The organism is Pseudomonas sp. ok272, from assembly GCF_900109995.1.
GTDB lineage: Bacteria > Pseudomonadota > Gammaproteobacteria > Pseudomonadales > Pseudomonadaceae > Aquipseudomonas.
In genome coordinates, this window is the sequence record NZ_FOCB01000001.1 from 56,954 (window position 1) to 111,917 (window position 54,964).

The following is a 54,964-nucleotide window of genomic DNA, read 5'->3' on the forward strand; positions in this document are numbered from 1 at the left end:
GCTGGCAGCGTTGGCAACGGCCATGCCCAATCCGACGCGGCGAATGACCGGCAGGTCTGGCAGGTCGTCGCCCAGGTAGGCGACCTGTTCGTAGTTTAGGCCCAGTTCAGCCAACAGGCCGTCAAGTACCACAAGTTTGTCCTCGCGACCCTGATACAGGTGCGGGATGCCGAGGTTCTTGGCGCGTCGCTCCACGACCGGGGTCTTGCGCCCACTGATGATGGCCGTTGTTACGCCGGTGGCCATGAGCATCTTGATGCCCTGGCCGTCGAGGGTGTTGAACGTCTTGAACTCACTGCCATCTTCGAGGAAGTACAGGCGTCCATCCGTCAGTACGCCATCGACGTCGAAGACTGCCAGCTTGATGTTTGCGCCGCGTTTGAGCAGATCGTCGTTCATTACATTACCCCGGCACGCAGCAAGTCGTGCATGTTCAAGGCGCCCACGGGGCGGTCCTCGCTGTCGACCACGACCAGTGCACTGATTTTATGGTCTTCCATGATTTTCAGGGCTTCGGCGGCGAGCATCTCTGCGCGCGCGGTCTTGCCGTGGTGGGTCATGACGTCATCGATGATCGCTTGATGGATGTCGATCGCCCGGTCCAGGGTGCGACGCAGGTCGCCGTCGGTGAAAATCCCCGCCAGCTTGCCGTCGGGTTCCAGGACCACGGTCATGCCCAGGCCCTTGCGGGTCATTTCCATCAGGGCGTACTTGAGGGGGGTGCCGCGTACGACTTGCGGCAGTTCCTGGCCGTCGTGCATGACGTTTTCCACTTTCAGTAGCAAGCGCCGGCCCAGTGCTCCGCCGGGGTGGGAAAAGGCGAAATCCTCGGCGGTAAAGCCGCGAGCTTCCAGCAGGGCAACAGCCAAGGCATCGCCCATGACCAGCGCAGCGGTAGTCGATGAGGTCGGTGCCAGGTTCAGGGGGCAGGCCTCGTGCTCGACGTGCACATTGAGATTCACCTCGGCGGCCTTGGCCAGTGCCGAGTCAGGGTTGCCGGTCAGGCTGATCAGTTGGATGCCCAGGCGCTTGATCAACGGCAGCAGGGTAATGATTTCGTGGGTGGAGCCGGAGTTCGACAGGGCGAGGATGATGTCGTCGCGGGTGATCATGCCCATGTCGCCGTGGCTGGCCTCGGCGGGGTGCACGAAGAACGACGTGGTGCCGGTGCTGGCCAGGGTTGCGGCAATTTTGTTACCGATGTGCCCGGACTTGCCCATGCCTACCACGACTACTCGGCCTTTGCTGGCCAAAATCATCTCGCAGGCACGTACGAAATCCGGGCCGATCTGGGCCAGCAAGCCCTGTACGGCTTCAAGCTCAAGGCGAATCGTACGCTGTGCGGATTGAATGAGGTCGTTGGACTGGCTCATGTCTGAAATCAAATAGCCTGATGAAAAGGGGGCGATTATAGCGGTATTGATCAAATCCCTCACGTTTGTTCGTCATGCATTCTTCCGGCGAGCCCCGCCAAACACTCAAAGCGACGGCTTTTTGCTTGTCGGTAAGCTGAACTGCGCAGGCTTTGGCCTTGGGCGCACTGTATGAGCAGTGATATAGTCCACCGCCAGTTCGGCCTGACCAAGATGTTAATGTGCTCTCGGCAGGGAGCGCGGCGTCCGAGTGAAAGGCTTGCATCGCAAGGAGTTAAGATGAGTGCCGATAGCGCCTACGCGGTCGAGCTGAAGGGAGTGACCTTCAAGCGCGGCGCGCGCAGTATTTTCAATAATGTCGATATTCGCATTCCGCGTGGCAAGGTTACCGGCATCATGGGACCTTCCGGCTGCGGAAAAACCACGCTGTTGCGCCTGATGGGCGCTCAGTTGCGCCCTTCGGGCGGTGAAGTGTGGGTCAACGGGCAGAACCTGCCCAAGCTGTCGCGCAGCGATCTGTTCGATGCGCGCAAGCACATGGGCGTGCTGTTCCAGAGCGGTGCCTTGTTCACTGATCTCGACGTGTTCGAAAACGTCGCATTCCCGTTGCGCGTCCACACCCAGCTCCCGGAAGAAATGATCCGTGACATCGTGCTGATGAAGCTCCAGGCGGTTGGCTTGCGTGGCGCCATCGATCTGATGCCGGACGAACTGTCCGGCGGGATGAAGCGCCGCGTCGCACTGGCGCGAGCGATTGCCCTGGACCCCCAGATCCTCATGTACGACGAACCCTTTGTTGGGCAGGACCCCATCGCCATGGGGGTTTTGGTGCGCCTGATCCGTCTGCTCAATGATGCCCTGGGCATCACCAGTGTCGTGGTTTCTCACGACTTGGCAGAAACCGCGAGCATTGCCGACTACCTGTATGTGGTGGGTGACGGCCAGGTGCTGGGGCAGGGGACGCCTGCCGAGCTGATGGACTCCGACAACCCACGCATTCGCCAATTCATGACAGGCGATCCTGACGGGCCGGTACCGTTCCACTTTCCAGCGACGGACTACCGCGCAGATCTTCTGGGGAAGCGCTGATGCGCAAGACTTCATTAATAGAGAGAGTTCGTCGATTCGGCCTGGCCGCCATCGACAGCTTGGCGGTGCTGGGTCGTTCATCGCTGTTCCTGTTTCACGCCCTGTTGGGGCGCGGCGGGATTGGCGGCGGCTTCGGCTTGCTGGTCAAGCAGTTGCATTCGATTGGCGTAATGTCCCTGGTGATCATCGTGGTCTCCGGGATCTTCATCGGCATGGTGCTGGCGCTGCAAGGTTTCAATATCCTGTCCAGCTACGGCTCGGAGCAGGCGGTGGGGCAGATGGTGGCGCTGACGCTGCTGCGCGAATTGGGCCCGGTGGTCACGGCCTTGCTGTTTGCCGGTCGTGCCGGTTCGGCATTGACCGCTGAAATCGGCAACATGAAATCCACCGAGCAGTTGTCCAGCCTGGAAATGATAGGTGTCGACCCGCTCAAGTACATCATTGCCCCCCGTCTTTGGGCTGGCTTCATTTCCCTGCCGCTGCTGGCGATGATTTTCAGCGTGGTGGGTATCTGGGGTGGTTCCTGGGTGGCTGTCGACTGGCTAGGGGTGTATGACGGCTCCTACTGGTCGAACATGCAGAACAGCGTGACGTTCAGCGGCGACGTGCTCAATGGCATTATCAAGAGCATCGTCTTTGCCTTTGTCGTGACCTGGATTGCCGTATTCCAAGGCTATGACTGTGAGCCCACCTCAGAGGGAATCAGTCGTGCCACTACCAAAACCGTGGTGTATGCCTCGTTGGCCGTACTCGGCCTGGACTTTATTCTGACCGCCTTGATGTTTGGAGATTTCTGATGCAAAACCGCACCCTGGAAATCGGTGTCGGCCTTTTCTTGCTGGCTGGCATCCTGGCTTTACTGTTGCTTGCCCTGCGGGTCAGTGGACTGTCCCCGGTTTCGAGCAATGACAGCTATAAACTTTACGCGTACTTCGACAATATCGCTGGTTTGACGGTCAGATCGAAAGTGACCATGGCCGGTGTGACCATCGGTAAGGTCACGGCCATCGATCTGGATCGCGACAACTTCACCGGCCGAGTGACCATGCAGCTGGAAAAACGTGTCGATAATCTGCCGACCGACTCCACTGCATCTATTCTCACGGCTGGCCTGTTGGGCGAGAAGTACATCGGCATCAGTGTTGGCGGCGAAGATACCTTGCTCAAGGATGGCGGGACTATCCATGACACGCAGTCGTCGCTGGTGCTCGAAGACCTGATCGGTAAGTTCCTGCTCAATACCGTGAGTAAAGACGCTAAATGAGGAGTTTCTCCATGATCTCTACCTTGCGACGTAGCCTGTTGGTGCTGTTGGCCGCCCTGCCGTTGATGGCGAATGCCGTGGCTGCGCCTTCGGCGCACGATCTGGTCACTGACACGACCCAACGTTTGCTCGCGGACCTTGCGGCCAACAAAGAAAAGTACAAGCAGGATCCACAAGGCTTCTACGACGCGCTGAACACGATCGTCGGGCCGGTGGTGGATGCCGATGGCATCTCCAAGAGCATCATGACGGTCAAGTACTCGCGCAAGGCCACGCCTGAGCAGATGAAGACCTTTGCCGAGAACTTCAAGAAGGGCTTGTTCCAGTTCTATGGCAACGCCTTGCTGGAGTACAACAACCAGGGCATCACCGTTGATCCCGCCAAGGATGAATCGGGCGACCGCACCAGTGTCGGCATGACGGTCAAGGGCAGTAATGGCGCGGTCTATCCCGTGTCCTACACCCTGGAAAAGATCAACGGCGAGTGGAAGCTGCGCAACGTGATCATCAATGGCATCAACATTGGCAAGCTGTTCCGTGACCAGTTCGCCGATGCCATGCAGCGCAATGGCAACGACCTGGACAAGACCATCAATGGTTGGGCCGGGGAAGTGGCCAAGGCCAAGCAAGCCACTGAAGAGAATAAAGCCCAATGAGTGACTCGGCCATCCGCCTGGGCGAGGCCGGTGAGCTGATGCTCAGCGGCGTGCTCGATTACCGCACCGGGCCGGCCTTGCGCAAGCAGGGCCAGGCCTTGATCAAGTCGAGCAAGGCCGGCGCCATGGTGCTCGATTGTTCGGGTGTGGAGAAATCCAGCAGTGTCGGTTTGTCGCTGCTGTTGTCGTTCATGCGTGATGCGGCAGCCGGTGGCAAGGGGGTGAGTATCCGTGCACTGCCCGAAGACATGCGTGAAATTGCCCAGGTCTCGGGCCTGACTGAGCTGTTGGCGCACCCTTAATTACCATCTATCCAAAAAGCCCCCCGTCAGAGTCCTGCTATGCGGGGTTCGCAGGCGCGGGGCTTTTTTGTATGATGTCCGACCCGTGCGCACAAGGCGCCGATTGAGGTTGAGCATGCAGGCCGTAGAAGTTAAGAGCTTCCTTGAGGGAAAACTCCCCGGAACTCAGGTGGAAGTTGAAGGCGAAGGCTGCAATTTCCAGCTGAACGTGATTAGCGATGAACTGGTGGCTTTGAGCCCGGTCAAGCGTCAGCAAAGCATCTATGCCCATTTGAACCCATGGATTGCCGATGGCAGTATCCATGCGGTCACTATGAAATTTTTCAGCAGCGCGGCCTGGGCCGAGCGCACCTGAGCCCAAGGGCGTCGAGATTCTTATGGATAAATTGATTATTACCGGTGGCGTTCGTCTTGATGGCGAAATCCGCATCTCCGGGGCAAAGAACTCTGCCCTGCCGATCCTGGCGGCGACCCTGTTGTGTGACGGTCCAGTGACGGTCGCCAACCTGCCGCACCTGCACGACATCACGACCATGATCGAGCTGTTCGGTCGCATGGGCATTGAGCCGGTAATCGACGAGAAGCTCAGCGTCGAAATCGACCCACGTACCATCAAGACCCTGATCGCCCCGTACGAGTTGGTGAAAACCATGCGTGCCTCGATCCTGGTGCTCGGCCCGATGGTTGCGCGTTTCGGTGAAGCCGAAGTGGCGCTGCCTGGCGGTTGCGCCATCGGCTCGCGTCCGGTCGACCTGCACATCCGTGGTCTTGAAGCCATGGGCGCGACCATTGACGTGGAAGGCGGCTACATCAAGGCCAAGGCGCCGGAAGGTGGCTTGCGCGGTGCGAGCTTCTTCTTCGATACCGTCAGCGTGACCGGTACCGAGAACATCATGATGGCCGCGGCACTGGCCAACGGTCGCAGCGTGCTGCAGAACGCCGCGCGTGAGCCGGAAGTCGTCGACCTGGCGAACTTCCTCAACGCCATGGGCGCCAAGGTCCAGGGCGCAGGCACCGACACCATCACCATCGACGGTGTAAAGCGCCTGGGCACCACCACGTACCGCGTCATGCCAGACCGTATCGAAACCGGTACCTACCTGGTGGCGGCTGCCGTGACCGGTGGCCGAGTGAAGGTCAAGGACACCGATCCGACCATCCTCGAAGCGGTGCTGGAAAAGCTGCGTGAAGCAGGCGCTGAAGTCACCACCGGCGATGACTGGATCGAGCTGAACATGCACGGCAAGCGGCCTAAAGCCGTCAATGTGCGTACCGCCCCGTACCCGGCGTTCCCGACGGACATGCAAGCGCAGTTCATCTCCCTCAACGCCATTGCCGAAGGCACCGGTGCGGTGATCGAGACGATCTTCGAAAACCGCTTCATGCACGTCTACGAGCTGCACCGCATGGGCGCCAAGATCCAGGTCGAAGGCAACACGGCCATCGTCACCGGCACCGAGACCCTCAAGGGCGCGCCAGTCATGGCCACCGACCTGCGCGCGTCGGCCAGCCTGGTGATTTCGGCGCTGGTTGCCGAAGGTGACACGCTGATCGACCGCATCTACCACATAGACCGTGGTTACGAGTGCATCGAAGAGAAGCTGCAGATGCTCGGCGCGAAGATCCGCCGCGTACCGGGCTAGTCGTTGCCCGAGGGCACAGGGACGTGCCCACAGATTGTTTGAAGTCGAGCCTGTTTCAGGCTCGATGTGTGTCCGGCGCCGTTTGCGACCGGGCATCAGTAGCCTGATTAAGGACTGACGTTTCCCATGTTGACCATCGCACTGTCCAAGGGCCGCATCCTTGACGACACCCTGCCGCTTCTGGCTGAAGCGGGCATCGTGCCGACCGAGAATCCGGACAAGAGCCGCAAGCTGATCATCCCCACGACCCAGGCCGATGTGCGCTTGCTGATCGTGCGCGCCACCGATGTGCCGACCTATGTCGAGCATGGTGCCGCTGACTTGGGCGTCGCCGGTAAAGATGTGCTGATGGAATACGGTGGCCAGGGCCTGTACGAGCCACTGGACCTGCAGATTGCCCAGTGCAAGCTGATGACCGCGGGCAAGATTGGCGCCGTCGAGCCCAAGGGCCGCCTGCGCATTGCGACCAAGTTCGTCAACGTTGCCAAGCGCTACTACGCCGAACAGGGCCGTCAGGTCGATATCATCAAGCTCTACGGCTCGATGGAGCTGGCGCCGCTGATCGGCCTGGCGGACAAGATCATCGACGTGGTCGATACCGGTAACACGCTGCGGGCCAACGGCCTGGAGCCACAGGACTTCATTGCGGCCATCAGCTCCCGGCTGATCGTCAACAAGGCCTCGATGAAAATGCAGCACGCCCGTATCCAGGCGTTGATCGACACCCTGCGCCAGGCAGTGGAGTCTCGACACCGCGGCTGATTCACCTGCGTGACGCTAAGTCGCGCCCGTCTATCCGCCTCATAGCCAGAAGTCTCAGGTGCCCAAGCGGAACGACTGCGGGGGAAGGCGCGCTAACGTTTAATGACGAATCTCGCCTTACTCCAAAAGGCAACTCCTAGCAGTAGAAGATTTTTTCTCAGCAGTAAGATATGCGCAGCGGCCTGCCTTTTGGAGCAAGGCCCTGCGGGTTGGCACTGTGGCCGCACCCTGCTGCGTTGCGGGACTCGGTAAGGAAACGCCCCTTACCTTCGTCCCGCGCCTTGCCGGGTACGACCACAGCACCAACGCGATTCGTTATTAAGCGTCAGCGCGCCTTCGGGCGCCTGAGTTTTCGCCAATCCTATGAGGCTCTCGCTATGACCGCACCGACTGCAATTCGCCGACTCAACGCTGCTGACCCGGATTTCGCGCATCATCTGGATCATCTGCTGAGCTGGGAAAGTGTGTCTGACGATTCGGTCAATCAGCGGGTGCTGGATATCATCAAGGCCGTGCGCGAGCGTGGCGATGCGGCGCTGGTCGAGTTCACCCAGCAGTTCGACGGCCTGCACGTGGCGTCCATGGCGGACCTGATCCTGCCGCGCGAGCGCCTGGAACTGGCGCTGACCCGCATCACCCCGGCCCAGCGCGAAGCCCTGGAAAAAGCCGCTGACCGCGTGCGCAGCTACCACGAGAAGCAGAAGCAGGACTCCTGGACCTACACCGAAGCCGACGGCACGGTGCTGGGCCAGAAAGTCACGCCGCTGGACCGCGCGGGCCTGTATGTGCCCGGTGGCAAGGCGTCCTATCCTTCATCGGTACTGATGAATGCGATCCCGGCCAAGGTGGCGGGCGTGGCCGAGGTGGTCATGGTCGTACCGACCCCGCGGGGTGAACTCAACGAGTTGGTCCTGGCCGCGGCGTGCATCGCGGGCGTCGACCGAGTGTTCACCATCGGTGGTGCACAAGCGGTGGCGGCGTTGGCCTATGGCACCGAAAGCGTGCCGAAGGTCGACAAGGTGGTGGGGCCGGGCAACATCTATGTCGCCACTGCCAAGCGCCACGTGTTTGGCCAAGTCGGCATCGACATGATCGCCGGCCCGTCGGAAATCCTCGTGGTCTGCGATGGCCAGACCGACCCGGACTGGATCGCCATGGACCTGTTCTCCCAGGCCGAGCACGACGAAGACGCGCAAGCGATCCTGGTCAGCCCCGATGCCGAGTTCCTCGACAAGGTGGCCGCGAGCATCGCCAAGTTGCTGCCGACCATGGAGCGGGCCGAGATCATCGAGACCTCGATCAACGGTCGTGGCGCGCTGATCCAGGTGCGCGACATGCAGCAGGCCATCGACGTAGCCAACCGCATCGCCCCGGAGCACCTGGAGTTGTCGGTCGCCGATCCACAAGCCTGGCTGCCGCAGATTCGCCACGCCGGCGCGATCTTCATGGGGCGCCACACGTCCGAGGCCCTGGGCGACTACTGCGCTGGTCCCAACCACGTGTTGCCGACCTCTGGCACGGCGCGTTTCTCCTCGCCGCTGGGGGTGTACGACTTCCAGAAGCGTTCGTCGATCATTTTCTGCTCCGAGGCGGGTGCTTCCGAGCTGGGCAAGACGGCCTCCGTGCTGGCCCGTGGCGAGTCGTTGACCGCCCACGCCCGTAGCGCCGAGTACCGCATCGTTGCCGATAAAGAGGGGAACTGAGCATGAGTAAATTCTGGAGCCCGTTCGTCAAGGACCTGGTGCCGTACGTGCCGGGCGAGCAGCCGAAATTGACGAAGCTGGTCAAACTCAACACCAACGAAAACCCCTACGGTCCATCGCCCAAGGCGTTGGCGGCGATGCAGGTCGAACTCAACGACAACCTGCGCCTGTACCCGGATCCCAACAGTGACCTGCTCAAGCAGGCGGTGGCCGAGTACTACGGCGTGCAGGGCAACCAGGTGTTCCTGGGCAATGGCTCGGATGAAGTGCTGGCGCATATTTTCCACGGCTTGTTCCAGCACAGCCAGCCACTGCTGTTCCCGGACATCAGCTACAGCTTTTATCCGGTGTACTGCGGCTTGTATGGGATCGCCTCGCAGGCGGTGCCGCTGGACGCGCAGTTCCAGATCAACCCGGCCGACTACGCCCGGCCAAACGGCGGGATCATCTTCCCCAACCCGAACGCCCCGACGGGCTGCCTGTTGGCGCTGGAGGCGGTCGAGCAGATCCTCAAGGCCAGCCCTGACTCGGTGGTGGTGGTGGATGAGGCGTACATCGACTTTGGCGGTGAAACCGCGATCAGCCTGGTGGACCGTTATCCGAACCTGTTGGTGACCCAGACATTGTCCAAGTCACGCTCGCTGGCCGGTTTGCGGGTTGGCCTGGCGGTGGGGCACGCGGATTTGATCGAGGCGCTGGAGCGGATCAAGAACAGCTTCAACTCTTACCCGCTCGATCGCTTGGCGATTGTCGGTGCGGCGGCGGCGTTTGCTGATCGCGAGTATTTCGATACGACCTGTCAGAAGGTGATCGATAGCCGAGAGCGGGTGGTTGGGCAGTTGCGGGAGAAGGGTTTTGAGGTGCTGCCATCGGCTGCCAACTTCATCTTTGCCCGGCACCCGTTGCATGATGCGGCAGCCTTGGCGGCGAAGTTGCGTGAGCAAGGGGTGATCGTGCGTCACTTCAAGCAGGCGCGGATCGCTCAGTTTCTGCGGATCAGTATTGGTACGCCGGAGCAGAACCAGGCGCTGATCGATGGGCTTGGCGACCTTTAAAACGCTGCTTAACCTGTGGGGGGGCGAGCCTGACAGCCGGCAATCCCTTGTGGGAGCAACTGTCTTAGCCATGCCGCTCGTCACCGCCATTGCGAGCAGAAATCTGGGTTGAGCCCGTAGGAGCGAGGCTTGCCCGCAAACCGGCCAGTCCATCCAACATCAATGTCGTCAGGTTTACCGCCTTCGCGGGCAAGCCTCGCTCCTACAAGGAATTGAGCTGCCCCCGGATGTGTGTTCGCCGTGGACCAGGGTGGGAGCTGGCTTGCCGGCGAAGGCGGTAGATCAGCCGACCAGGATGTTGCTCATGCCGGCCTCTTCGCGAGCAGGCTCGCTTCCATGCTTACTCGGCTTCTTTGACTGGCGCAGGCGGTGGGCGTAAGCCGACTTCTGCGGTGAGTTTGAGTTCCTTGCCATTGCGCATGACTTGAATCGTGACCTTGTCAGTGGGCTTGATTCGCGCCACTTGGTTCATTGAGCGACGGCCATCGTCGGCCGGTTCGCCGTCAATGCTGAGGATCACGTCGCCCAGTTGCAGGCCGGCTTTCTGTGCCGGGCCATCGCGGAAGATCCCTGCCACCACGATCCCGGGCCGTCCCGAGAGGCCAAACGATTCCGCCAGTTCCTGGCTCAACGACTGTACTTCGATGCCCAGCCAGCCACGGATCACCTGGCCGTGTTCGATGATCGACTTCATCACTTCCATCGCCAGTTTGATCGGGATCGCAAAGCCGATGCCCTGGGAGCCGCCGGACTTGGAGAAGATCGCGGTGTTGATCCCGGTCAGGTTGCCGTTGGCATCCACCAGCGCGCCGCCGGAGTTGCCTGGGTTGATCGCCGCGTCTGTCTGAATGAAGTCTTCGTAGTTGTTCAGGCCCAACTGGTTACGCCCGGTGGCGCTGATGATGCCCATGGTCACGGTCTGGCCGACGCCAAACGGGTTGCCGATGGCCAGGGCAACGTCGCCGACCCGGACACTCTCGGAGCGGCCGATGGTGATCGAGGGCAGATTCTTCAGGTCGATCTTCAGCACCGCCAGGTCGGTTTCCGGGTCGCTGCCGATGACCCGCGCCAGGGTTTCGCGGCCGTCCTTGAGCGCGACCACGATCTGGTCGGCGCCAGCGGTCACATGGTTGTTGGTCAGCAGGTAGCCTTCCGGGCTCATGATCACGCCGGAGCCCAGGCTTGATTCCATCCGTTTTTGCTTGGGCGCGTTATCGCCGAAGAAACGGCGGAACTGTGGGTCTTCAAACAACGGATGGGGGTTTTTGTTGACCACCTTGGTGGTGTACAGGTTGACCACCGCCGGTGCGGCGATGACCACGGCGTCCGCGTAGGACACCGGCCCTTGCTGGGTCAGCGTGGTTTGCGGGGCTTGTTGCAGGTTGACATCCAGGCTCGGCAGCCCGACCCATTGCGGGTAGCGCTGGATAATCAGCAACGCAATCAACACGCCGGCCAGCAGCGGCCAGCCAAAAAAACGCAGACCCTTGAGCATTGAGTAAATCCCGGGAGGTTACGAAGGGCCAACGACGGCCCATAATGGCGCGCATTATACGAGGCCACGCGCGCCTCTGGATGGGATATTTAGGAGTCTTTGATGGCCGTTGCCTTGAGCACCCTGGTAGAAGAAGCAGATCGTTATCTGGCCAGTGCGAAGATCGCCGACTATTGCCCCAATGGCCTGCAAGTCGAGGGCCGGCCGCAGGTCATGCGTATCGTCAGCGGCGTGACGGCCAGCCAAGCCTTGCTCGACGCCGCCGTCGAAGCCAAGGCCGATTTGGTACTGGTCCATCACGGTTATTTCTGGAAGGGCGAGAACCCCTGCGTCACCGGCATGAAGCAGCGTCGGCTCAAGACCCTGCTCAAGCACGACATCAGCCTCCTGGCCTACCACCTGCCGCTGGACCTGCACCCGGAGGTTGGCAACAACGTGCAGTTGGCCCGGCAATTGGACATTACCGTCGAAGGCCCGCTGGACCCGGACAACCTCAAGGTCGTGGGGCTGGTGGGTTCCCTGGCCGAACCCATGACCGCGCGTGATTTTGCCCGCCATGTGCAGGCGGTCATGGGGCGCGAGCCCCTGTTGATCGAAGGCAGCCAGATGATCCGCCGCGTCGGCTGGTGCACCGGGGGTGGCCAGGGTTACATCGACCAGGCGGTGCAGGCCGGCGTCGACCTGTACCTCAGTGGCGAAGCCAGCGAGCAAACCTTCCACAGTGCCCGGGAAAACGACATCAGCTTTATCGCCGCCGGCCACCACGCCACCGAGCGTTACGGCGTACAGGCGCTGGGGGACTACCTGGCGCGCCGGTTTGCCCTGGAGCACATCTTCATCGACTGCCCGAATCCGATCTGACGCCGGCTCAATTCCTTGTGGGAGCGAGCCTGCTCGCGAAGAGGGCGTGTCAGTCGCGACACCAGCGTCTGACACACGGCTTTCGCCGGCAAGCCGGTCTCGCTCCCACAAAGGGCTGTGGTGCTCAATCAGGCTGGTATATCCATATACCCTTTCGATCTAGATGGCGCGCTGATTAGAAGCAGGGCGCTATGCTAGGATTCCTCGCTCGAACACGGCCCGCTGGCCGTTCATAAGAAAGTTCTCGTGAGTAGCCATGGTCGACAAACTGACGCATCTGAAACAGCTGGAGGCGGAAAGCATCCACATCATCCGCGAGGTGGCCGCCGAGTTCGACAACCCGGTGATGCTGTACTCCATCGGTAAAGACTCCGCCGTGATGCTGCACCTGGCACGCAAGGCGTTCTTCCCGGGCAAGTTGCCGTTTCCGGTGATGCACGTCGACACCCAGTGGAAGTTCCAGGAGATGTACCGCTTTCGCGACAAGATGGTCGCCGAGCTGGGCCTGGACCTGATTACCCACGTCAACCCGGACGGCGTGGCGCAAGGGATCAATCCCTTCACCCACGGCAGTGCCAAGCACACCGACATCATGAAGACCGAAGGCCTGAAACAAGCCTTGGACAAATATGGCTTCGATGCCGCCTTCGGCGGTGCGCGTCGCGATGAAGAGAAATCCCGCGCCAAGGAGCGCGTCTACTCGTTCCGCGACAGCAAGCACCGCTGGGACCCGAAAAACCAGCGCCCGGAGTTGTGGAACGTCTACAACGGCCGCGTCAACAAGGGCGAGTCGATCCGCGTGTTCCCGCTGTCGAACTGGACCGAGCTGGACATCTGGCAATACATCTACTTGGAAGGCATTCCGATTGTCCCGCTGTACTTCGCCGCCGAGCGTGAAGTCATCGAGAAGAACGGCACGCTGATCATGATCGACGACGAGCGCATCCTCGAACACCTGAGCGATGAAGACAAAGCCCGCATCGTCAAAAAGAAAGTGCGGTTCCGTACCCTTGGTTGCTACCCGTTGACGGGCGCGGTGGAGTCCGAGGCGGAAAGCCTGACGGACATCATTCAGGAAATGCTCCTGACGCGAACTTCCGAGCGCCAGGGCCGAGTCATCGATCACGATGGCGCCGGCTCCATGGAAGATAAAAAACGTCAGGGTTATTTCTAAGGGGTTGTCATGTCGCACGTATCTGATTTGATCAGCGAGGACATCCTCGCCTACCTGGGCCAGCACGAACGCAAAGAGCTGCTGCGCTTTCTGACTTGCGGTAACGTCGACGACGGCAAGAGCACCCTGATCGGGCGCCTGCTGCACGACTCCAAGATGATCTACGAAGACCATCTGGAAGCCATTACCCGCGATTCGAAAAAAGTCGGCACGACGGGCGATGATATCGACCTGGCGTTGCTGGTCGATGGCCTGCAAGCCGAGCGCGAGCAAGGCATCACTATTGATGTTGCGTACCGCTACTTCTCCACCGCCAAGCGCAAATTCATCATTGCCGACACCCCTGGCCATGAGCAGTACACCCGCAACATGGCCACCGGTGCCTCGACCTGTGACCTGGCGATCATCCTGGTCGATGCGCGCTACGGCGTGCAGACCCAGACCCGTCGCCACAGCTTCATCGCCTCGTTGCTGGGCATCAAGCACATCGTGGTGGCCATCAACAAGATGGACCTCAAGGACTTCGACCAAGGCGTGTTCGAGTCGATCAAGGCCGACTACCTGAAGTTCGCCGAGGGCCTGAAGATGAAGGCCACCAGCATGCACTTCGTGCCAATGTCGGCCCTCAAGGGCGACAACGTGGTGAACAAGTCCGAGCGCTCGCCGTGGTACACCGGCCAGTCGCTGATGGAAATCCTCGAAACCGTGGAAGTGGCGGGTGACCGCAACTTCACCGACCTGCGGTTCCCGGTGCAGTATGTCAATCGTCCGAACCTCAATTTCCGGGGCTTCGCCGGCACCCTGGCCAGCGGCATCGTCAAGAAGGGCGACGAGGTCGTGGTGTTGCCGTCGGGCAAGAGCAGCCGGGTGAAATCCATCGTCACCTTCGAAGGTGAACTGGAGCACGCCGGTCCGGGCCAGGCCGTGACCCTGACCATGGAAGACGAAATCGATATCTCCCGTGGCGACCTGTTGGTGCATGCCGACAGTGTGCCGCCGGTGACCGACACCTTCGAAGCCATGTTGGTGTGGATGGCCGAAGAGCCGATGCTGCCGGGCAAGAAGTACGACATCAAGCGTGCGACCAGCTACGTCCCGGGCTCCATCGCCAGCATCGTCAACAAGGTCGATGTGAATACCCTGGAAGAAGGTCCGGCCAGCGCGTTGCAGTTGAACGAGATCGGCAAGGTCAAGATCGTGCTCGATGCGCCGATTGCCCTCGACGGCTACGAAAGCAATCGCACCACGGGCTCGTTCATCATCATCGATCGCCTGACCAACGGCACCGTCGGCGCCGGCATGATCGTCGCCCAGCCGGTGACTCACGGCAGCAGCCTGCACCACGGCAACCTGGCCCACGTGGCCACGGAAGAGCGCGTCCAGCGCTTCGGCCAGCAACCGGCGACCGTGCTGTTCAGCGGTCTGTCGGGCGCAGGCAAGAGCACCCTGGCCTACGCGGTCGAGCGCAAGTTGTTCGACATGGGCCGTGCGGTGTTCGTACTCGATGGCCAGAACCTTCGTCACGACCTGAACAAGGGGTTGCCACAGGACCGCGCCGGGCGTACCGAGAACTGGCGTCGTGCCGCACACGTGGCGCGCCAGTTCAACGAAGCCGGGCTGCTGACCCTGGCGGCGTTCGTCGCCCCGGATGCCGAAGGCCGCGAGCAGGCCAAGGCACTGATTGGTGCCGATCGCCTGCTGACCGTCTACGTCCAGGCTTCTCCGCTGGTGTGCGCCGAGCGTGATCCGCAAGGGCTGTACGCCGCCGGTGGCGACAACATCCCGGGAGAGTCCTTCCCGTACGACGTGCCACAGGGCGCCGACCTGGTGATCGACACCCAGGCCTTGTCGGTGGAGGAGAGCGTCAAGCAGGTGCTGGAACTGTTGCGTCAGCGCGAGCTGATCTAAACGCCGACCGGCAATGAAAAACCCGCCGATGAGTGATCATCGGCGGGTTTTTTGTGTTCTTCAGATGACCTTCGCGAGCAGGCTCGCTCCCACGAAGGTGAGATTATCTCTTGGCCTCTGTGGGCGCGAGCCTGCTCGCGAAGAGGCTTCAAGACTTGCCCGGATACTCCCGATGCATCTGCCCCAGCAATGCATCCTTATCCAGCCACAGCTGGTTGATCCAGCCCTGGAACGCCAGGCGGTACTCAGCATCCTGTTCGTAGTTGCGGCCAATGAACTGCGCCGGAATCGGCACCTCTTCAAAGTGCACCACCACGTCCTGCACGTTGCCGCACAGCAAGTCCCAGAAACCGGGGCGCCCGGCAGGGTAGTGGATGGTCACGTTCACCAGTGACTTCAACTGCTCGCCCATGGCATCGAGCACAAAGGCGATGCCGCCGGCCTTGGGCTTGAGCAGGTACTTGAAGGGCGATTGCTGCTGGGCCTGTTTGCCCTCGGTAAAGCGTGTGCCTTCGGCGAAGTTGAAGATGCCCACCGGGTTGTTGCGAAACTTCGCACAGGTCTTGCGTGTGGTTTCCAGGTCCTTGCCTTTCTTCTCCGGGTGTTTTTCGAGGTACGCCTTGGAGTAGCGCTTCATGAACGGGAATCCGAGTGCCCACCAGGCCAGGCCGATGACCGGGACCCAGATCAGCTCTTGCTTGAGAAAGAACTTCAGCGGGCGAATCTTTCGGTTCAGCACGTACTGCAACACCATGATGTCGACCCAGCTCTGGTGGTTGCTGGTCACCAGGTAGGAGTGCTGGTAGTCCAGGCCATCGAGGCCGGTCAGGTGCCAGCGGGTGCGGCAGACCAGTTTCATCCAGGCGTTGTTGTTGCTGATCCACGCCTCGTGGGTGTGGTTCATCAGCCAGGCGGTGAAGCGCTGGGTCAGCGCGAACGGCAAGGCTTTGAACAGCGCCACGATGAACAGGAACGAACACAGCAACAGGGTATTCAACGCCAGCAACAGCGAAGCGATCACGCCGCGCAGGGCGGCAGGTAGGAATTCCAGCATTTAGATATCCACAGGTCGGTTGGCGGCTTGGATCGCGGTCAACGCGATGGTGTAGACGATGTCATCGACTTGAGCGCCGCGCGGCAAGTCATTCACCGGTTTGCGCAGGCCTTGCAGCATCGGGCCGAGGCTGACGCAGTCGGCGCTGCGCTGCACGGCCTTGTGCGTGGTGTTGCCGGTGTTCAGGTCAGGGAAGATGAACACAGTCGCACGCCCGGCCACCTGGCTGTTGGGCGCCAGTTGCCGCGCGACCGCTTCGTTGGCCGCCGCGTCGTATTGCAACGGACCGTCGATCAACAGCGAGTTTTGCGCTTCGTGGGCGAGCAAGGTGGCTTCGCGGACCTTTTCCACCTCTTCGCCACTGGCCGAATCACCACTGGAGTAGCTGAGCATCGCCACCCGTGGCGTGATGCCGAACGCGGCGGCCGAGTCGGCGCTTTGCAGGGCGATCTCGGCCAGTTCGGCGGCGCTGGGGTGCGGGTTCATGATGCAGTCGCCGTAGACCAGCACCTCCTCGGGGAACAGCATGAAGAACACCGAAGACACCAAGGTACAGCCCGGTGCGGTCTTGATCAGTTGCAGGGCCGGGCGGATGGTGTTGGCGGTGGAGTGAATGACCCCGGACACCAGCCCGTCCACTTCATCCAGCGCCAGCATCATGGTGCCGATCACCACCGGGTCTTCCAGTTGCTGCTCGGCCATCGGCGCATTGAGGCTCTTGGTCTTGCGCAGGGCCACCATCGGCTCGACGTAGCGCCCGCGGATCAGGTCCGGGTCGAGAATCTCCAGCCCCGGTGGCAACTCGATGCCTTGGGCACGGGCCACGGCTTCAACGTCGGCCGGCTTGGCCAGCAACACGCAGCGGGCAATGCCACGGGCCTGGCAGATGGCGGCTGCCTGCACGGTCAACGGCTCGCTGCCTTCGGGGAGCACGATGCGCTTGTTGGCGGCCTGGGCTCGCTGGATCAACTGATAGCGGAACACCGCCGGCGACAGGCGCATTTCTCGCGGGGTGCCGCAGCGCTGGTGCAGCCACTTGGCGTCCAGGTGGCTGGCGACGAAGTCGGTGATGATTTCCGCTCGTTCGCGGTCGTCGATCGGGATTTCCTTGTTCAGGCCATTCAACTGGTTGGCGGTGTCGTAGGAGCCGCTGCTCACCGACAGCACCGGCAGGCCGGCCTGCAGGGCGCCGCGGCACAGGTCCATGATCCGTGGGTCGGGCAGGGTGTCGCTGGTCAGCAGCAGGCCGGCCAGTGGTACGCCGTTGAGGGCGGCCAGGCTGACGGCGAGGATAATGTCGTCGCGATCACCGGGGGTCACCACCAGCACGCCGGGCTTGAGCAGTTCCACGGTGTTGCGCATGGTGCGGGCGCAAATGATGATCTTGGTCATGCGCCGGGTTTCATAGTCGCCGGCGTTGAGCACCTGGGCGCCCATCAGGTCGGCCACGTCGCGGGTCCGCGGGGCGTTCAGTTCCGGCTGGAACGGAATGCAGCCCAGCAGGCGGAAGTCGCCACTGCGCAGCAACGGTGAATGTTCCTTCAGGCGGGCGGCGAAGGCCTCCATGGTTTCGTCGGTCTTGACCTTGTTGAGGATCACGCCGAGCACCTTGGGGTCCTTGGGGCCGCCAAACAGCTGGGCTTGCAACTCGACCCGGCCAGACAGCTCGGTAAGCACTTCGTTTTCCGGTGCCGAAACCAGGATCACCTCGGCGTCCAGGCTCTTGGCCAGGTGCAGGTTGACCCGGGCGGCATAGCTGGCGCTGCGGGTGGGGACCATGCCTTCGACGATCAGCACGTCCTTGCCGACGGACACCTGTTGATACAGGGTGATGATTTCTTCCAGCAGCTCATCGAGCTGGCCGTCGCCGAGCATCCGCTCGACATGGGCCAGGCCCAGTGGTTGCGGTGGCTTGAGGCCGTGGGTTCGGGCCACCAGTTCGGTGGAGCGCTCCGGCCCGGTGTCGCCAGGGTGCGGCTGGGCAATGGGCTTGAAGAAGCCGACCTTCAGACCGGCTCGCTCAAGGGTCCGCACCAGCCCGAGGCTGATGGACGTCAGACCCACACCAAAATCGGTGGGTGCAATAAAAAAAGTTTGCATGCGGATTCTCTGGTGGTGCATGGCAACGGCATTGGCCTATGGCTGACCTTCTACCGGATATCAGGCACCAAGGTTATCGCTAACGGAGCCTTGAGCGCACCAACCACAGTCAAAGGGTTGGCCTATTTTTTCAAGGCGTTGCGCGGGGTCCATGACCCAGTCCCGGGATTGCCAGGGTGGCTGGTGGCGCAGGTGTTGGGTATGGCCACAGGACAGCTCGACCACCCAGTGCCCGTCCTCATCCTGATGGAAACCGAGGATTGTCGAAGCGTTCGCCTCGGGCCGTTTGTCCGGGTTCTGTTCGCTTTCGGGCGTTTGCTTCGCTAAACTTGCCCATTCTAAATTCTTATGCAAAAGGTCTCGCCCCATGCTGATCGCCGCCAATAAGGCTGTCTCCATCGACTATACCCTGACCAACGACGCTGGTGAGGTCATCGACAGCTCCGCCGGCGGCGCGCCGCTGGTCTACCTGCAAGGCGCAGGCAACATCATCCCGGGCCTGGAAAAAGCCCTCGAAGGCCAAGCCGTCGGCGCTGAGCTGAAGGTCTGCGTTGAGCCAGAAGATGCTTATGGCGAGTACGCTGCCGAACTGGTCAGCACCCTGAGCCGCAGCATGTTCGAAGGTGTCGATGAGCTGGAAGTTGGCATGCAGTTTCACGCTTCCGCGCCAGACGGCCAAATGCAAATCGTCACCATCCGTGACCTGGACGGCGACGACGTGACCGTTGACGGCAACCACCCGTTGGCCGGCCAGCGCTTGACCTTCGACGTCAAAATCGTTGCGATCCGCGACGCCAGCGAAGAAGAAATCGCCCATGGTCACGTCCATGGCGAAGGTGGTCATCACCACTGATTTGTGCGCTAAGCTCAGATAACTGGAGAGGCGCCCGAGCGGCGCCTTTTTAGTCGGCGAAAGATGCTGCTCGCCTGGATTCTGTACGGTTGAAAGGCTGTTTCGAGAAAAACACGGGATATTTGGAGTTCGTCATGAGTGCTTTTCACGACCTTACATTAAAAGCGTTGGATGGCCAGGCATTGCCTCTGGCACCTTTCAACGGGCAGGTGGTGCTGGTGGTCAACGTCGCCTCCAAATGTGGGTTGACCCCACAGTACGCGGCTCTGGAAAACCTCTATCAGCAATACAAGGATCAAGGCTTCAGCGTGCTGGGATTGCCCTGCAACCAGTTTGCCGGGCAGGAACCGGGCTCTGAGGATGAGATCAAGACGTTCTGCAGCCTTAACTATGGCGTGACCTTTCCGTTGTCCAGCAAGCTGGACGTCAACGGCCATGATCGTCATCAGCTCTACCGCCTGCTGGCGGGCGAGGGCGCCGAGTTCCCGGGTGACATTACCTGGAACTTCGAGAAGTTCCTGCTGGGCAAGGACGGTCGCGTACTGGCACGGTTCTCGCCGCGCACCGCACCCGATGATCCGACGATCGTTCAGGCCATCGAAAAAGCGTTGAGCTGATCTCCCCTTTGTGGGCGCCCGGCGTGCTGGCGATAGCCCATTGGGCGCCCACAGACTTTTAAGCCTTAATCAATCAAATCAATAGTGCTGTGCATCGCGGCGCGCGCTCCATATTATCGCCGTCATAAATGACGCGTCCCCGTGGAGTGACCCATGCCTGTAAAAGCCTTGTTCAAACCGTTCAACCTCGGCGGCCTGGCGTTGCCAAGTCGTGTGGTGATGGCGCCGATGACCCGTTCGTTTTCCCCGGGTGGCGTACCGAATTCGAAAGTGATCGAGTACTACCGCCGTCGCGCGGCGGCCGGCGTGGGCTTGATCATCACCGAGGGCACGACCGTGGCGCATAAGGCGTCCAACGGTTATCCGAACGTCCCGCACTTCTACGGCGAAGCGGCCTTGGCCGGCTGGAAAAAAGTGGTCGATGCCGTGCACGCCGAGGGTGGCAAGATCGTGCCCCAGTTGTGGCACGTCGGCAGCGTGCGGCGTATCGGCACTGAGCCGGATGCCACGGTGCCCGGCTACGGACCCTCGGAGAAAACCAAGGACGGCCAGGTCGTGGTGCACGGCATGACCCACCAAGACATCCAGGACGTGATCGCCGCGTTCGCCCAGGCCGCCAAGGATGCACAACGCATCGGCATGGATGGCGTGGAGATCCACGGCGCCCACGGCTACCTGGTGGACCAGTTCTTCTGGGAGGGCAGCAACCAGCGCACTGACGAATATGGCGGGAGCCTGGCCAATCGCTCGCGGTTTGCCATCGAGCTGATCCAGGCGGTGCGCGCGGCAGTCGGCGAAGGGTTCCCGATCATCTTGCGTTTCTCCCAGTGGAAGCAGCAGGACTACACGGCGCGCCTGGTACAGACCCCTGAGGCACTGGGCGAATTTCTCCAGCCGTTGTCGGACGCGGGGGTGGACATTTTCCATTGCTCGACACGCCGTTTCTGGGAGCCTGAGTTCGAGGGTTCGCCTCTGAACCTGGCGGGCTGGACCCGCAAGCTGACCGGCAAACCGACCATTACCGTCGGCAGCGTCGGATTGGACGGCGAGTTCCTTCAATTCATGGTCAACACCGACAAAGTCGCACAGCCGGCCAGCCTGGAGAACCTGCTGGAGCGCCTGAACAACGAGGAGTTCGACCTGGTGGCGGTGGGGCGTGCGTTGCTGGTCGACCCGGATTGGGCACAAAAAGTGCGCGATGGCCGTGAAGAGGACATCCAGGCGTTCAGTCGCGAGGCGTTGATGACGCTGGTGTAAGCGCGCGGTCAGCTAGGGCCTTTTCGCGAGCGGGCTCGCTCCCACAGAGGTCGCAGGCGTAGGCACTTTCTATGTCACGACGAAGGACCTTGTGGGAGCGAGCCTGCTCGCGAAGGCGGTGTCAGCCACACCGGAGATCAGCTTGAGGTGGCCGCATCGGCGAGCACCTGCTCCCCGGTACAGGCCCCGCGCAAATGTCCCTCGAATTGTTCGATGATCGTCCCCCAGCCTTGTCGGCTGGCGTGCTGGCGGGCGTTGAGTCGAATGCAGCGCAAGGTCTCCGCTTCTTCCAGCAGCCAACCGGCCGCCTCGCAGAACGCTTGTTCATCCCCCGGCATCGCCGACACACCGGTGTAACCGTGGCGAATGTGCTGCGCGGCGGCCGCCTGGTCGTAGGCCACCACCCCCAGGCCAGACGCCAGCGCCTCCAGCACCACGTTGCCGAAGGTTTCAGTCAGGCTGGGAAACACGAACACATCCCCCGAGGCATAGTGGCAGGCCAGGGCTTCGCCCCGCTGTGCGCCGCAGAAGATGGCGTCGGGCAGGGACTGTTCCAGGGCGGCGCGCTGCGGTCCGTCACCGACCACGATCAGCTTCATCCGGCGCTGTGGATAAGTCGATTGCAAGTGCTGGAAGCACCGTTTGAGCAGCCCGAGGTTTTTTTCCGGGGCGAGCCGGCCGACGTGGATGACCGCCGTATCCTCGCTCCCCAACCCCCAGCTTTCACGTAAAGCGGGCAGGCGTTTGGCCGGGTTGAACAGTTGGCTGTCCACCCCCCGGGACAGCAAGGCCAGGCGCTCGAAGTGCCGGCGCTCCAACTCCAGTTGCTGGCTGGCACTGGGCACCAGGGTCAGTTGCGAGCGGTTGTGGAACCCGCGCAGGTAGTGGGTCAGCAACCGGGTCAACAGCCCGAGGCCATATAGGTTGGAATACTGCTGGAAGTTGGTGTGAAACCCGCTGACCACGGCAATTCCCAGGCGCCGGGCGGCACGCAGGGCAGACAAGCCCAAAGGCCCTTCGGTGGCGATGTACAGCACGTCCGGGCGCTGCTGCTGCCAGCGCCTGAGGAAGGTGTGCATCGACGACTGGCCCCATTGCAGCCCCGGATACCCCGGCAGTGGCCAGCCACGGCACAGCAGCAGTTCAGCACCGCCGCTGATGGCCAGGTCGCCGTCCTGGCGCGGTCGCACCAGCTCGACGTGATGCCCGCGCGCGCGCAGGCCGTCGCACAGGCGGCCAAGGGTGTTGGCCACGCCGTTGATTTCCGGAGGGAAGGTTTCGGTGATCAGGCTGATATGCAGGGCTGTCGTCATGACCTCAGTGTCGGCTGAGGCCATGTCGTCATTGTGGCAGTTGGATGATGGATCTGTGACGGCTCAGCCGTGTTTGGCGGCGAGTGCCTCCGCGCCGCGTTCGCGTACCCAGAACAAGGTTGCGCCGGCCACGGCGGCGGGCATCATCAGGATGTTGAGCACCGGGATCAGCAGCACCAGATAGACGATCCCGCCAAAACTCATGCTCTGCCAGCGCTTCGCGCGCAGCCAGGCGAGCATCTCGTTCCAGCCCAGCTTGTGGTTGTCGGCCGGGTAGTCGATGTACTGGATTGCCATCATCCACACCCCAAAAATCAACCACAGGGGGGCGGCGATCAGGTTGACCACCGGGATGAACGAGAGAATGAACAACGCCAGTGCCCGGGGCAGGAAATAACCGAGCTTGCGCATTTCCCGGGCCAGGGTACGCGGGACCATGGCGGCCAGTTCACCCCAGCTGAAGGCCGGGAAATCATCGGTGCCACGCACCACGACTTCGACTTTCTCGGCGAGAAATCCGTTGAACGGGGCGGCGATCACGTTGGCCAGCATCGTGAAGGTGAAAAACACCATCAACGCCACCAGCACCACGAACAGCGGCCACAACACGTAGTTGAGAAAGCTCAGCCAGCCCGGCAGGGACGGCATCAGGGTGTTGACCCAGAGGCTGAACTGATGACCGGCCAGGTAGATCAAGCCGACGAACAGCACCAGGTTGATGGCCAGTGGCAACAGGACAAACAGGCGCAGGCCAGGGCTCAAGACCAGCTTGAGGCCTTCGCGCAGGTATTGCGGGCCAGACAGAACGGGGGCGGGCATAGGGTGCTCCGGGCAATGGGGGAAACCGCGCCGACCTTACCGACTTTGCCTGGCAGGCGAAAGCGTGGTGCAAGTATCGACATTAACTGTAACAAAGGCGCCGATAAATCAGCCGCTTGGGGATAGAGACCGCCTATGAGCTGGATTGTTAAACCGTATTTCCTTAATCTTCGCCTCCTCGATAAGCTGCACCCATTATTTTTCAGGGCTGTCCCATCAAGGCGCGTCCCCACGTGCCGGTGCGGTCCATTTTTAATTCCAGCCGGTTTCCGGCATTCCGCGCCAGGTGGTACCGGCCGGTCGATAGGAGTTCGTCATGTCTGATGTACGTCATTCGCGAGTGATTATTCTCGGTTCCGGCCCTGCCGGTTACAGCGCTGCCGTCTATGCTGCCCGCGCCAACCTCAAGCCGCTACTGATCACCGGCATGCAGGCTGGCGGTCAATTGACCACCACCACCGAAGTCGACAACTGGCCAGGCGACGTCCACGGCTTGACCGGCCCGGCGCTGATGGAGCGGATGAAAGAGCACGCCGAGCGTTTCGAGACCGAAATCGTGTTCGACCACATCAACGCCGTCGACTTCGCCGCCAAGCCTTACACCCTGACCGGTGACAACGGCACCTACACCTGTGACGCGCTGATCATTGCCACCGGCGCCAGCGCCCGCTACTTGGGCCTGCCGTCGGAAGAAGCGTTCATGGGCAAAGGCGTGTCGGCCTGCGCCACCTGCGACGGTTTCTTCTATCGCAACAAGCCGGTCGCCGTAGTCGGTGGCGGCAACACCGCCGTGGAAGAAGCACTGTACCTGGCCAACATCGCCAGCACCGTGACCCTGGTTCATCGCCGTGAAACCTTCCGCGCCGAGAAGATCCTGATCGACAAGCTGAACGCCCGTGTGGCCGAAGGCAAGATCATCCTCAAGCTCAATGCCACCCTGGACGAAGTCCTGGGCGATAACATGGGTGTGACCGGCGCACGCTTGAAGAACAACGACGGCAGCTTCGACGAGTTGACCGTCGACGGCGTGTTCATCGCCATCGGCCACACGCCGAACACCTCGCTGTTCGAAGGTCAGTTGACCCTCAAGGACGGTTACCTGGTGGTGCAGGGCGGCCGTGACGGCAATGCCACCGCAACCAGCCTCGAAGGCATCTTTGCCGCAGGCGACGTGGCTGACCACGTGTACCGCCAGGCAATCACCTCGGCCGGCGCCGGCTGCATGGCCGCACTGGACGCCGAGCGTTACCTGGACAACCTGCAGAGCGCCAAGTCCTGAGGGCGTTGAAGTCCAAGCGTCGGCTGCAGGCGGTGTGAACAGATAGCTGTCGCAGCTGAGCCAAAGAAAATGCCCGTATCGAAAGATGCGGGCATTTTTTATGCGCGCTACAGGGGGGTGTATGGCCAGCAAGCGTCTCGGGTTTTAGGCGATAGCTGTTTGCCGGTCTTCCTGGCCTGAATCAGCCGCGCAGGCGTTCCTGTACGAAGTCCATGACCTTCAACGACTGATAGATGGCGTTGGCGGCGACGCGCCCGAATGGACCGCCATTCCAGTCCAGCAAGTACGGCTTGAACCGTTCATGGCGGGCACTCTCCCCGCAGACCGCCTCGGCGATGACCCGGCCACCAATCGAGCCGGTGTTCAGGCCGTGGCCGCCAAATGACGTGCAGGCCCAGACACCCGGCTCCAGCAATCCGAGGTTGGGCATCTTGTTGGTGGAATAGCCCATCAGCCCGGACCAGGCCAGTTCGATGTTCACGTTGGCCAGTTGCGGATAGACCGCGACCATGTCGGCCTTGAGCATGGCGGCCAGGGTCTGTTCGTCCTGTTCGTTGCGGGTGGTGATGCGTCCTCCCCACAGCAGGCGGTCGCCTTCGACAACGCGGTAGTAGTCCGAGGCCCGGCGGTCGTCGGAGAATGCGGCGCCTGAATCCAGGACGGTTTTGATGGCGTCACCCAAGTGCTCCGTCAGCACCACGTAGGTGGCGATGGGCAGGTAGGCCCGGCTGAGCTTTTGCAGTTCCGGGCCGCCGTAGCCGCCCGCGCAGAACACCAGGTCCTGACAGCGCACACTGCCCTGAGCGGTGGTGACGATCTTGTCGGCGCCCTCACGGTGCCAGGCGAGCATTTTCGACTGTTCGAATATTCGGCCACCCGCGGCTTCAATCGCCAGGGCCAGGCCCAGGCAGTAATTGAGCGGGTGAAAGTGCAGGGCATTGGGGTCTTCGACACCCTGGAAGTAGCGCAAGGTGTGGGCGCGCTCACGGACCTGCGGGGTGTCGAGGAAGTTGAGTTCATAGCCGAAGTCGCGGCGCATGGTGTCGATGTGGGCTTTCACGCCCGCCCTGTCGTCGTAGCGCTTGACCCGAATCGTGCCGGCAGAGGGCGCACAACCGCTCAGGGCCAGTTCGGTGATGTTGCGCCGCACGATCTCTACACCTTCGGCGGACATTTGGAACAGCGTCCTGGCGTGTTCCAGCCCGAGCTTTTTACGAATCGCCCCAGAACCTTGCGCCCAGCCTGGCGAGACCACGCCGCCGTTGCGCCCGGATGCGCCCCAGGCCACGTGCTGGGCGTCGAGGATGATCACGCGTTTGCCGCGCTGGCTTAGCTCCAGTGCGGCCGTGAGGCCCGCGATACCTGCGCCGATGATGCAGACGTCGCAGTGCTCATGGCTGTTCAGGGCGGGTCTGGCGGCGCGCGGCACTGAGGTTTGGGAGTACCAGGTGGTGGGAAAGGACATGCTCAATCCTTGGGAAGTGACGGCATCTGCTGTGGATGGGGGCAAACCGCGATGCCGGATAGGTACGCGGTCCGTGGGCGCGAGCCGGCTCGCGAAAACGGTATTGCCTTCAGCCTCGAAGTTGGCTGATCTACCGTCTTCGCGAGCAAGCTCGCTCCTACAGGGAAGGGTTACTTGACCGTCGAGTAGTCGACGCCATACCACTTGGTCGACAGTTTGGTCAGGGTGCCGTCCTTGTGCATGTCGGTGATGATTTCACCGAGCTTGGCCTTCAGTTCCGGATCACCCTTGTCGGTGGCAATCGCCAGCGGTTCGTAGAACACCACGTCGTTGTCGATGGCGCGCAGTGGGTAGTTTTTCTTGATGGCCGCCTCCAGCGTACTTTGCTGGGTCAGGATGGCGTCCAGGCGCACACCATCACCCAGGCGCAGGTCGTCCAGCGGCGCGAGCGATCCGGAATAGGTTTTCATTTTCCCGGCCTTGACGTCGTAGGTAACGGGCGGCACGTCCGTGGTTTCGATGGCGAGTTTCTCGTTGAGGTAGTCCTCGGAGGTGGTGCCGCCTTCGACGCCGATGGTCTTGCCGTTGAGCGCCTTGTGATCGGTGAGTTTGGAGTCCTTGTGCACCGCGAACACGTAAGGCACGTAGTAGTAAGTGGCGGGGAAGTCGAGGATCCGCGCGCGGCTCTGGGTCGCGGTCATCGAACCCACGGACATGTCCCAGCGCCCGTTCCACTTGCCGGCGGTGATCACGTCCCAGTCCGGGGTAATGAACTTGACCTCGACGCCCAGGCGCTTGGCGATCTCCTTGGAGACGTCGATGTCGAAGCCATCGATTTCATTCTTGTCGTTGATGAAGCCTTGCGGTGGCCAGATCGCCGAGGTCGCGACGGTCATGGTCTTGGTGTCCTGGATCTTGTCCAGCACGGCCCCGGCATTGGCGGCGCCGACGAACAGCAGTGACATCGTGGCGGCGAGGGTAATCACGCGTGTGGTTCTGAGCATGTCTATCTCCGAGTCTCGTTATAGTTATGGGGGACAGCGTTTTCAGTGACCGATGATCTGCGACAGAAACTTCTGCGCCCGTTCGGTCTGTGGGTTGTTGAAGAATTCGGCGGGGGTGGCCTGTTCAATCACCTGGCCCTGGTCCATGAACAGCACGCGGTCAGCGACCTTGCTGGCAAAGCCCATTTCGTGGGTCACGCAAATCATGGTCATGCCGTCGGTGGCCAACTCGCCCATCACGTCCAGCACTTCGTGGACCATTTCCGGGTCCAGCGCCGAGGTGGGCTCGTCGAACAGCATCACCTTGGGGTTCATGCACAGCGCCCGGGCAATCGCGACACGCTGTTGCTGGCCTCCGGATAACTGGGCCGGGTACTTGTCGGCGTGCTCGGCAATGCGCACCCGTTGCAGGTACACCAGGGCGCGCTTTTGCGCTTCGGCGCTCGATAGGCCCAGGACCAGTTGTGGCGCCAGGGTCAGGTTGTCCATCACGCTCAAGTGCGGGAACAGGTTGAAGCTCTGGAACACCATGCCGATTTCCTGGCGCACGGCATGCACACTTTCCGCTTCGCTGGTCAGGGTGATGCCGTTGACCTGGATGTGGCCTTTCTGGAAGCTCTCCAGGTGATTGATGCAGCGAATCATCGTCGACTTGCCCGAGCCGGACGGCCCGCACACCACCAGGATTTCCCCGGTGGCCACGCGCAAGTCGACGTCGCGCAAGGCGTGGAAGTTGCCGTACCACTTGTTCAGTCCGGCAATGGAAATCATCGTCGGGCTGGCTTCGGGAAGAGACGCCAGGTCGATTCGTTCAGCGGTATTGGTCCGAGTCATCAGGTCTCAACCCCTTGCAGTGGAGCGGTTGACCCGCTTTTCGATACGCGCCTGGACCCGTTCGAGGATGAACGACAGCGCCCAGTAAATCATCGCGGCGGTGATCAGCATCTCCAGGTGACGGAAGTCGGCGCGGCCTTGGGTCTTGGCCAGGTACATCAGCTCCCAGACGCCGATCACCGAGACCAACGAGCTGTCCTTGAGCATGGCGATGAACTGGTTGCCGGTCGGCGGAATGATCACGCGCAAGGCTTGCGGCATGATCACCCGGCTCAGGGTCTTGAATGGACTGATGTTCAGCGCCCGTGAGGCTTCCCACTGGCCGACCGGAATACTCTGGATGCCCGCGCGGAAGATCTCGGTCATGTAGGCGCCGTAGCACAGGGACAGCGCCAGGATGCCGGCCGGCACGGCGTCGACCACGTAACCCAGTTGCGGCAGCCCCAGGTAAATCAGGTAGATCTGGATCAGCAGCGGCACGCCGCGAAAGAACGAGGTGTAGAACGAGGCCAGGGCATTGGCCAGGCCGTTGTTCGACAGCTTGGCCACCGCGCCGATCAAGGCCAGCACGAAGGCAATCACGATCGCCACGGCGGAGATGTACAAGGTCGTGGCGGCGCCCTGGATGATCAGGAAGCCGACCTTGTCATAGATGAAGCTGTAGGAGAGGTCGAAGGTGTCGAAGAAGGCCAGGAACAGGATCATCAACTCGATCCAGACCACGGTGGTCTGCACCTTGAGCCGCAAGCGCCCAAGCACGTGGAAGTTCAGGGTGCCGAAGACGGCAATCGCCAGGCCGATGGCAATGTTGCGGGCGGTCAGGCTGTCGGGGGTGTTGCCCAGCAGCGGGTGCAGGACATGGCTGAGGGCGCTGTTACCCAGGTTCATCAGGTAGGCCGCGATGAACAGCACGACGGCTACACCGAGCAGGAACCGAGGGTCGTTGGACTTTTTCTTATAAATTATATTGTCGTGATACATGCAGGCCTCGGTGGAGAGTGGGTGGTGGGTATTGATCTCTCTGGATGGAAGGGGAGGTGGTTCAGTTCTACGGGGCCGAGCCAGGGACGGCAAGCGAACATAATTCACTATGTCAGTCCCTGAACGCATCGTGCTGTCAGGTCAGTTTGGCCAGGCATGCCCCAAGGATTTCCAGACCTTCTTCCAGTACGGCGGCTGGCGTGGTGAGCGGCGCCAGGAGGCGGATGATGTGGCGCGACTTGCCGCTGGGCATCAGCAACAGCCCGGCCTCGCGTGCCAGGGCCAGCAACTGGGTCAATTGCCGGGCGGCCGGTGTGCCGTCGGGGTTGATCAACTCGATGCCGCGCATGGCCCCGACACCGGTCAAGCGCCCCAGGTACGGGCAAAGGTGGTCGGTGCGCCAGGCCTGGTAGTGGCGCAGGATCAGCTCTTCCTGCAGCGCCCCCCAGGCTTGCAGGTTCGCGTCGCTCATCTCGTCCAGGGTCGCCAGGGCGGCGGCGCAGGCGATGGGGTTGCCCGAATAGGTGCCGCCCAAGCCGCCCTTGGGCAGGGCGTCGACCAGCGCCTGGCGTCCGACCACCGCCCCCAGCGGAACGCCGCCGGCAATGCTCTTGCCCAGCAGGATCAGGTCCGGCTCGATGCCCAGTCGTGAAAACGCGAAGCGCTGGCCGGTGCGGCCGAAGCCTGACTGGATTTCATCGGCGATCAGCACGATGCCCTTTTCGTCACACAAGCGCCGCAATGCCTGGGCGAACGCCGGATCCATGGCCAGGAATCCCGCTTCGCCCTGCACCGGTTCGAAGATAAAGCACGCCACGTCATCGATGTCGATTTCGACGCTGAACAGTCGCTCCAGGGCTTTCAGGGCTTCGGCGCAGGTGACGTCGTTGTCCGGGCTGGGGAAGGGCAGGTGATACACCGGGCCCGGGAGCGTCCCGACTTTCTGCTTGTAGGGCGCGACCTTGCCGTTGAGGTTGAGGGTAGCGAGCGTGCGGCCGTGGAAGGCGCCATCGAAGGCGATGACGGCCGTGCGCCCGGTGGCACCGCGGACCATCTTCAGGGCATTTTCCGCTGCTTCGGCGCCGCTGTTGGTGAGCATGCCGCTGACCGGGTAGCTGAGCGGGATGAACGCCGCCAGGCGATCCATGAGTTCGATGTACGGCGCATGGGGTGCGGCATTAAAGGCGTAGTGGGTCAGCCGTGTGGCTTGCGCACAAATGGCTTGAACGATGCTGGGATGGCAATGGCCGAGGTTCAGGACCCCAATACCGCCGACAAAATCGATGTAGCGTTTGCCGTCGGTGTCCCAGACCTCGGCATTCTTGCCGTGGCTGAGACGGATCGGGTGAACGATGGAGATCGATCGACTGATGGAATCGCTGCTCATGGATGGCTGACTCTGAGGAAGACGGGGCTTCCTTTTATCTAAGCCGTGAGCGGTGTTGCCCGGCAAACGAAATAAAGTCGCCGGGTCAGGACTAAAAGTCGGGATGTGTGAGCGCTTGCGTGATTTTGCGGGTCAATCAGCGACGGCGCAGCGGCTGGGCCTGGAACGTCACGCCGGCCAACCCATGGCTCATCAGTGCCCGGATATTGCTGTGATCGTTGCCTTCGGGCGTCGCCAGCACCGAACGGTAGTGCTCGCCGAACGCCAGCAGCGCTTCTTCATCGCTCAAACCTTCGAGCAAGGCCAGGCCCAGGGTCTTGCACGAACCTTCGTTCTGCCCGGCGGCATTTTCCACGCCACCGTTGTTGAAGGCCTGGGGCTGGTAGTCGTAGCCGGCGGCGATGAAGGCCAAGGTGTCGGCGAATGCATGTTCGCCGCTGTTGAGGCTGGCGCGCAGGGTGTTCAGGTCAGTCATGGGTTTTTCCTTTGGCGAACGCCGCTTGCTGTTCGGCGCTGGCTTCTTGCTGGTATTGGGCTTTCCACTCGGCGTACGGCATGCCGTACACCACTTCACGGGCGTCATCGAGGCTGACCTCGATCTGGCGCTCGTCGGCCGCCGCCTTGTACCACTTGGACAGGCAATTGCGGCAGAAGCCCGAGAGGTTCATCAGGTCGATGTTCTGCACATCCTTGCGGCTGTCCAGATGGGCAACCAGCCGGCGGAAAGCGGCGGCTTCAAGTTCCAGGCGTTGTTGTTCGGTCATCTTGGGGTCTCGATCAGGCATCAATGCAACTAAGGCTACAGGGGGGCAGGGTCGGCGTCGGTGAAAATGTCCACCGCGTTGCGTTCGGCCGTGCGGATGAACGACTGCGTCATCATGGCGATATCTTGAATGATGAACAGCTTCTTGTCCGGGCTGTTGAGCAGTTCGTTGGAAATGTCGTTGTGGTTTTGCATGCCAGGCCATGTGCACCAGATCGACAGGACCTGCTCTCCGGTGCCTTTGATGGTGGCGGGTTCGTAGTTGATTTTGTAGCCCACGGACTCGGCGCCGCCAAAGGTGTACTTGAAGATGTCCTTGAGGGTGTCTACCGGCTCGTTGGTCTTGAGGTAATAGGCAACGATGATGCGATCGACGTTGAAGCCGATCCACATCTTGGTCCTGATGTTGCTGTTCTCCAGGCGGTAGTTGGCGCCGAAAATGTTGTTGATGGCCGATACGCTGACGGTCAGTTCCTGGCCGTGGGAGTCCTTGATCTGGCCAAGGGTCTTGGGCAGGTTCTTGAGCAGCAAGTTGTGGGTTTTACTGATCAGGAACGTCAGGTTGGCTTCACGTTCGCCGAAGATCAGGATCAGGCTGAGGACCAGGGCCGTCGCCGCCAATTGGGCGAGCGACAGCGAGAGCAGGATCCAGTCGCTGTGGTCGGGAACGCCGACAAAGGCCAGCGACACATACACGGCGGCGAGCAGGCACAGGCCAAAGGCGGCAACGATGAACACCTTGGCCCAGCCTGGCAGGTAGATCAGCTTTTTCGAATCAATCATGGGACAGGGCTTTCCTTAGGTGGCGTCCGCCGTTGATCACGACGCTGCTTCCGGTGCTGTAGGGGGTGTTGAGCAAGAACATGACGGCATCGATCAACGGCTGCGCGCCGGGTTCGAATTCGAGCAGGGCTTTCTTCAGGGTGCGGGCGCTGTACTGCGGCGTGCTGTCCTCCTTGAGGATCAGCAGGCCGGGGAGGATGGCGTTGACCCGGATGGTCGGCGCGTACTTCTCGGCGAACGACAGCACCATGTTTTGCAGGGCGGACTTGGTCGCGGCGTAGCCGATGTGGCTCTTGCTGCCACGCGATGAGGTCTCGTCGCAGATATGGATGATATCGGCCCGATCCAGGCGCAGCAGCCACTCGGCCAGCTCGAAGTTCAGGTGATAGGGCGCCTCGACATGCAACTTGAACATGGTGTTGAGGTTGTCCAGGCCATCGTCCAGCCACAACGATGCGTTGTGGATGACCGCGCGCAGGCTGTCGAAGTGAGTCTTTACGTAGGTGACCAGCGCATCGCGGTCACTCTTGAGCTGCAGGTCGGCCTGGAACGGCACCATGTTGGCGTGCAGGGGGCCGGGGTGCTTCGAGCGGCTTACGCAAATGACGGTATGACCGGCTTCGGCCAGGGTCGTGGCCAGTTCGAGGCCAACCCGTTTGCTGGCGCCGGTGACAAGTATTGGGCTCTTCATGTGTAGGGGATCAGCTTCAGTAGGTCCATGCACGAGGGCTAGATGCGCGCCCAGCATAACTGAAGTTCCAGCGCGCGTGCGCCTTCCGGGCGCCTTGCCATGCTCCGGATGACAAGGCGGCGCGCCACCATCAGGGTCACGGGTGAGGTAGACATCATGTATCTGCGTAGGACACGTACACGATTGCGGGCAGGAGGCATACCAAACGCCGCCTGGGGCGGAGGCCTGCGCTTGAAAGCACGCGAGGACTATTCCTGATCCTGGTAAATACACCAGGGATACCCACCGATAAACCCATGCTTGAACTAGGGGCATGGTTGGGAGATAGAATAGGATCCAAACCGAACGGACTCCCAGGGACATATGGTTTCTACCCGCGAACGTCTCGAACCCTTGCAAGCTTCTATTGCAGTCGATCAGGAGCCCATGTTCCCGATTCGCGAAGTCGCGCGCCTGACAGGCGTGAACCCGGTGACCCTGCGAGCCTGGGAGCGGCGTTATGGGCTGATTCAGCCAACGCGCACCGACACTGGGCATCGCCTGTATTCCATGACCGATATTGAACGGGTCCGCAGCATTCTTGGCTGGATTGGCCGGGGCGTGGCGGTCAGCAAAGTCGGCCGGATCCTGGCCAGGGCCCAGGCCACCCAGGTGCTATCAAGCATTATCCCGAATGAGTGGGTGCAGGCGGACTATGCCCAGTGGCAAGCGCAAATCAGGGTTGCGTTGAGTGACTTCGATGATGTCGAGTTGGGACGTCTCTACGGCCAGATATTCTCCACCTATGCGCTGAGCGTGGTGTTCCAGGATATTTTCATGCCGCTGTGGACACAGTTGCTCCAGCACCAGGAGCATTTCGGACAAACCAGCGAATGGGTCATGCTCGATGGTTTCCTGCGCTCACGGGTCTCGCAGCGTCTGGTCGTTCTGCGCGGATCGAACCCGGTGCGGGTCGCGGTGGCGGCAATCGATGGGCACTGTCGCGAGCTTGAGTTGCTGTTGGCGGCCATGTACCTGAGCAGTGCCGAGATGGCGGTCAGAGTGTTGGCGCTGGGGAAACCGTTCGATGAACTGACCCTGATCTGTGAAAAGATCAAGCCGCAGGCGCTGGTGTTGGTTTCCAATCGTGCACCGTCCGCCGACTTCATCCTGCGCCTGAATCGCCTGGCGATGAGCCTGGAATGTCGCCTGATGTTGTCCGGCGATGCGTCGGACCTGGCACAGGACAGCCTGGCCGGATCTTCGATTGGCTGCCTGGGCAATGAAGGGGTGTTGATGCAGCAGCGGCTCCAGCAGTTCCTGGCCGGAACGCTCGATACTTGACACTCAGAGGTGCAGGGTGGGATGGGTCAGGCGGTGCTGTTGGAGGATGTACTGGCGCAGGCGTTCGGTTTCGTCCGCGTCGCTTTGGTTGAGCCGATAGGCGTAGTAGCCCTGTTCCGTCTCACGCTCGAACGTACCGTGCAGGGCAATCCGCTCGTAGCCTGAAGGGCTGAACCACAGTGCGAAGCTTTTTGGCGGCTTGGTGCGATTGCGTACCTCCAGCAAGACCCCCTTGAATGACACCTCGTGCACCCACAGCGTGCCCGGCTGGCCCCTGGCATTTTCCAGGGCTACGGGTTCGAGCAGCGCCAGGCGCCATGGGCGAACCATCGGACCTTCTTCGTAAATGATCGGTACGCCCAAGCGCAAATGCAGGGCATGAAACTCATCCTCCACCAAATGCAGGGGGAAGGTCATTTGCTGGTTTTCGAACTGCGCCTGGATGGTCACTTGCTCGTTGGCGGCCAGTCGAGTCAGCAGGTCGCGGATCTGTGAGCCCCCATTAACCAGCAGGCTCGATGTCGCATCGCGCACATTGAGTTGCGGGTTGTGCTGCATGGTTTGGATGAAGTCGAGCTCATCCTGAGTCAGAAGGGCGTCGCGGTGCATGGTGGACTCGGAATGATAGAGAGACAGCGTTATTGCTGATTGTAGTTAATGACCATCAATCGGCGGACTTGTTTTGACCGCTGGTCGCTTTGAGTGCCCGTAGCTGCGCTTGAACTTCCGCCAGTTGTGCTTCCAGTTGCTCGACTCGCTGCTGTGCCTTGACCTGTACGCTGACGTCCTTTTGCACACCGACGAAATAGGTCCGTTGGTCGCTTTTGTTGTGCATCGTTGAAAGCGACAGCTCATTCCAGAAGTGCGTACCGTCCTTGCGGTAGTTGCGCAGCACTTCACGGCATGATCCGCCCTGTTTAATCGTCTCGCGGATGATGCTCAGCCCAGCCTGATCGCGATCACCAGATTGCAAAAAACGACAGTCCTGATAAAGAATCTCGTCGGCGCTATAGCCGGTGAGCCGTTCAAACGCGGGGTTCACGTAGATCAGAATGTTGTCGTCATCACCTTCCTTCTCGGCGATCACGATTCCATCGTTCGAGGCGTTGATCACCATCTGCATCAGTTGGGCATTGATCATCGGTGAATCCTTTCAAGCGAAAAAGGTGCATGACATTTTAAGACATGGCGGGTGGCTGTCCACTCGCCATCAGGGCTAATTGAGAGGCAATCGCAGTTTTTTTTCCTCAACTGGTAACATCACAATCTTTTACTCAGCCTCAGGAACAGATTGATGAAAGTTGCCATCCTTAGCGGCTCGGTGTACGGCACCGCCGAAGAAGTTGCCCGGCATGCAGCCGAATTGCTCGATCAGGCCGGTTTCCAGACCTGGCACAATCCTCGGGCCACCCTCGCCGATGTCCAGGCTTTTGCGCCTGAAGCGCTCCTGGCCGTTACCTCGACCACCGGCATGGGCGAGCTGCCGGACAACCTGCAACCGCTGTACTCGGCCCTGCGCGATCAACTGCCGGCGGCCTGGCGCGGCTTGCCTGGGGCGGTGATCGGCCTGGGCGATGCCAGCTACGGCGATACCTTCTGCGGAGGGGGTGAGCAAATGCGTGAGTTGTTCGGCGAGCTGGGTGTTCGCGAAGTCCTGCCGATGCTGCGCCTGGACGCCAGTGAAAGCGTCACACCTGAAAGCGATGCCGAACCCTGGCTGGCCGAGCTGATCGGCGCCCTGCGCGGCTGATCGAAGCCCAAGTAAGCTGCGATGGCGCCGTTTTCGGCGCCAATTCACTGGTTTCCCCCCTGCCTTCCAACGGCCTGAAACCGACTGACTCGCTAGGTCAGTAAGCTGGCTGCCAATGCAACTACCCTATTGCTTGCGCCTGACTAGACTGCGTTCACGTCTACACAATAATAAAAACCCGAGGTCGTTGCCGTGAGCGTAGCCCCCGTCCAGTGCACGTCGAATTCAAGCAATCAGTTCAGTGCTGCCGAATTGATTGGCATCGAAGCGCAGATCCTGGCCGGCGCCAAAGCGATGATTGCCGGGGTGAGCCAACGGGCTCAAGGAATGGGAGGCGCGTTGGCCAGGCCGGCGTTGCTGCGCAGACTCGATCAACTCGACCCAGGTTATAGACTCTAATGCGACTCGCCGAGATTCCTCTATGTGTCTGGCGCAAGCGTGGCCAGAGCTTTGTGTTTCGAGGCCAGACCATCCGTTATTGGGTGGCCGGGCAGGGAGAACCGTTGCTGCTGATCCACGGGTTTCCTACCGCCAGTTGGGATTGGCACTACTTGTGGCAGCCTTTGACCCAGCGATATCGGGTAATCGCCTGCGACATGCTCGGTTTCGGCGACTCCGCCAAACCGGCCAACCACACCTACTGCCTGCTGGAACAAGCTGACCTGCAGCAGGCATTGCTGGAGCATCTGGGGGTTCGTCAACCCGTGCACCTGCTGGCCCATGACTATGGCGACAGCGTGGCGCAGGAACTGCTTGCCCGGCATGTAGAAGCGCGTATCGAAGTGGCCAGTTGCGTGTTCCTCAACGGTGGCCTGTTCCCCGAAACCCATCGTCCGGTGCTGATGCAAAAACTGTTGCTCAGCCCGTTGGGCTGGATGATCGGGCGAGCGTTTTCCCGTGATGGCCTGGTCAAGAGCTTCCAGCAAATCTTCGGCCCGCAGACCGGCCCCAGTGAAAGCCAACTGGATGACTTCTGGAGCTTGATTGACAGTAATCACGGCACGCGGGTGCTGCACAAGTTGATCAACTATGTGCCGCAGCGCCGCGTTCAGCGTGAGCGCTGGGTCAACGCCATGCAATCAGGCACGGTGGCGCTGCGAGTCATCGACGGTGAAGTCGATCCAGTCTCCGGCGCCCACATGGTTGAGCGTTACCGGCAGTTGATCCCCAATGCGGACACGGTCTTGCTGCATGGCATTGGGCATTACCCTCAGATCGAGGCGCCGGTTCAGGTGCTCAAGCACTACCTGGCGTTTCGTAATCACCTGGACGCTCCTGCGCTGAAGTTTGCCTGCTCCTGAGGCACCGACCCTTGCAGGTGGCTGCAAGGGTTGCCCCTTCGATCATCCCCCAGCCTTATCGCGCACCATTCAGCCCCAGCCCAGTTGATTGTGAGCTCATGCCTTGTGCCTGACACTCAGCGCCTCTGATACCTGGAGGTTGCGAATGAACGAGTCTGTGCGTTTCGAAGATAAAGTCGTGATCGTCACGGGGGCGGGCGGTGGCTTGGGGCGGGCGCATGCGTTGTTGTTTGCCCGGCACGGGGCCAGGGTGGTGGTCAACGACCTGGGTGGCTCGGCGCAAGGCGAAGGCGCCAACGCTTCGGCGGCTGACCGGGTGGTTGCCGAGATCCGTGAGGCAGGCGGCACCGCGGTTGCCAATCATGACTCAGTGACCGAGGGTGAAAAAATCGTCCAGCATGCCCTCGATGCTTTCGGCCGGCTCGATGTCGTGGTCAACAACGCCGGGATTCTGCGCGATAAGACCTTCCACAAGATGGACGACAGCGATTGGGACCTGGTTTACCGCGTCCATGTCGAAGGTGCTTACAAAGTCACTCGCGCCGCCTGGCCCCACCTGCGCGAGCAAAACTACGGTCGCGTGATCTTCACTGCCTCGACCTCCGGCATCTACGGCAACTTTGGCCAGTCCAACTACGGCATGGCCAAGTTGGGCCTGTATGGCCTGACCCGCACCTTGGCTATCGAAGGCCGCAAGCACAACGTCCTGGTCAACGCCATCGCCCCCACCGGCGGTACACGCATGACCGAAGGCCTGATCCCGCCGCAGGTGTTCGAACAACTGAAACCCGAGTTGGTCAGCCCGTTGGTGGTGTACCTGGCCAGCGAACACTGCCAGGAAACCTCCGGGTTGTTCGAAGTCGGTGGTGGCTGGATCGGCAAAGTGCGCTGGGAGCGTAGCCTGGGGGCCGGCTTTGATCCGCGTGCGGGTTTCTCACCGGAAGACGTCGCCGCCCATTGGCAGCAGATCTGCGATTTCGAGGGGGCGACGCATCCGAAGGACAACATTGAGGCGCTGAAGGAAATGATGGGAAATCTGCAGCGGTACGTGTTGTAGCGCCTCTTGATGCCATCGAACGCGCCGCGCGCTGCGTGGAGTGGCGCGTTCCCAGGGACACTAAACCGAGTACTTCTTGACCAGCGCCACCAGGTTCGCTGCGGTTTCCAGGTCCAGGACGCCATCATATTTTTCCGGACGGAAATGCAACTGGAATGCCCGCACCAGTTGCTGGAACCCAAGCTCGGTCGTGGCCGACGCAATGTCGTAGCCATAGGCCTTGAAGAGGGCGAGTGACTGAGTGCGCGTGGGCAGTCCGTTCTTTTGGTACTCCTGTAGGCAAGCGCATTGAGTGGCTGCGTCGTACCAGGCACCGATACCTTTCACGTACAGGGCATGCCATGGAAACGCCGGCCCCGGGTCGCTCTTGCGACCGACAGAGATATCGGAGTGGCCAACGACGTTTCGCGGGCTGATGTCGGGGTAGCGCTTGAGTATGTCCAACGCCAGTTGTTCGATGGCGGCTATCTGCTGGGGGTGGTAAGGCGGGAAGGTGAATTGTCCCTGATTGTCGCTGGCCAAGTTCACGATCTCGATACCGATTGAGGTGTCATTGAGATTGCTACGCTCGCCCCATTGACTGACCCCCGCATGCCAGGCTCGGTGGTTTTCATCGACCAGGCTAAAAATCTGCTGATCGGTGAAGCCGGCGTTGACATAGGTGGTATCGGAGATATCCGGGACCAAGTAGTGGGCACTGACATTGGCACCGGTCAGGGCAGTTAACGAACTTGAAAAGTTGCCGGCCGTGTAGTGAAGAATCAGAAAGCGCACTCGGGAGTTATAACCCATGCTGCGAAAGTTGTTATTGATAGGAAACATCATTTGATCATCCTGAATAGTTAAACGCGTGTTGGCGTCAGCCGCAGGGTAGCAGCGCGTGTATTCAGTCACAGCTAGTGGCGTTTTGCTGTTTTGTAAGCGGATCTTAGAGGTTGTCGCGGGTAGTTTTTTGGCAAAAAAAAGCCGCTGCAAAAGCAGCGGCAAAAGTAAGACGTTAGATTAAGGAGCTACAAATCAACGTCAGTGAACAGCGGGGTGCTGAACTGAAGTGTTGGGTTCAATTCAGCGGGATAGTTTGGCTGTGCCAGTGTTCGACTCACCCCTGGCGGCCTCAAGGTATTCAGGCGGTTTGCCGTGAAAGCCAGGCAAGCATAAGGCTTTGTCGGTCAAGGAGAAATAGCGATTATTGACATGCAGTGTTGCATCTTTGGCAACAGTCGCCCTAGCACGGGTCATCCCCGTCGCGGGGTGGTCGGGTTCGTAGACCTGGATAATTGAAACTATGCAGCGTTAACCTAATTAGTTAGTTGGGGGCTGGAGAAGTTGTTGTGTGTGGGGGGTATAAGAATGTTTACGAATTAACACATATTGCTGGGTGTACTTTAAAGGTTGGGCTGGATATAAATGACGGGCCGTCCCGTTGAGAGTGAGAAGAGTTCGCTCTTGGGGTAACTTCAATTGAAAGGATTCAAACTATGTCGAATGTTGATTTGCTGAATGATGTCACTGAGAAACTCAATAGGTATTTCGATGCTGCGGGCTTTGGACTTAAGGCCGAGCAGATGTACCTGACGGCAATGGTAAAAGTTCAGCATACCGGCGAGGAAGTCATTGGCTACTCGCAAACGGTCGCCTGGGCAATCATGGAACGGGTCCAAGAGAATGAACCGCCGCAATATGACGCTGAACATGTCGGGATCTTTACCCATCAATGGACATTCGATCCAGCCTATCGCGTGGATGAAAGCCAACTCAATTTGGATCAGTTAAATGGGATTGGCCGTGAAATCGTTGAGTCCTATAACGGTCTTTGATCATCAGTAGACACGGATGGATTGCGGCTAACACAGGGCCCGGGATGCACTCAGCGTGCATCACCGGACCCTTTTGCAGTTGTTCAATACGGGCAGGCGCCTGAACTACTCGGGGCTGGCATCCGGTTCGTAGCCCATGCGCCAACTCACGGCCCGGGTGGCGGCCAGCAGACGCCGGGCGGCCGGGCCGTTTTCGTCGGCGTGGAACAATGAGGCGGGGCCGACGATGGTGAGCACGGCGACCACCTGGCCAAGGGCGTTGAACACCGGCGCCGATAGCGCATCGACGCCAGGCATCAGCAGCCCATGCACATGATGCAGGCCACGCTGGCGAATCTGTTCGCACAAGCTGGCATAGGCCGGTTCATCGGCCAGTGGGTGGGCCTCGGTCGCCAACACTTCCTGATGGCGCAGTTCGGCTGTTTCACGCTGGGGCAGGAAGGCGCCAAACACCAGACCTGTGGATGAACTGAGCAGCGGCAACACCGAGCCCAATTGGGTCACGACGGTGACCGCCCGCACCGCCGGCTCGATATGCACCACGGTCGCACCTTGATTGCCCCACACCGCGAGAAAGCAGGTTTCATTCAACTCGTCGCGTAACTCTGACAGTGGCAGTGCAGCCACTTTCACCACATCCATACTGTTCAAGGCGGCCAGGCCAACACGCAAGGCTTCACGGCCCAGGCCGTAGTGGTTGGTGGCGCTGTTCTGTTCGGCAAAACCGCTGGCGATCAGCGCCTGCAGGTAGCGATGAACCTTGCTCGCCGGCATCTGCACGTGTTCGGCCAGGCGCGACAAGGAGGTTGAGGGCGACAACTGGGCCAGGGCCTTGAGGATGTCGGTACCGACTTCGGCCGAGCGGACTTTCTGTTTGCCGTTGCTGTCGGCGGTGGTGCGCGGCTTTTCCATGGTTCAGTCAGGTCTGGGGATGAGTGGGCGTCTTTATAGCTTGACGGTCAATACCAATCAAATTACGTTATGCGTAATTGAATTACGATAAAAATAACCTGGCGTGCCGACACTCCGAACAGGAGCCTTGGCCACGGCCTACTCTGCGTTCAGGAGGCTCCATGAACCTCGATTCAACCGCGCCGGCGCTGGCTTACCAGTCGGGCTTTGGCAACGAATTCAGCAGCGAAGCGTTGCCCGGTGCGCTGCCGGTCGGCCAGAACTCTCCACAAAAAGCGCCCTATGGTCTCTACGCCGAGCTGTTCTCCGGCACGGCGTTCACCATGGCCCGCAGCGAATCGCGCCGTACCTGGATGTACCGCATCCAGCCTTCGGCCAAGCACCCGGCATTCGTCAAGCTTGAGCGGCAGTTGGCAGGCGGTCCGCTGGGCGACGTCACGCCCAATCGCCTGCGCTGGAACCCCCTGGACATCCCCACCGAACCCACCGATTTCATCGACGGCCTGGTGAGCATGGCGGCCAACTCGGGGGCGAATAAGCCGGCGGGGATCAGCGTCTATCACTACGGCGCCAATTGCTCGATGGCGCGCGTGTTTTTTAATGCCGATGGCGAGTGGTTGCTGGTGCCGCAGTTGGGGCGCCTGCGCATCGTCACTGAGCTGGGGGTGCTGGACGTCGAACCGCTGGAAATCGCGGTGCTGCCACGCGGCCTCAAGTTCCGCATCGAGTTGCTGGACCCGCAGGCTCGCGGCTACCTGGCCGAGAACCATGGCGCACCCTTGCGCCTGCCGGACCTGGGACCGATTGGCAGCAATGGCCTGGCCAACCCTCGGGATTTCCTGACCCCGGTCGCGTACTACGAAGACCTGCGCCAACCCACGACCCTGGTGCAGAAGTTCCTCGGTGAATTGTGGGGCTGCGAGTTGGATCACTCGCCGCTGAACGTGGTCGCCTGGCACGGCAATAACGTGCCGTACAAATATGACCTGCGGCGCTTCAACACCCTTGGCACCGTCAGCTTCGATCACCCGGACCCGTCGATCTTCACCGTGCTGACCTCGCCCACCAGTGTCCATGGCTTGGCCAATCTCGACTTTGTGATCTTCCCGCCACGCTGGATGGTTGCCGAGAACACCTTCCGTCCGCCTTGGTTCCACCGCAACCTGATGAACGAGTTCATGGGGTTGATCCAGGGCGCCTATGATGCCAAGGCCGAGGGCTTCGTGCCGGGTGGCGCGTCGCTGCACAGTTGCATGAGTGCCCACGGCCCCGACGGCGAGACCTGCACCAAGGCCATCGAGGCTCAACTGGCCCCGAGCAAAATCGATAACACCATGGCGTTCATGTTCGAGACCAGCCAGGTGCTGCGTCCTAGCCGTTTTGCCCTTGACTGCCCACAGTTGCAAGCCACTTACGACACTTGCTGGGCATCGCTGCCCGTCACGTTCAACCCGAATCGGAGATAACCCATGACTCAGACCACCCCCACGCTTAGCTGGGTTGCCTCCGCCAACGGCCACGCGGATTTCCCGTTGCAGAACCTGCCACTGGGCGTATTCAGCACCCAGGGCTCGGCGCCCCGCAGTGGTGTGGCCATCGGCGAGCACATTTTTGACCTGGAAGCCGCGCTGGACGCCGGCCTGTTCGAGGGTGCAGCACGCTCGGCGGTCGAGGCCACTCGCGGTGGCCAGTTGAACGGGTTCTTCGACCTTGGTCGCGGCGCCCGGGTGGCCCTGCGTGAACGCCTGCTGGAGCTGCTGGCAGAGGGCAGTTCCCTGCACGGCAAGATCCAGGCCCAAGGCGCAAAGCTGCTGCCATTGGCTGCCGATTGCCAGATGCACCTGCCGGCGAAGATCAACGACTACACCGATTTCTATGTGGGCATCGAGCACGCGCAAAACGTCGGCAAGCTGTTCCGCCCGGACAATCCGCTGTTGCCGAACTATAAGTACGTGCCGATTGGCTACCACGGTCGCGCGTCGACCATTCGCCCCTCCGGCGCCGATGTACGTCGCCCCAAGGGGCAGACCTTGCCAGCCGGGCAGACCGAGCCCACCTTTGGTCCGTGCGCACGGCTGGACTATGAATTGGAGTTGGGGATCTGGATTGGCCAGGGCAACGAGATGGGGGATTCGATTGCCATCGGCGATGCCGCCGAGCATATCGCCGGGTTCTGCCTGCTCAACGACTGGTCGGCCCGTGATATCCAGGCCTGGGAATACCAGCCACTGGGCCCGTTCCTGTCGAAAAGCTTTATCACTAGTGTCTCGCCCTGGGTGGTCACTGCTGAAGCCCTGGAGCCCTTTCGACGTGCGCAACCGGCCCGCCCGCAAGGCGATCCGCAACCGTTGCCGTACCTGTTCGATGCGCGCGACCAGGCGTCGGGGGCTTTCGACATCGAGCTGGAAGTGTTGCTGCTGACCGAAGCCATGCGCGAGCAGAACCTGCCGGCCCATCGCCTGACGCTGAGCAACACCCGGCACATGTACTGGACCGTGGCGCAGTTGGTTGCGCACCACAGTGTCAACGGCTGCCAATTGCAGGCCGGCGACCTGTTCGGTTCGGGCACGCTGTCCGGCCCTGAGAGTGGCCAGTTCGGCAGCCTGCTGGAAATCACCGAAGGTGGTAAAAAGCCGATTGAGCTGGCCTCGGGCGAGGTGCGCAAGTTCCTCGAAGATGGCGATGAAATCATCCTGCGCGCCCGTTGCAGCCGCGACGGTTTTGCCTCCATTGGCTTTGGCGAGTGCCGTGGCACGGTCACGCCGGCACGCTAGGAGACCAGACCATGGAACTGTTTACCTACTACCGTTCGACCTCGTCGTATCGAGTGCGCATTGCCCTGGCGCTCAAAGGACTGGATTACACCGCGCTGCCGGTCAACCTGATCGCGCCGCAAGGAGGCGAGCACAAGCAAGCGGCTTACCTGGCCCTCAATCCACAGGGCCGGGTGCCGGCCTTGCGCACGGATGAAGGGGCATTGCTGATCCAGTCGCCGGCGATCATCGAGTACCTGGAGGAGCGTTATCCACAGGTGCCGCTGCTGTCGTCGGACCTCGTCACCCGTGCCCATGAGCGCGCCGTGGCGGCGTTGATTGCGTGCGATGTGCATCCGTTGCACAACGTCAGCGTGCTCAATCACCTGCGCCAGCTCGGGCACGACGAACCGCAAGTGCTGCAGTGGATCGGTCACTGGATCAGTCAGGGACTGGCGGCGGTCGAGCAGTGGGTGGGCGATGACGGCTACTGCTTTGGACCCGCGCCGGGAGTGGCAGACGTGTACCTGATGCCACAGCTGTACGCCGCTGAGCGTTTTAATCTGTCCCTTGAGGCCTACCCACGGATTCGCCGGGTCGCCGCCCTGGCGACGCAGCATCCGGCCTTCATCAAGGCCCATCCGGCCAATCAGCCCGATACTCCGAAGTAACTCGCAGGCTGGTGTGGGAGCGAGCCTGCTCGCGATAGCGTCGTGCAGGCTGCCACGATGCCGACTGGCAGGGCCTCTTCGCGAGCCTGCTCGCGCCCACATGTAGCCTCAGTGGACGATGGAGTTGGGCGGCAGATGCCCCAGCCGTTCGGTCAGGCGGATGCGCTGGATCGGATCGTCGCAAAGCAGCAGCGCGTGCTCCAGGTCGAAGCGTTCGGCGTTGGGACAGTCCAGCCGTTGATACAGGCTGGCGCGAGCCAGGTAGTCGGCGGTGCTGGCGTTGCCCATTTCCAGGACCCGTTCGGCGTCGATCAGCGCGTTGATGCTGTCGTCGTTGGCCAGGTACAACTGGCGCAGGTTGCGTGACAGGCGCTGGAGCATCTGGAAGGGGTCGCTGGTCAGGACATGTTCGGCCTTGAGCGGCAAGTGCGGGCCGTACTGGCGTTGTAACAAGTCTCGACAATCGTTGGGATACAAGCGCCGACCACCGCAGGGGTCCAGCAGGTGATCGGCCCCCGGCACCCGCAACAGGAAGTGTCCGGGGAAGTTGACCCCGACCAGCGGAATCTCCAGTCGTCGCGCCAACTCCAGGGCAATCAACCCCAGGGTCAGCGGTTGCCCGCGACGCCGTTCCAGGACCCTGTTGAGCAAGGCTGCCTGTGGCCGTAGCGGGGTGGCTTCGTCCTGCTGATAGCCCATGTCATTGAGCCGGCGCAACAACGGTTGGCCCAGTTCGCTGACCGGCAGCATCGGCAAGCCGGCACTGACGCGCTGCTGCAAATCGTTGAACTGTTCCAGTAGCGCCTCGGGCTTCACCTCGGGATCGTGCTCGGCAGCCATCCACAGCGCGGCTTCGAAGAGCGCTGGTGGCGAGCGGTGCAGGCAGGCGAAAAAAGCGTGGCGCGGTTTCATGAGTATCTCCGGCGAATGCCCCGTTTTAGCCCCGTCGCCGGCATTCGTCCAGTGCCTTGCACAACGTGTTACAGGTTATGCCCCAAAGCCGTTGCCAGCGCGCTGGCTTATTCCGGCGTGCTCCAGCAAATTCTGGGCGCAAGCCTATACTGGCGACTACCGTAAGTGATTCGGGAGCCCTACGATGTTCGCTCTCATGCAAAGCACCCGCCTTGAATCGCTGCACCTGAGCGTTGACCCGGTGACGGGGTTGAAAGCGGTGATTGCCATTCATTGCAGCCGTCCCGGGCCTGCCCTTGGAGGCTGTCGTTACCTTGCCTACCCCAATGATGAAAGCGCCATAACGGACGCCGCGCGCCTGGCACAAGGCATGAGCTACAAGGCAGCCCTGGCCGGGTTGCCGCTGGGCGGCGGCATGGCGGTGATCATCCGTGCGGCCCATGTCGAGAACCGTGGTGCGTTGTTTGAAGCCTTCGGACGTTGCATCGAGCAACTCGACGGTCGCTACATCACCGCGATCGACAGCGGCACGTCGGTGGCCGACATGGACTGCATCGCCCAGCACACCCGGCATGTCACCAGCACCACCGCCTCGGGCGATCCGTCGCCGCATTCGGCCATGGGCGTGTTCACGGGCATCCGCGCCACGGCCATGGCCCGCTTGGGCAGCGATAACCTGGAGGGGTTGCGGGTGGCGATCCAGGGCTTGGGCAACGTCGGTTATGCCCTCGCCGAACAACTGCATGCCGCCGGTGCCGAGCTGTTGGTCAGTGATATCGATGTGGGCAAGGTGCAACTGGCCATGGAGCAGTTCGGGGCGCACCCGATTGCCAACGATGCGTTGCTCAGCACCCCGTGCGACATCCTCGCGCCGTGTGGCCTGGGCGGAGTGCTCAACAGCCACAGCGTGGCGCAACTGCGCTGTGCTGCCGTGGCGGGCTCGGCCCACAACCAACTGACGAACCTGCAGGTGGCCGATCAACTGGAAAACCGCGGCATTCTTTATGCGCCGGACTATGTGATCAACTCCGGCGGACTGATTTATGTCGCCCTCAAGCATCGGGATGCGCCGTTATCGGCCATCACCGCCCACCTGTCGAAAATCAGCACGCGCCTGACCGAAGTCTTCGCCCATGCCCAAGCGGAAAAACGCTCGCCAGCCCGAGTGGCGGACGAGTTGGCGGAGCGTTTGCTCTATCGGTGAGGGCGGGGCTACCGGGTTTATCCGCATCGACACCGCCAGTGAGCTTTTTTTGTCACGTCGTGCTTGTGGTTGTCCGGGGTTTGATCGGCAAGGTGTCGGCCTAAAACCTATTGCCGATGAACGAGGAGGGTCGTGTATGAGCTTTCAAGCGCCTTTGCGGGACATGCGTTTCGTGCTGCATGAGTTGTTCGATGTCAGTGCTCATTGCGAGCTGTTGGGGAACGGTCTGGATCGGCAGTTGATCGATGGCGTCCTGGAAGAGGGCGCACGTTACGCGAGCGAAGTGGTCGCTCCGCTCAATCGCAATAGCGATGAGCAAGGCGCCACCCTGGAACATGGCCAGGTGACCACGCCCGACGGTTTCCGGGATGCCTACCGGCAATTCGTCGACAACGGCTGGGCCAGCATGACCGGGCCCAGCGCATACGGCGGCCAGGGTTTCCCGCAGATGGTCGCGGCGAGTTTCCATGAAATGCTCATGGCCGCCAGTTTGTCGTTCCGGGTCTATTCGGGGTTGACCGAGGGCGCGGTGCTCGCGCTCTACACCCACGGTGACGATGCGTTGAACGCCCGCTACCTGGCGCACATGGTCAGTGGCGCCTGGACCGGAACCATGTGCCTGACCGAACCCCAGGCCGGTACGGACCTGTCACTGCTGCGAACCCGCGCCGTGGCGCAGGCGGACGGCAGCTATGCGGTGACCGGCAGCAAGATCTTTATCAGCGGTGGCGAGCAGGACCTTTCCGAGAACATCGTGCACCTGGTACTGGCTCGCCTGCCGGATGCACCGCCCGGGGTCAAAGGCATCAGCCTGTTGCTGGTCCCCAAGTTCATGGCCAATGCCGACGGCAGCCTGGGGGCAAAAAACAGCCTGAGCTGTGGTGCCATCGAGCACAAGATGGGCATCAAGGGCGCATCGACCTGCGTGATGAACTTCGATGGCGCCACCGGCTGGATCGTCGGCTCGCCGAATCAGGGACTTGGCTGCATGTTCACCATGATGAACGACGCCCGCTTCCAGGTCGGCTTGCAAGGCCTGGGCGTGGCCGAGCGCTCGTTCCAGGGGGCCTTGCGTTATGCCCGTGAACGCTTGCAGTCCCGCGCGCTGGAAGGCGTTGCGGCCCCGGATAAACCCGCAGACCCGATCATCGTCCACCCCGATGTCCGACGGATGTTGCTGACCCAGAAAACCCTGGTCGAAGGTTGCCGGATGTTGGCGGCCTACACCGCCCAGCAGTTGGACCTGGAGCATGGGCATCCGGCGTTGGAGGCACGCCAGCAGGCGAGCAAGCGGGCGGCCTTGCTGATTCCGATGGTGAAGTCGTTCTTTACCGACATGAGCCAGGAAGTCACGAGCCTGGGGGTGCAGGTTTACGGTGGTCACGGCTACATCCGCGAGTGGGGCATGGAGCAATTGATGCGCGACAGTCGCATCACCCAGCTCTATGAGGGCACCAATGGCATCCAGGCACTGGATTTCATCCGCCGCAAACTCCTCGCCGATGGCGGCAAGGAACTCACCGACCTTCAAGACGAGTTGAGCCAGTGGTGTGCGGCGTGCTCGCCGGACAGCGGCTTGAGCCCGTTGGTGTCAACGCTTGCGGCTCGCTTGCAGGAGTGGCGCGAACTGACCCGGCATGTGGTGACGGCGAGCCAGCGCAACGTGCAAGAGATCGGCGCCAGCGCGGTGGACTTCCTCCAGTATTCGGCGTACGTGCTGATTGCCGGTTTCTGGCTCAAGGCCGCCATACGGGCCGAAGCCGCCCTGCAAGCGGGGACCACAGAGGCTGAGTTCTATCAGGCAAAGCTGCAGAGCGCACGGTTCTACATCGACAAGATGGTGCCCCGGGCCAGCGCTCATCGAGAGGCGATTCTGACGGGCGCCGAGTCGCTGATGGCCATGCCGCCAAGCAGCTTCGCGTTCTAACGCGCCACGGGGTTGCATGGCAGGCATGAAAAAGGCCCTGGATCGTCTGATTCAGGGCCTATTCAATTCAGGGGCTGCTTACTTCGCGGCTTTGGCCTTGCTCGGTTTGGCCGGCTCGACAGGCTCGGCTGACTCTATCGGCGCGGCGGCGGGAGCCGGTGCACTGAGCAATTCAGCGAGGGCATCGGGCTGGCTCTTGAACGCCTTGGCGAAGACATCGCGGTTCTTCGCCATGTAGATCCCGGCTTCTTCCACTTGCTGTTCGGTCAGTGACGGAACGGCTCTTTGCAACACCTCGGACAGCAATTCGGCCAGTTCGAGCATTTTGTCATGACGGTCAGCTTCGGCTTTATCCATGAACAAGCGCTCCAGATCTCGGCTGCTGCGGTATACCACTTCGACGGCCATTTACCACCTCATATGCCTTCACGTTAGTTATTGCGTGCGACTACTGTATTTATATACAGCGCAAAGGATAGGCGAATCCCTGCGCTTTGGGTAGTGGCTTTTTAATGTAGACCGGTTTCGGGGTTTGTCAGCTCAAGGGGAGCCGGCTGCTGGCCGTGGGCAAACGTGTCCGCTTGCGGTCCGTCGTCATCTCACTCACCGTAGCTGGCTTTGTTTCTGCATGCAGAACAACGGTCACGTCGAACCCGCATCATCCACGCGAACTGAGCTAAGGAACCATCATCGTGAAAATCAATTGGGCGGAGAAACTTCGCCAGAACGTGCATGAGCTGGCCGAGTCGCTGGGCAATCTCTTCGTCGAGACGTTCCATTACCTGGCGCTGTTCGCGATTGGCGCGGTGACAGCCTGGGCGGCGGTCATGGAGTTCCTGGGGATGATCGAGCAGGGTCGCATCAAGATTGATGACATCTTGCTGCTGTTCATCTACCTGGAGCTGGGGGCGATGGTCGGGATCTACTTCAAGACCAACCACATGCCGGTGCGCTTCCTGATCTATGTGGCGATCACCGCGCTGACACGCCTGTTGATCTCCAATGTGTCGCACCACAACCCGCCGGACCTGGGCATCATCTACCTGTGCGGTGGGATTCTGCTGCTGGCGTTTGCGATCCTGGTGGTGCGCTATGCCTCATCGCAGTTCCCGTCGGTGAAGGTTGCCCATCCGCAACGCAAGACCGATGGGCCGGCCAGTGAGCACTCGGACGTCGAGAAGGGCGAGTCATAGGGCTGGCGGGCACCCAGCGCTTGATGGGTAATTGTGAGGAATTGTTGCGGTATTTCGGGGCGACCTAACTCCCGACCATAACAGTGCTTTTGCCCGTTGTCCGGCTTTATTTGCATGGGGAAATTTATCTTTTTTTAGGGGTTGAATTGTTTCTCGGACTGCCCAACTCTGTAGTTAAGAGGTCACGGACATTCAGGTTCCAAACGCTACACCGGGCCTCTCGCGAGCTAGCTGAAATAAGGGATGAACTATGCAAATCCAAGTCAATAGCGATAACCATATTCAAAGCAGCATCCGACTGGAGGAGTGGGTACGTACTACCATTGAGAGCACGCTCGAACGTTACGAAGAAGACCTGACACGGGTCGAAGTTCACCTTCGCGACGAGAACGGAGATAAACCCGGACCCCACGATATGCGCTGCCAGCTTGAGGCGCGGCCGAAAGGCCATCAACCGGTATCCGTGACGCATAAGGCCGATACCCTGGAACAGGCGATCGAAGGGGCGGCGACCAAGCTTGAGCATGCGCTGGAGCATCTGTTCGGCAAGCTGCGCGGCAAGCGCGCCACCGTGACCCCGCTCCCATCTGGCGCTCACGCCGATGCGTTGCTCGAGGAAGAGTTTCTCGAGAACGAACAGGCCGCACTCAATCGAGCCTGATAGACCTTAACCACCGCCAACGACAAAGGGCCTGCAATCGCAGGCCCTTTTTGTTTGGTGCCCGGAACGCCACGGGGTTGTTTGAGTTCACGCATCATCTGGAGGCGCCGTTGGGGATCGTTGCAGGCGATAAGACTTCTTTCTATGGCGCTCCAGGCTGTTGGTGTCCTGGCGGATGCCGGGTAACGAGGGACCGCGCGGCACACGCCGGGTCGCCTGACTCTCTTTGCGTTGAAGCGGATGGTCCCTTCGCGAGCAGGCTCGCTTCCACCCAGCGTGCACCTCTGGGGCTAGCGCAAAAACGCCTGCCGATATTCCCCCGGCGTGCCCTTCATGGCCTGGCGAAAGCGGTTGGTGAAGTGGCTGGCGCTGGAGAAGCCGCAGGCCAGGGCGATCTCGCCCAGCGGTTGCGCGGTTGAGCGCAACAGGTGCCGGGCGTGCTCCAGGCGGCGCGCCAGCAGGTATTGATGGGGCGGCAGGCCGAAGCTTTGGCGAAACATGCGGGCGAAGTGGTACTCGGACAACGTGCACATCGCCGCCAGTTGGCCGAGGCTGATGGGGTCGCCCAGGTGACTGTCGATGAACGCCACCAACTGCCGCCGTTGATGGGCTGCCAGCCCACCCTTGAGGCGCAAGCCCTCGCGCAGGCCGACCTGATTGAGCAGGGTGTGGCTGAGCATTTCATGGGCCAGGCTGCTGGTCAGCAGGCGTTCGCCGGGCTCTTGCCAATTCAAGTGGATCAACTGGTGGAAGCGTTGCGCTTGCAGCGGGTCGTCGAGAAAGGTCGCTTCGTGCAAGTGCAGCGTGCGGGGTTCACGGTCCAGCAAGGTCACGCAGCCCAGGGCAAACTGCTCGGTGCTGAAGTACAAGTGGGCCAGGCGGATGTCACCGTTGATCACCCACGCTGACTGGTGATCGGCGGGCAGTACGCAGAGTTTGTCCGGTCCGCCCTTGGTGCCGGGACGGTCGCGGCGAAAGGTGCCCGTGCCGCCCGCCAGGTAGCAGGACAGGGTGTGATGCCCCGGCGCTTCATAGTCCTGGGCGTCGTGATAGTTGCTCCACAGGGCTGCGGCCATGCCGTCACCGAGCTCGGCGCTGTGCTCAAGCTGAGCATGGGGCGAGCGGTTAAGAGCTTGGAACACTTGCAGGGTTTCGAGTGACGGCATCAGCGGATCTCCAACGCCTTGCATCCTACTCCAGCGTCCTGCCCACGGCAGCCCATCGCCCGACAAAAGCGCAAGTTTATGCAAGTGCGCAGGGGGCGAGCGCCGCAGACTGAAGGCCATCTTCAGGAGTCACCGGCATGAACCTCTCGCTGTATCTACTCACCGTGCTGATCTGGGGCACCACCTGGATCGCCTTGAAACTGCAACTGGGGGTGGTGGCCATTCCCGTGTCGATCGTCTATCGCTTTGGCCTGGCGGCGCTGGTGCTGTTTGTCCTATTGCTGCTCAGTCGCAGACTGCAGGTGATGAACCGGCGCGGGCACCTGATCTGCGTGGCCCAGGGCTTGTGCCTGTTTTGCCTCAACTTCATGTGCTTCCTGAGCGCCAGCCAATGGATTCCCAGCGGCCTGGTGGCGGTGGTGTTTTCCACGGCAACCCTATGGAACGCCCTGAATGCACGGGTGTTCCTGGGCCAGAAAATCGCCCGCAATGTGCTGATGGGCGGGGCGTTGGGCTTGTGTGGCCTTGGGCTGTTGTTCTGGCCGGAGTTGGTGGGGCATACCGCGACCCCGCAGACCTTGCTGGGCCTGGGATTGGCGTTGTTGGGCACCTTGTGTTTCTCGGCTGGGAACATGCTCTCCAGCCTGCAACAGAAAGCCGGTCTCAAGCCGCTGACCACCAACGCCTGGGGCATGGCCTATGGCGCGGGGATGCTGACCCTGTATTGCCTGGTCAAGGGCATCGCGTTCGACATCGAATGGAACAGCCGATACATCGGCTCGCTGCTGTACCTGGTGATCCCGGGCTCGGTGATTGGTTTCACGGCCTACCTGACCCTGGTCGGACGCATGGGGCCGGAGCGCGCGGCGTATTGCACCGTGCTGTTTCCGGTGGTGGCGCTGAACGTGTCGGCGTTCGTCGAAGGCTATCAATGGACGGCCCCGGCATTGGCCGGCTTGGTATTGGTGATGCTGGGTAATGTGCTGGTGTTTCGTAAACCCGCGACGAAAGTTAAACCGCTGGCGCCCACCTTGGTTTGAATTAACGGTCGTTCTTCAGCGCCAAGTAAATCAGCGCGGGCATCTGGAAGTCCACGATGCCCTGCGCCCACTCCAAGGCATGCCATTGCAGGATGGACATGTCCATGTCAAACCACTCATTCAAAATAACCTGGAAGATAAGGTAATAAACGACGGTGCCAGTTGTCAGGCCGGCAATCGCATACTTTTTGGCTTCGTGGAACTCTCTGCTCGATGCATTGCGCTTTTGAAAGAGTTGATAGGCGCCGACGAGGCAGCAGGTCGTGAAGATAGTTTCCAATGTAATGATCATCCAGTAAAAACGATGATGCATGATGCTCGAAGTGACCGCGCGGTAAGTCCTGGTGGAATTGCCCCGGGTGGTGTCCATGCTGAGGATGTGAGCAATGAATTCGTAGTTGGCGGTGTAATCCGTCAAGTTACTGAAGACGATAAATATGCCAAAGATACCGGCCATGAGTGCGATGATGATTTTGCTGCGTCTAATGACGCAGGTGGTGGTCATGTTAACCATGTTGCCTATACTCCGAAAGTAAGTAGTTGCGCAGGACAAGAGTGTCCTGCTGTTCTCGGAGTTTATAGGGTGTTGGTTTATTCGTTTTATGCACTGGGTTGCAAGTTGTTTCCCGTGGGGTGGTATTTAAATAGGGTATTTATAAGTTGCTGTGTGCAGGGCCAGTGGTGGGGAAGTTAGTGTGTGTTTAAAGTGCACTGTATCGTTACTGTCGAGACTGGTTGTGGAGGCGCCTGCCGTGCCGCGCGGCATTTTTTGGCTGACGCGCTAGCGCCTCCTCAGGTCGTCGGTCGCTGACGGGGATCAGGCCTGACCCTTGAACACCTGTGGGTTGACCAGGTCTTGTGGTCGCTCGCCCAGCAGGGCGCTGCGCAGGTTGGCCAGGGCGCGGTTGGCCATGGCGTCGCGGGTCTCGGTGGTGGCCGAGCCGATGTGGGGCAGGGTCACGGCGTTCTTGAGTTGGAACAGCGGCGACGCGCTCAGCGGTTCTTTTTCGTAGACGTCCAGGCCCGCGCCGCGAATGCGCTGGTTCTGTAGCGCCTCGATCAAGGCCGGCTCATCCACCACCGGGCCGCGGGCGATGTTCACCAGGATCGCGCTAGGCTTCATCAGCGCCAATTCGCGATGGCTGATCAAGTGCCGGGTCTTTTCACTCAGCGGCACCACCAGGCACACGAAGTCGGCTTCGGCCAGCAGTTGGTCCAGGCTGCGGAACTGCGCGCCCAGTTGCTGCTCAAGTTCGATCTTGCGGCTGTTGCCGCTGTAGAGGATCGGCATGTTGAAGCCCAGTCGACCGCGTCGGGCGATGGCCGCGCCGATGTTGCCCATGCCGACGATACCCAGTGTCTTGCCATGCACATCACAGCCAAACAGCGGCGCGCCGACGCTGGCCTGCCAGTTCCCGGCCTTGGTCCAGGCATCCAGTTCGGCGACGCGCCGGGCACTGCTCATCAGCAGGGCAAAGGCCAGGTCGGCGGTGCTTTCGGTCAGCACGTCCGGGGTGTTGGTGAGCATGATCCCGCGTTCGTTGAAGTAGTCGACATCGTAGTTGTCGTAGCCCACCGAGACACTGGACACCACTTCCAGCTTGCTGGCGTGCTCAAGCTGCGCCCGGCCAAGCTTGCGACCGACCCCGATCAGGCCATGGGCATGGGGCAGGGCTTCGTTGAATTGCGCGTTGAGGTCGCCCTGTTTCGGGTTGGGCACGATGACGTCGAAGTCCTGTTGCAGGGTTTCGATCATCTCGGGCGAGACACGGCTGAAGGCAAGTACAGTCTTTTTCATCGCGGGAAAGCTCGTCAGGCGGGGGAGAATGCCAAGCAAGCTAACATTTTGTGTGAGGCGGGTGCGAGTCTATCGGCTGACACCGAACCTTGTGGGAGCGAGCAGGCTCGCTCCCACAAGGGATTTGTATGGCGCTTGGGCGAGCGCTCGATCAATACGCCGTCAGCTCCGCCTGATGGGCCGACAGAATCTCGGGCAACGAACCGCGCAGGTATTCGACCCAGGTCTTGATCTTGGCATCCAGGTACTGGCGCGACGGGTAGATGGCGTACAGGTTCAGTTCCTGCGAGCGGTAGTTGGGCATCACCCGCACCAGGCTGCCGTTGCGCAGGCCTTCGATGGCGGCGTAGACCGGTAGCACGCCGACGCCCATGCCGCTGGTGATCGCGGTTTTCATCGCATCGGCCGAGTTGACCAGGAATGGCGAACTGTTGATGGTCACCATCTCCTGGCCGTTGGGACCGTCGAACTGCCATTTCTCCAACGGGATCACCGGACTGACCAGGCGCAGGCACGCGTGGTTCAGCAGGTCGCTGGGCTTCTGTGCGCAACCGTGGGTTTTTACGTAGTCCGGCGAGGCGCAGACGATGCTGTAGGTGATGCCCAGGCGCTGGGAAACGAAGCCCGAATCCGGCAGCTCGCTGGCCAGCACGATGGACACGTCGTAGCCCTCGTCCAGCAGGTCCGGCACGCGGTTGGCCAGGGTCAGGTCGAAGGTGACGTCCGGGTGGCTCCTGCGGTAGCGGGCGATGGCATCGATCACGAAGTGCTGGCCGATGCCGGTCATGGTGTGCACCTTCAACTGCCCGGCCGGCCGCGAGTGCGCATCGCTGGCCTCGGCTTCGGCCTCCTCGACATAGGTCAGGATCTGTTCGCAGCGCAGCAGATAGCGCTTGCCGGCTTCGGTCAGGGCGATGCGCCGGGTGGTGCGGTTGAGCAAGCGGGTTTGCAGGTGGGCTTCCAGGTTGGAGACCGCGCGCGAGACGTTAGCGGT

The 54,964-nt window shown here is 61.0% G+C and carries 56 protein-coding genes and 2 pseudogenes (2 of these 58 cut by a window edge); 31 read left to right on the plus strand and 27 right to left on the minus strand.

All coding sequences use genetic code 11. The features are described from left to right. Together BMW74_RS00250 and BMW74_RS00255 are read right to left on the minus strand one after the other, a co-directional pair. Positions 1-399 carry the 5' portion of a KdsC family phosphatase gene (locus tag BMW74_RS00250; protein ID WP_093411909.1) on the minus strand. Its footprint begins 126 nt before the window's first position, so the window shows 399 of its 525 coding nt (coding positions 1-399); its start codon is at positions 397-399; the stop codon falls past the left edge of the window. Continuing rightward, positions 399-1,373 (minus strand): KpsF/GutQ family sugar-phosphate isomerase, encoded by a 975-nt coding sequence (locus BMW74_RS00255; RefSeq protein WP_093411912.1) that lies wholly within the window; start codon positions 1,371-1,373, stop codon positions 399-401. The genes BMW74_RS00250 and BMW74_RS00255 overlap by 1 nt, the downstream gene beginning before the upstream one ends. 279 nt (positions 1,374-1,652) lie before the next feature. On the opposite strand from BMW74_RS00255, the gene BMW74_RS00260 reads away from it, so the two are divergent. The 10 genes from BMW74_RS00260 to hisC all read left to right on the plus strand — a co-directional run bounded on the left by BMW74_RS00260 (position 1,653) and on the right by hisC (position 9,847). Further along, positions 1,653-2,462: an ATP-binding cassette domain-containing protein gene (locus BMW74_RS00260; protein WP_093411915.1), complete on the plus strand. Its 810-nt coding sequence runs from the start codon at positions 1,653-1,655 to the stop codon at positions 2,460-2,462. Further along, positions 2,462-3,259 carry a lipid asymmetry maintenance ABC transporter permease subunit MlaE gene (gene mlaE / locus BMW74_RS00265; protein ID WP_093411918.1) on the plus strand — a complete coding sequence of 266 codons (798 nt, stop codon included), beginning with the start codon at positions 2,462-2,464 and terminating at the stop codon, positions 3,257-3,259. Before BMW74_RS00260 ends, mlaE begins: the two co-directional genes overlap by 1 nt. Further along, positions 3,259-3,726, plus strand: a complete 468-nt coding sequence (mlaD, locus tag BMW74_RS00270; RefSeq protein ID WP_093411919.1) for an outer membrane lipid asymmetry maintenance protein MlaD — start codon at positions 3,259-3,261, stop codon at positions 3,724-3,726. The genes mlaE and mlaD overlap by 1 nt, the downstream gene beginning before the upstream one ends. Before the next feature lie 11 nt (positions 3,727-3,737). Further along, positions 3,738-4,382 carry an MlaC/ttg2D family ABC transporter substrate-binding protein gene (locus tag BMW74_RS00275; RefSeq protein WP_093411921.1) on the plus strand — a complete coding sequence of 215 codons (645 nt, stop codon included), beginning with the start codon at positions 3,738-3,740 and terminating at the stop codon, positions 4,380-4,382. Next, complete coding sequence (locus tag BMW74_RS00280; RefSeq protein ID WP_093411923.1) at positions 4,379-4,684, plus strand: STAS domain-containing protein; 306 nt, start codon at positions 4,379-4,381, stop codon at positions 4,682-4,684. Before BMW74_RS00275 ends, BMW74_RS00280 begins: the two co-directional genes overlap by 4 nt. Before the next feature lie 115 nt (positions 4,685-4,799). After that, positions 4,800-5,039: a BolA family protein gene (locus BMW74_RS00285; RefSeq protein ID WP_003439919.1), complete on the plus strand. Its 240-nt coding sequence runs from the start codon at positions 4,800-4,802 to the stop codon at positions 5,037-5,039. Positions 5,040-5,061: 22 nt separating this feature from the next. After that, entirely contained in the window at positions 5,062-6,327 is a 1,266-nt protein-coding gene (gene murA / locus BMW74_RS00290) for a UDP-N-acetylglucosamine 1-carboxyvinyltransferase (protein ID WP_093411926.1), read from the plus strand. Positions 6,328-6,453: 126 nt separating this feature from the next. Then, positions 6,454-7,089, plus strand: coding sequence for an ATP phosphoribosyltransferase (hisG, locus tag BMW74_RS00295; RefSeq protein WP_093411929.1), 636 nt, complete (start codon positions 6,454-6,456; stop codon positions 7,087-7,089). 377 nt (positions 7,090-7,466) lie between these two features. Next, a complete protein-coding gene (gene hisD, locus BMW74_RS00300) occupies positions 7,467-8,792 on the plus strand; it encodes a histidinol dehydrogenase (protein WP_093411932.1) in 1,326 nt (441 codons plus the stop codon). A gap of 2 nt (positions 8,793-8,794) precedes the next feature. After that, entirely contained in the window at positions 8,795-9,847 is a 1,053-nt protein-coding gene (gene hisC, locus BMW74_RS00305) for a histidinol-phosphate transaminase (protein WP_093411935.1), read from the plus strand. A gap of 340 nt (positions 9,848-10,187) precedes the next feature. On the opposite strand, the gene algW is transcribed toward hisC, so the two are convergent. Continuing rightward, a complete protein-coding gene (gene algW, locus BMW74_RS00310; RefSeq protein ID WP_093411938.1) occupies positions 10,188-11,342 on the minus strand; it encodes a Do family serine endopeptidase AlgW in 1,155 nt (384 codons plus the stop codon). A 102-nt stretch (positions 11,343-11,444) separates the two neighbouring features. Here algW and BMW74_RS00315 point away from each other — a divergent pair, with 102 nt between their 5' ends. The 3 genes from BMW74_RS00315 to cysN all read left to right on the plus strand — a co-directional run bounded on the left by BMW74_RS00315 (position 11,445) and on the right by cysN (position 15,285). Beyond that, entirely contained in the window at positions 11,445-12,203 is a 759-nt protein-coding gene (locus tag BMW74_RS00315; RefSeq protein ID WP_093411941.1) for a Nif3-like dinuclear metal center hexameric protein, read from the plus strand. Between the two features lie 256 nt (positions 12,204-12,459). Beyond that, entirely contained in the window at positions 12,460-13,377 is a 918-nt protein-coding gene (cysD, locus tag BMW74_RS00320; protein WP_093411943.1) for a sulfate adenylyltransferase subunit CysD, read from the plus strand. A 9-nt stretch (positions 13,378-13,386) separates the two neighbouring features. After that, positions 13,387-15,285 (plus strand): sulfate adenylyltransferase subunit CysN, encoded by a 1,899-nt coding sequence (cysN, locus tag BMW74_RS00325; protein WP_093411946.1) that lies wholly within the window; start codon positions 13,387-13,389, stop codon positions 15,283-15,285. A gap of 148 nt (positions 15,286-15,433) precedes the next feature. Here cysN and BMW74_RS00330 read toward each other — a convergent pair whose 3' ends face one another. From BMW74_RS00330 to BMW74_RS00340, 3 genes are read right to left on the minus strand one after another with little or no spacing between them, the layout of a single operon-like run. Next, positions 15,434-16,339, minus strand: coding sequence for an acyltransferase (locus BMW74_RS00330; RefSeq protein WP_093411949.1), 906 nt, complete (start codon positions 16,337-16,339; stop codon positions 15,434-15,436). Further along, positions 16,340-18,439, minus strand: coding sequence for a phosphate acetyltransferase (pta, locus tag BMW74_RS00335; RefSeq protein WP_093411951.1), 2,100 nt, complete (start codon positions 18,437-18,439; stop codon positions 16,340-16,342). A 60-nt stretch (positions 18,440-18,499) separates the two neighbouring features. Further along, positions 18,500-18,838, minus strand: a complete 339-nt coding sequence (locus tag BMW74_RS00340) for a DUF3565 domain-containing protein (protein ID WP_093413394.1) — start codon at positions 18,836-18,838, stop codon at positions 18,500-18,502. Here BMW74_RS00340 and BMW74_RS00345 point away from each other — a divergent pair. The 3 genes from BMW74_RS00345 to BMW74_RS00355 all read left to right on the plus strand — a co-directional run bounded on the left by BMW74_RS00345 (position 18,807) and on the right by BMW74_RS00355 (position 21,166). Beyond that, positions 18,807-19,292, plus strand: a complete 486-nt coding sequence (locus BMW74_RS00345) for an FKBP-type peptidyl-prolyl cis-trans isomerase (RefSeq protein ID WP_093411953.1) — start codon at positions 18,807-18,809, stop codon at positions 19,290-19,292. The two genes, BMW74_RS00340 and BMW74_RS00345, sit on opposite strands and share 32 nt — an antisense overlap. A gap of 134 nt (positions 19,293-19,426) precedes the next feature. After that, on the plus strand, positions 19,427-19,909 hold the full coding sequence (locus BMW74_RS00350; protein ID WP_093411956.1) for a glutathione peroxidase: 483 nt from the start codon (positions 19,427-19,429) through the stop codon (positions 19,907-19,909). 153 nt (positions 19,910-20,062) lie between these two features. After that, the gene (locus BMW74_RS00355) at positions 20,063-21,166 is read left to right on the plus strand and encodes an NADH:flavin oxidoreductase (protein WP_093411959.1); all 1,104 of its coding nucleotides are present in this window, start codon (positions 20,063-20,065) and stop codon (positions 21,164-21,166) included. 137 nt (positions 21,167-21,303) lie between these two features. On the opposite strand, the gene BMW74_RS00360 is transcribed toward BMW74_RS00355, so the two are convergent. Both BMW74_RS00360 and cysZ read right to left on the minus strand, forming a co-directional pair. Further along, entirely contained in the window at positions 21,304-22,503 is a 1,200-nt protein-coding gene (locus BMW74_RS00360; RefSeq protein WP_093411962.1) for a glycosyltransferase family 4 protein, read from the minus strand. 39 nt (positions 22,504-22,542) lie between these two features. After that, positions 22,543-23,298 carry a sulfate transporter CysZ gene (gene cysZ, locus BMW74_RS00365; RefSeq protein WP_093411965.1) on the minus strand — a complete coding sequence of 252 codons (756 nt, stop codon included), beginning with the start codon at positions 23,296-23,298 and terminating at the stop codon, positions 22,543-22,545. A 316-nt stretch (positions 23,299-23,614) separates the two neighbouring features. Between cysZ and trxB the strand changes: the two genes are divergently transcribed. Continuing rightward, a complete protein-coding gene (gene trxB, locus BMW74_RS00375) occupies positions 23,615-24,577 on the plus strand; it encodes a thioredoxin-disulfide reductase (RefSeq protein ID WP_093411968.1) in 963 nt (320 codons plus the stop codon). Between the two features lie 181 nt (positions 24,578-24,758). On the opposite strand, the gene BMW74_RS00380 is transcribed toward trxB, so the two are convergent. The 9 genes from BMW74_RS00380 to folM all read right to left on the minus strand — a co-directional run bounded on the left by BMW74_RS00380 (position 24,759) and on the right by folM (position 32,485). Beyond that, entirely contained in the window at positions 24,759-26,042 is a 1,284-nt protein-coding gene (locus BMW74_RS00380) for an NAD(P)/FAD-dependent oxidoreductase (protein ID WP_093411971.1), read from the minus strand. Positions 26,043-26,212: 170 nt separating this feature from the next. Then, positions 26,213-27,046 (minus strand): transporter substrate-binding domain-containing protein, encoded by an 834-nt coding sequence (locus tag BMW74_RS00385; protein ID WP_093411974.1) that lies wholly within the window; start codon positions 27,044-27,046, stop codon positions 26,213-26,215. Between the two features lie 42 nt (positions 27,047-27,088). Continuing rightward, positions 27,089-27,817, minus strand: coding sequence for an amino acid ABC transporter ATP-binding protein (locus tag BMW74_RS00390; protein ID WP_093413397.1), 729 nt, complete (start codon positions 27,815-27,817; stop codon positions 27,089-27,091). A gap of 69 nt (positions 27,818-27,886) precedes the next feature. Beyond that, positions 27,887-28,861 (minus strand): amino acid ABC transporter permease, encoded by a 975-nt coding sequence (locus tag BMW74_RS00395; RefSeq protein ID WP_093411977.1) that lies wholly within the window; start codon positions 28,859-28,861, stop codon positions 27,887-27,889. 136 nt (positions 28,862-28,997) lie between these two features. Continuing rightward, positions 28,998-30,248 (minus strand): 2-aminoadipate transaminase, encoded by a 1,251-nt coding sequence (locus BMW74_RS00400; protein ID WP_093411980.1) that lies wholly within the window; start codon positions 30,246-30,248, stop codon positions 28,998-29,000. Between the two features lie 136 nt (positions 30,249-30,384). Next, positions 30,385-30,723 (minus strand): HopJ type III effector protein, encoded by a 339-nt coding sequence (locus BMW74_RS00405; RefSeq protein ID WP_175479131.1) that lies wholly within the window; start codon positions 30,721-30,723, stop codon positions 30,385-30,387. Continuing rightward, entirely contained in the window at positions 30,716-31,012 is a 297-nt protein-coding gene (locus BMW74_RS24470) for a DUF1244 domain-containing protein (RefSeq protein ID WP_139208345.1), read from the minus strand. Before BMW74_RS24470 ends, BMW74_RS00405 begins: the two co-directional genes overlap by 8 nt. 35 nt (positions 31,013-31,047) lie before the next feature. Next, positions 31,048-31,794, minus strand: coding sequence for a hypothetical protein (locus tag BMW74_RS24475; protein WP_139208346.1), 747 nt, complete (start codon positions 31,792-31,794; stop codon positions 31,048-31,050). Continuing rightward, positions 31,787-32,485 (minus strand): dihydromonapterin reductase, encoded by a 699-nt coding sequence (gene folM / locus BMW74_RS00415; RefSeq protein WP_093411987.1) that lies wholly within the window; start codon positions 32,483-32,485, stop codon positions 31,787-31,789. Before folM ends, BMW74_RS24475 begins: the two co-directional genes overlap by 8 nt. Positions 32,486-32,848: 363 nt before the next feature. On the opposite strand from folM, the gene BMW74_RS00420 reads away from it, so the two are divergent. Further along, complete coding sequence (locus BMW74_RS00420) at positions 32,849-33,808, plus strand: MerR family transcriptional regulator (RefSeq protein WP_093411990.1); 960 nt, start codon at positions 32,849-32,851, stop codon at positions 33,806-33,808. Positions 33,809-33,811: 3 nt separating this feature from the next. On the opposite strand, the gene BMW74_RS00425 is transcribed toward BMW74_RS00420, so the two are convergent. Both BMW74_RS00425 and BMW74_RS00430 read right to left on the minus strand, forming a co-directional pair. Next, positions 33,812-34,417 (minus strand): hypothetical protein, encoded by a 606-nt coding sequence (locus BMW74_RS00425; RefSeq protein ID WP_093411993.1) that lies wholly within the window; start codon positions 34,415-34,417, stop codon positions 33,812-33,814. Positions 34,418-34,472: 55 nt separating this feature from the next. Beyond that, complete coding sequence (locus BMW74_RS00430) at positions 34,473-34,949, minus strand: PAS domain-containing protein (protein WP_093411996.1); 477 nt, start codon at positions 34,947-34,949, stop codon at positions 34,473-34,475. Between the two features lie 153 nt (positions 34,950-35,102). Here BMW74_RS00430 and BMW74_RS00435 point away from each other — a divergent pair, with 153 nt between their 5' ends. The 4 genes and pseudogenes from BMW74_RS00435 to BMW74_RS00450 all read left to right on the plus strand — a co-directional run bounded on the left by BMW74_RS00435 (position 35,103) and on the right by BMW74_RS00450 (position 37,916). Further along, complete coding sequence (locus BMW74_RS00435; protein WP_093411999.1) at positions 35,103-35,558, plus strand: flavodoxin; 456 nt, start codon at positions 35,103-35,105, stop codon at positions 35,556-35,558. Positions 35,559-35,798: 240 nt separating this feature from the next. After that, positions 35,799-35,957, plus strand: a pseudogene (locus BMW74_RS00440) (class II aldolase); the annotation flags it as partial. Next, positions 35,957-36,859, plus strand: coding sequence for an alpha/beta fold hydrolase (locus BMW74_RS00445; protein WP_093412002.1), 903 nt, complete (start codon positions 35,957-35,959; stop codon positions 36,857-36,859). The pseudogene BMW74_RS00440 and the gene BMW74_RS00445, both read left to right, overlap by 1 nt. Before the next feature lie 145 nt (positions 36,860-37,004). Continuing rightward, positions 37,005-37,916, plus strand: a complete 912-nt coding sequence (locus BMW74_RS00450; protein WP_093412005.1) for an SDR family oxidoreductase — start codon at positions 37,005-37,007, stop codon at positions 37,914-37,916. Between the two features lie 60 nt (positions 37,917-37,976). On the opposite strand, the gene BMW74_RS00455 is transcribed toward BMW74_RS00450, so the two are convergent. After that, positions 37,977-38,738, minus strand: coding sequence for an N-acetylmuramoyl-L-alanine amidase (locus tag BMW74_RS00455; protein ID WP_093413400.1), 762 nt, complete (start codon positions 38,736-38,738; stop codon positions 37,977-37,979). A gap of 656 nt (positions 38,739-39,394) precedes the next feature. Between BMW74_RS00455 and BMW74_RS00460 the strand changes: the two genes are divergently transcribed. Beyond that, a complete protein-coding gene (locus tag BMW74_RS00460; RefSeq protein ID WP_093412008.1) occupies positions 39,395-39,733 on the plus strand; it encodes a hypothetical protein in 339 nt (112 codons plus the stop codon). 105 nt (positions 39,734-39,838) lie between these two features. On the opposite strand, the gene BMW74_RS00465 is transcribed toward BMW74_RS00460, so the two are convergent. Beyond that, positions 39,839-40,645 (minus strand): IclR family transcriptional regulator, encoded by an 807-nt coding sequence (locus tag BMW74_RS00465; protein WP_093412011.1) that lies wholly within the window; start codon positions 40,643-40,645, stop codon positions 39,839-39,841. Positions 40,646-40,806: 161 nt separating this feature from the next. Between BMW74_RS00465 and hmgA the strand changes: the two genes are divergently transcribed. Genes hmgA through maiA form a run of 3 tightly spaced genes read left to right on the plus strand, consistent with a single transcriptional unit; the run spans position 40,807 to position 44,069 of the window. After that, complete coding sequence (gene hmgA, locus BMW74_RS00470; protein ID WP_093412014.1) at positions 40,807-42,111, plus strand: homogentisate 1,2-dioxygenase; 1,305 nt, start codon at positions 40,807-40,809, stop codon at positions 42,109-42,111. 3 nt (positions 42,112-42,114) lie between these two features. Further along, positions 42,115-43,419 carry a fumarylacetoacetase gene (gene fahA / locus BMW74_RS00475; protein WP_093412018.1) on the plus strand — a complete coding sequence of 435 codons (1,305 nt, stop codon included), beginning with the start codon at positions 42,115-42,117 and terminating at the stop codon, positions 43,417-43,419. 11 nt (positions 43,420-43,430) lie between these two features. Further along, a complete protein-coding gene (gene maiA, locus BMW74_RS00480; RefSeq protein WP_093412022.1) occupies positions 43,431-44,069 on the plus strand; it encodes a maleylacetoacetate isomerase in 639 nt (212 codons plus the stop codon). Between the two features lie 108 nt (positions 44,070-44,177). Here maiA and BMW74_RS00485 read toward each other — a convergent pair whose 3' ends face one another. Further along, on the minus strand, positions 44,178-44,981 hold the full coding sequence (locus BMW74_RS00485) for a SirB1 family protein (RefSeq protein WP_093412024.1): 804 nt from the start codon (positions 44,979-44,981) through the stop codon (positions 44,178-44,180). Positions 44,982-45,165: 184 nt separating this feature from the next. Between BMW74_RS00485 and BMW74_RS00490 the strand changes: the two genes are divergently transcribed. Further along, positions 45,166-46,185 carry a Glu/Leu/Phe/Val dehydrogenase family protein gene (locus BMW74_RS00490; protein ID WP_093412026.1) on the plus strand — a complete coding sequence of 340 codons (1,020 nt, stop codon included), beginning with the start codon at positions 45,166-45,168 and terminating at the stop codon, positions 46,183-46,185. A gap of 136 nt (positions 46,186-46,321) precedes the next feature. Then, positions 46,322-48,112, plus strand: a complete 1,791-nt coding sequence (locus tag BMW74_RS00495) for an acyl-CoA dehydrogenase C-terminal domain-containing protein (RefSeq protein ID WP_093412029.1) — start codon at positions 46,322-46,324, stop codon at positions 48,110-48,112. Positions 48,113-48,265: 153 nt separating this feature from the next. Here BMW74_RS00495 and BMW74_RS00500 read toward each other — a convergent pair. Next, positions 48,266-48,520, minus strand: a pseudogene (locus BMW74_RS00500) (YebG family protein); the annotation flags it as partial. Positions 48,521-48,804: 284 nt separating this feature from the next. Between BMW74_RS00500 and BMW74_RS00505 the strand changes: the two are divergent. Beyond that, the gene (locus BMW74_RS00505) at positions 48,805-49,305 is read left to right on the plus strand and encodes a phosphate-starvation-inducible protein PsiE (RefSeq protein WP_093412035.1); all 501 of its coding nucleotides are present in this window, start codon (positions 48,805-48,807) and stop codon (positions 49,303-49,305) included. 250 nt (positions 49,306-49,555) lie between these two features. Then, positions 49,556-49,966 carry an HPF/RaiA family ribosome-associated protein gene (locus BMW74_RS00510; protein ID WP_093412038.1) on the plus strand — a complete coding sequence of 137 codons (411 nt, stop codon included), beginning with the start codon at positions 49,556-49,558 and terminating at the stop codon, positions 49,964-49,966. Positions 49,967-50,256: 290 nt separating this feature from the next. Here BMW74_RS00510 and BMW74_RS00515 read toward each other — a convergent pair whose 3' ends face one another. Beyond that, positions 50,257-51,132, minus strand: a complete 876-nt coding sequence (locus tag BMW74_RS00515) for a helix-turn-helix domain-containing protein (RefSeq protein ID WP_093413403.1) — start codon at positions 51,130-51,132, stop codon at positions 50,257-50,259. Positions 51,133-51,269: 137 nt separating this feature from the next. Between BMW74_RS00515 and BMW74_RS00520 the strand changes: the two genes are divergently transcribed. Then, complete coding sequence (locus tag BMW74_RS00520; RefSeq protein ID WP_093412041.1) at positions 51,270-52,172, plus strand: DMT family transporter; 903 nt, start codon at positions 51,270-51,272, stop codon at positions 52,170-52,172. Between the two features lies 1 nt (position 52,173). Here the strand turns inward: BMW74_RS00520 and BMW74_RS00525 are convergent, their stop codons facing one another. The 3 genes from BMW74_RS00525 to BMW74_RS00535 form a co-directional block, all read right to left on the minus strand. Continuing rightward, positions 52,174-52,686, minus strand: coding sequence for a DUF2165 domain-containing protein (locus tag BMW74_RS00525; protein ID WP_093412042.1), 513 nt, complete (start codon positions 52,684-52,686; stop codon positions 52,174-52,176). Between the two features lie 303 nt (positions 52,687-52,989). Continuing rightward, positions 52,990-53,970: a 2-hydroxyacid dehydrogenase gene (locus tag BMW74_RS00530; RefSeq protein WP_093412044.1), complete on the minus strand. Its 981-nt coding sequence runs from the start codon at positions 53,968-53,970 to the stop codon at positions 52,990-52,992. A 151-nt stretch (positions 53,971-54,121) separates the two neighbouring features. Next, positions 54,122-54,964 carry the 3' portion of a LysR family transcriptional regulator gene (locus tag BMW74_RS00535; protein ID WP_093412047.1) on the minus strand. 87 nt of this gene lie beyond the right edge of the window, so the window shows 843 of its 930 coding nt (coding positions 88-930); the start codon falls outside the window, past its right edge; it ends in the stop codon at positions 54,122-54,124.

What these genes read in the sequence shown, in the direction of transcription:
- BMW74_RS00255 (WP_093411912.1), bottom strand. Translation starts at nt 1,373, where the DNA reads ATGAGCCAGTCCAACGACCTCATTCAATCCGCACAGCGTACGATTCGC.
- BMW74_RS00260 (WP_093411915.1), top strand. Translation starts at nt 1,653, where the DNA reads ATGAGTGCCGATAGCGCCTACGCGGTCGAGCTGAAGGGAGTGACCTTC.
- mlaE (WP_093411918.1), top strand. Translation starts at nt 2,462, where the DNA reads ATGCGCAAGACTTCATTAATAGAGAGAGTTCGTCGATTCGGCCTGGCC.
- mlaD (WP_093411919.1), top strand. Translation starts at nt 3,259, where the DNA reads ATGCAAAACCGCACCCTGGAAATCGGTGTCGGCCTTTTCTTGCTGGCT.
- BMW74_RS00275 (WP_093411921.1), top strand. Translation starts at nt 3,738, where the DNA reads ATGATCTCTACCTTGCGACGTAGCCTGTTGGTGCTGTTGGCCGCCCTG.
- BMW74_RS00280 (WP_093411923.1), top strand. Translation starts at nt 4,379, where the DNA reads ATGAGTGACTCGGCCATCCGCCTGGGCGAGGCCGGTGAGCTGATGCTC.
- BMW74_RS00285 (WP_003439919.1), top strand. Translation starts at nt 4,800, where the DNA reads ATGCAGGCCGTAGAAGTTAAGAGCTTCCTTGAGGGAAAACTCCCCGGA.
- murA (WP_093411926.1), top strand. Translation starts at nt 5,062, where the DNA reads ATGGATAAATTGATTATTACCGGTGGCGTTCGTCTTGATGGCGAAATC.
- hisG (WP_093411929.1), top strand. Translation starts at nt 6,454, where the DNA reads ATGTTGACCATCGCACTGTCCAAGGGCCGCATCCTTGACGACACCCTG.
- hisD (WP_093411932.1), top strand. Translation starts at nt 7,467, where the DNA reads ATGACCGCACCGACTGCAATTCGCCGACTCAACGCTGCTGACCCGGAT.
- hisC (WP_093411935.1), top strand. Translation starts at nt 8,795, where the DNA reads ATGAGTAAATTCTGGAGCCCGTTCGTCAAGGACCTGGTGCCGTACGTG.
- algW (WP_093411938.1), bottom strand. Translation starts at nt 11,342, where the DNA reads ATGCTCAAGGGTCTGCGTTTTTTTGGCTGGCCGCTGCTGGCCGGCGTG.
- BMW74_RS00315 (WP_093411941.1), top strand. Translation starts at nt 11,445, where the DNA reads ATGGCCGTTGCCTTGAGCACCCTGGTAGAAGAAGCAGATCGTTATCTG.
- cysD (WP_093411943.1), top strand. Translation starts at nt 12,460, where the DNA reads ATGGTCGACAAACTGACGCATCTGAAACAGCTGGAGGCGGAAAGCATC.
- cysN (WP_093411946.1), top strand. Translation starts at nt 13,387, where the DNA reads ATGTCGCACGTATCTGATTTGATCAGCGAGGACATCCTCGCCTACCTG.
- BMW74_RS00330 (WP_093411949.1), bottom strand. Translation starts at nt 16,339, where the DNA reads ATGCTGGAATTCCTACCTGCCGCCCTGCGCGGCGTGATCGCTTCGCTG.
- pta (WP_093411951.1), bottom strand. Translation starts at nt 18,439, where the DNA reads ATGCAAACTTTTTTTATTGCACCCACCGATTTTGGTGTGGGTCTGACG.
- BMW74_RS00345 (WP_093411953.1), top strand. Translation starts at nt 18,807, where the DNA reads ATGCTGATCGCCGCCAATAAGGCTGTCTCCATCGACTATACCCTGACC.
- BMW74_RS00340 (WP_093413394.1), bottom strand. Translation starts at nt 18,838, where the DNA reads ATGGAGACAGCCTTATTGGCGGCGATCAGCATGGGGCGAGACCTTTTG.
- BMW74_RS00350 (WP_093411956.1), top strand. Translation starts at nt 19,427, where the DNA reads ATGAGTGCTTTTCACGACCTTACATTAAAAGCGTTGGATGGCCAGGCA.
- BMW74_RS00355 (WP_093411959.1), top strand. Translation starts at nt 20,063, where the DNA reads ATGCCTGTAAAAGCCTTGTTCAAACCGTTCAACCTCGGCGGCCTGGCG.
- BMW74_RS00360 (WP_093411962.1), bottom strand. Translation starts at nt 22,503, where the DNA reads ATGGCCTCAGCCGACACTGAGGTCATGACGACAGCCCTGCATATCAGC.
- cysZ (WP_093411965.1), bottom strand. Translation starts at nt 23,298, where the DNA reads ATGCCCGCCCCCGTTCTGTCTGGCCCGCAATACCTGCGCGAAGGCCTC.
- trxB (WP_093411968.1), top strand. Translation starts at nt 23,615, where the DNA reads ATGTCTGATGTACGTCATTCGCGAGTGATTATTCTCGGTTCCGGCCCT.
- BMW74_RS00380 (WP_093411971.1), bottom strand. Translation starts at nt 26,042, where the DNA reads ATGTCCTTTCCCACCACCTGGTACTCCCAAACCTCAGTGCCGCGCGCC.
- BMW74_RS00385 (WP_093411974.1), bottom strand. Translation starts at nt 27,046, where the DNA reads ATGCTCAGAACCACACGCGTGATTACCCTCGCCGCCACGATGTCACTG.
- BMW74_RS00390 (WP_093413397.1), bottom strand. Translation starts at nt 27,817, where the DNA reads ATGATTTCCATTGCCGGACTGAACAAGTGGTACGGCAACTTCCACGCC.
- BMW74_RS00395 (WP_093411977.1), bottom strand. Translation starts at nt 28,861, where the DNA reads ATGTATCACGACAATATAATTTATAAGAAAAAGTCCAACGACCCTCGG.
- BMW74_RS00400 (WP_093411980.1), bottom strand. Translation starts at nt 30,248, where the DNA reads ATGAGCAGCGATTCCATCAGTCGATCGATCTCCATCGTTCACCCGATC.
- BMW74_RS00405 (WP_175479131.1), bottom strand. Translation starts at nt 30,723, where the DNA reads ATGACTGACCTGAACACCCTGCGCGCCAGCCTCAACAGCGGCGAACAT.
- BMW74_RS24470 (WP_139208345.1), bottom strand. Translation starts at nt 31,012, where the DNA reads ATGACCGAACAACAACGCCTGGAACTTGAAGCCGCCGCTTTCCGCCGG.
- BMW74_RS24475 (WP_139208346.1), bottom strand. Translation starts at nt 31,794, where the DNA reads ATGATTGATTCGAAAAAGCTGATCTACCTGCCAGGCTGGGCCAAGGTG.
- folM (WP_093411987.1), bottom strand. Translation starts at nt 32,485, where the DNA reads ATGAAGAGCCCAATACTTGTCACCGGCGCCAGCAAACGGGTTGGCCTC.
- BMW74_RS00420 (WP_093411990.1), top strand. Translation starts at nt 32,849, where the DNA reads ATGGTTTCTACCCGCGAACGTCTCGAACCCTTGCAAGCTTCTATTGCA.
- BMW74_RS00425 (WP_093411993.1), bottom strand. Translation starts at nt 34,417, where the DNA reads ATGCACCGCGACGCCCTTCTGACTCAGGATGAGCTCGACTTCATCCAA.
- BMW74_RS00430 (WP_093411996.1), bottom strand. Translation starts at nt 34,949, where the DNA reads ATGATCAATGCCCAACTGATGCAGATGGTGATCAACGCCTCGAACGAT.
- BMW74_RS00435 (WP_093411999.1), top strand. Translation starts at nt 35,103, where the DNA reads ATGAAAGTTGCCATCCTTAGCGGCTCGGTGTACGGCACCGCCGAAGAA.
- BMW74_RS00445 (WP_093412002.1), top strand. Translation starts at nt 35,957, where the DNA reads ATGCGACTCGCCGAGATTCCTCTATGTGTCTGGCGCAAGCGTGGCCAG.
- BMW74_RS00450 (WP_093412005.1), top strand. Translation starts at nt 37,005, where the DNA reads ATGAACGAGTCTGTGCGTTTCGAAGATAAAGTCGTGATCGTCACGGGG.
- BMW74_RS00455 (WP_093413400.1), bottom strand. Translation starts at nt 38,738, where the DNA reads ATGTTTCCTATCAATAACAACTTTCGCAGCATGGGTTATAACTCCCGA.
- BMW74_RS00460 (WP_093412008.1), top strand. Translation starts at nt 39,395, where the DNA reads ATGTCGAATGTTGATTTGCTGAATGATGTCACTGAGAAACTCAATAGG.
- BMW74_RS00465 (WP_093412011.1), bottom strand. Translation starts at nt 40,645, where the DNA reads ATGGAAAAGCCGCGCACCACCGCCGACAGCAACGGCAAACAGAAAGTC.
- hmgA (WP_093412014.1), top strand. Translation starts at nt 40,807, where the DNA reads ATGAACCTCGATTCAACCGCGCCGGCGCTGGCTTACCAGTCGGGCTTT.
- fahA (WP_093412018.1), top strand. Translation starts at nt 42,115, where the DNA reads ATGACTCAGACCACCCCCACGCTTAGCTGGGTTGCCTCCGCCAACGGC.
- maiA (WP_093412022.1), top strand. Translation starts at nt 43,431, where the DNA reads ATGGAACTGTTTACCTACTACCGTTCGACCTCGTCGTATCGAGTGCGC.
- BMW74_RS00485 (WP_093412024.1), bottom strand. Translation starts at nt 44,981, where the DNA reads ATGAAACCGCGCCACGCTTTTTTCGCCTGCCTGCACCGCTCGCCACCA.
- BMW74_RS00490 (WP_093412026.1), top strand. Translation starts at nt 45,166, where the DNA reads ATGTTCGCTCTCATGCAAAGCACCCGCCTTGAATCGCTGCACCTGAGC.
- BMW74_RS00495 (WP_093412029.1), top strand. Translation starts at nt 46,322, where the DNA reads ATGAGCTTTCAAGCGCCTTTGCGGGACATGCGTTTCGTGCTGCATGAG.
- BMW74_RS00510 (WP_093412038.1), top strand. Translation starts at nt 49,556, where the DNA reads ATGCAAATCCAAGTCAATAGCGATAACCATATTCAAAGCAGCATCCGA.
- BMW74_RS00515 (WP_093413403.1), bottom strand. Translation starts at nt 51,132, where the DNA reads ATGCCGTCACTCGAAACCCTGCAAGTGTTCCAAGCTCTTAACCGCTCG.
- BMW74_RS00520 (WP_093412041.1), top strand. Translation starts at nt 51,270, where the DNA reads ATGAACCTCTCGCTGTATCTACTCACCGTGCTGATCTGGGGCACCACC.
- BMW74_RS00525 (WP_093412042.1), bottom strand. Translation starts at nt 52,686, where the DNA reads ATGGTTAACATGACCACCACCTGCGTCATTAGACGCAGCAAAATCATC.
- BMW74_RS00530 (WP_093412044.1), bottom strand. Translation starts at nt 53,970, where the DNA reads ATGAAAAAGACTGTACTTGCCTTCAGCCGTGTCTCGCCCGAGATGATC.